General features: G+C 67.6%; 59 protein-coding genes and 4 tRNA genes. 33 read left to right on the forward strand and 30 right to left on the reverse strand.

Annotated elements, in window-relative coordinates; all coding sequences use genetic code 11:
* Nucleotides 1-79: 79 nt before the first annotated feature.
* Nucleotides 80-151 (reverse strand) — tRNA-Val (locus RCP37_RS12515).
* Between the two features lie 158 nt (nt 152-309).
* On the opposite strand from RCP37_RS12515, the gene RCP37_RS12520 reads away from it, so the two are divergent.
* From RCP37_RS12520 to RCP37_RS12545, 6 genes are all read left to right on the forward strand, one after another.
* A tRNA-Gly gene (locus tag RCP37_RS12520) sits at nt 310-382 on the forward strand.
* Nucleotides 383-412: 30 nt separating this feature from the next.
* Nucleotides 413-483: transfer RNA gene (locus RCP37_RS12525), tRNA-Cys, on the forward strand.
* A 17-nt stretch (nt 484-500) separates the two neighbouring features.
* Nucleotides 501-575, forward strand: a tRNA-Val gene (locus RCP37_RS12530).
* Nucleotides 576-919: 344 nt separating this feature from the next.
* A complete protein-coding gene (locus RCP37_RS12535) occupies nt 920-1,507 on the forward strand; it encodes a DUF4352 domain-containing protein (RefSeq protein ID WP_308483428.1) in 588 nt (195 codons plus the stop codon).
* 39 nt (nt 1,508-1,546) lie between these two features.
* Nucleotides 1,547-2,293 (forward strand): Clp protease N-terminal domain-containing protein, encoded by a 747-nt coding sequence (locus tag RCP37_RS12540; RefSeq protein WP_308483429.1) that lies wholly within the window; start codon nt 1,547-1,549, stop codon nt 2,291-2,293.
* 97 nt (nt 2,294-2,390) lie between these two features.
* Nucleotides 2,391-2,927, forward strand: a complete 537-nt coding sequence (locus RCP37_RS12545; RefSeq protein WP_308487065.1) for a hypothetical protein — start codon at nt 2,391-2,393, stop codon at nt 2,925-2,927.
* A gap of 228 nt (nt 2,928-3,155) precedes the next feature.
* On the opposite strand, the gene zapE is transcribed toward RCP37_RS12545, so the two are convergent.
* Entirely contained in the window at nt 3,156-4,253 is a 1,098-nt protein-coding gene (zapE, locus tag RCP37_RS12550; RefSeq protein ID WP_308483430.1) for a cell division protein ZapE, read from the reverse strand.
* Between zapE and RCP37_RS12555 the strand changes: the two genes are divergently transcribed.
* The 4 genes from RCP37_RS12555 (at nt 4,252) to msrB (ending at nt 8,376) form a co-directional block, all read left to right on the forward strand.
* Nucleotides 4,252-5,034, forward strand: a complete 783-nt coding sequence (locus RCP37_RS12555) for a pyrimidine reductase family protein (protein ID WP_308483431.1) — start codon at nt 4,252-4,254, stop codon at nt 5,032-5,034. The genes zapE and RCP37_RS12555 overlap by 2 nt on opposite strands.
* Nucleotides 5,035-5,044: 10 nt before the next feature.
* The gene (locus RCP37_RS12560; RefSeq protein ID WP_308483432.1) at nt 5,045-6,628 is read left to right on the forward strand and encodes an alpha/beta hydrolase; all 1,584 of its coding nucleotides are present in this window, start codon (nt 5,045-5,047) and stop codon (nt 6,626-6,628) included.
* 69 nt (nt 6,629-6,697) lie between these two features.
* Nucleotides 6,698-7,972, forward strand: coding sequence for an arabinofuranan 3-O-arabinosyltransferase (gene aftC / locus RCP37_RS12565; protein WP_308487066.1), 1,275 nt, complete (start codon nt 6,698-6,700; stop codon nt 7,970-7,972).
* Complete coding sequence (gene msrB / locus RCP37_RS12570) at nt 7,969-8,376, forward strand: peptide-methionine (R)-S-oxide reductase MsrB (protein ID WP_308483433.1); 408 nt, start codon at nt 7,969-7,971, stop codon at nt 8,374-8,376. The genes aftC and msrB overlap by 4 nt, the downstream gene beginning before the upstream one ends.
* A 7-nt stretch (nt 8,377-8,383) precedes the next feature.
* Here the strand turns inward: msrB and hemQ are convergent, their stop codons facing one another.
* The 3 genes from hemQ to hemE are packed head-to-tail and all read right to left on the reverse strand — an operon-like array spanning nt 8,384 to nt 11,528.
* Nucleotides 8,384-9,085: a hydrogen peroxide-dependent heme synthase gene (hemQ, locus tag RCP37_RS12575; protein ID WP_308483434.1), complete on the reverse strand. Its 702-nt coding sequence runs from the start codon at nt 9,083-9,085 to the stop codon at nt 8,384-8,386.
* A gap of 35 nt (nt 9,086-9,120) precedes the next feature.
* The gene (locus RCP37_RS12580; RefSeq protein WP_308487067.1) at nt 9,121-10,485 is read right to left on the reverse strand and encodes a protoporphyrinogen oxidase; all 1,365 of its coding nucleotides are present in this window, start codon (nt 10,483-10,485) and stop codon (nt 9,121-9,123) included.
* Nucleotides 10,479-11,528 (reverse strand): uroporphyrinogen decarboxylase, encoded by a 1,050-nt coding sequence (hemE, locus tag RCP37_RS12585; RefSeq protein WP_308483435.1) that lies wholly within the window; start codon nt 11,526-11,528, stop codon nt 10,479-10,481. Before hemE ends, RCP37_RS12580 begins: the two co-directional genes overlap by 7 nt.
* Nucleotides 11,529-11,965: 437 nt before the next feature.
* Between hemE and RCP37_RS12590 the strand changes: the two genes are divergently transcribed.
* The 3 genes from RCP37_RS12590 (at nt 11,966) to RCP37_RS12600 (ending at nt 14,334) form a co-directional block, all read left to right on the forward strand.
* Nucleotides 11,966-12,502 carry a DUF3000 domain-containing protein gene (locus tag RCP37_RS12590; protein ID WP_308487068.1) on the forward strand — a complete coding sequence of 179 codons (537 nt, stop codon included), beginning with the start codon at nt 11,966-11,968 and terminating at the stop codon, nt 12,500-12,502.
* A gap of 1 nt (nt 12,503) precedes the next feature.
* The gene (locus RCP37_RS12595; protein ID WP_308483436.1) at nt 12,504-13,766 is read left to right on the forward strand and encodes a ribonuclease D; all 1,263 of its coding nucleotides are present in this window, start codon (nt 12,504-12,506) and stop codon (nt 13,764-13,766) included.
* A 151-nt stretch (nt 13,767-13,917) separates the two neighbouring features.
* On the forward strand, nt 13,918-14,334 hold the full coding sequence (locus RCP37_RS12600) for a PACE efflux transporter (protein ID WP_224971596.1): 417 nt from the start codon (nt 13,918-13,920) through the stop codon (nt 14,332-14,334).
* Here RCP37_RS12600 and dxs read toward each other — a convergent pair.
* Nucleotides 14,331-16,244, reverse strand: coding sequence for a 1-deoxy-D-xylulose-5-phosphate synthase (dxs, locus tag RCP37_RS12605; RefSeq protein ID WP_308483437.1), 1,914 nt, complete (start codon nt 16,242-16,244; stop codon nt 14,331-14,333). The genes RCP37_RS12600 and dxs overlap by 4 nt on opposite strands.
* 47 nt (nt 16,245-16,291) lie before the next feature.
* On the opposite strand from dxs, the gene RCP37_RS12610 reads away from it, so the two are divergent.
* Both RCP37_RS12610 and RCP37_RS12615 read left to right on the forward strand, forming a co-directional pair.
* The gene (locus RCP37_RS12610; protein WP_308483438.1) at nt 16,292-16,735 is read left to right on the forward strand and encodes a CBS domain-containing protein; all 444 of its coding nucleotides are present in this window, start codon (nt 16,292-16,294) and stop codon (nt 16,733-16,735) included.
* 8 nt (nt 16,736-16,743) lie between these two features.
* Nucleotides 16,744-18,033: an ArsB/NhaD family transporter gene (locus tag RCP37_RS12615; RefSeq protein WP_308483439.1), complete on the forward strand. Its 1,290-nt coding sequence runs from the start codon at nt 16,744-16,746 to the stop codon at nt 18,031-18,033.
* 21 nt (nt 18,034-18,054) lie between these two features.
* Here RCP37_RS12615 and RCP37_RS12620 read toward each other — a convergent pair whose 3' ends face one another.
* From RCP37_RS12620 to RCP37_RS12630, 3 genes are read right to left on the reverse strand one after another with little or no spacing between them, the layout of a single operon-like run.
* A complete protein-coding gene (locus RCP37_RS12620; protein WP_373693012.1) occupies nt 18,055-18,798 on the reverse strand; it encodes an Rv2686c family ABC transporter permease subunit in 744 nt (247 codons plus the stop codon).
* Nucleotides 18,795-19,493, reverse strand: a complete 699-nt coding sequence (locus RCP37_RS12625) for a fluoroquinolone export ABC transporter permease subunit (protein WP_308483441.1) — start codon at nt 19,491-19,493, stop codon at nt 18,795-18,797. Before RCP37_RS12625 ends, RCP37_RS12620 begins: the two co-directional genes overlap by 4 nt.
* A complete protein-coding gene (locus RCP37_RS12630; protein ID WP_308483442.1) occupies nt 19,490-20,374 on the reverse strand; it encodes an ABC transporter ATP-binding protein in 885 nt (294 codons plus the stop codon). Before RCP37_RS12630 ends, RCP37_RS12625 begins: the two co-directional genes overlap by 4 nt.
* A gap of 51 nt (nt 20,375-20,425) precedes the next feature.
* On the opposite strand from RCP37_RS12630, the gene RCP37_RS12635 reads away from it, so the two are divergent.
* Nucleotides 20,426-20,878, forward strand: coding sequence for a GbsR/MarR family transcriptional regulator (locus RCP37_RS12635; RefSeq protein ID WP_308483443.1), 453 nt, complete (start codon nt 20,426-20,428; stop codon nt 20,876-20,878).
* Here the strand turns inward: RCP37_RS12635 and RCP37_RS12640 are convergent.
* The gene (locus RCP37_RS12640; RefSeq protein ID WP_308483444.1) at nt 20,867-22,042 is read right to left on the reverse strand and encodes a class I SAM-dependent RNA methyltransferase; all 1,176 of its coding nucleotides are present in this window, start codon (nt 22,040-22,042) and stop codon (nt 20,867-20,869) included. The genes RCP37_RS12635 and RCP37_RS12640 overlap by 12 nt on opposite strands.
* Nucleotides 22,039-24,036 (reverse strand): APC family permease, encoded by a 1,998-nt coding sequence (locus RCP37_RS12645; RefSeq protein ID WP_308483445.1) that lies wholly within the window; start codon nt 24,034-24,036, stop codon nt 22,039-22,041. The genes RCP37_RS12640 and RCP37_RS12645 overlap by 4 nt, the downstream gene beginning before the upstream one ends.
* 114 nt (nt 24,037-24,150) lie before the next feature.
* On the opposite strand from RCP37_RS12645, the gene RCP37_RS12650 reads away from it, so the two are divergent.
* The gene (locus RCP37_RS12650; RefSeq protein ID WP_024441570.1) at nt 24,151-24,822 is read left to right on the forward strand and encodes a potassium channel family protein; all 672 of its coding nucleotides are present in this window, start codon (nt 24,151-24,153) and stop codon (nt 24,820-24,822) included.
* On the forward strand, nt 24,819-25,481 hold the full coding sequence (locus RCP37_RS12655) for a potassium channel family protein (RefSeq protein WP_308483446.1): 663 nt from the start codon (nt 24,819-24,821) through the stop codon (nt 25,479-25,481). The genes RCP37_RS12650 and RCP37_RS12655 overlap by 4 nt, the downstream gene beginning before the upstream one ends.
* Here the strand turns inward: RCP37_RS12655 and RCP37_RS12660 are convergent.
* Together RCP37_RS12660 and RCP37_RS12665 are read right to left on the reverse strand one after the other, a co-directional pair.
* Nucleotides 25,467-26,141, reverse strand: a complete 675-nt coding sequence (locus tag RCP37_RS12660) for a DUF3159 domain-containing protein (RefSeq protein ID WP_308483447.1) — start codon at nt 26,139-26,141, stop codon at nt 25,467-25,469. The genes RCP37_RS12655 and RCP37_RS12660 overlap by 15 nt on opposite strands.
* Before the next feature lie 28 nt (nt 26,142-26,169).
* Nucleotides 26,170-26,541: an OB-fold nucleic acid binding domain-containing protein gene (locus RCP37_RS12665; protein ID WP_024441567.1), complete on the reverse strand. Its 372-nt coding sequence runs from the start codon at nt 26,539-26,541 to the stop codon at nt 26,170-26,172.
* Between the two features lie 111 nt (nt 26,542-26,652).
* On the opposite strand from RCP37_RS12665, the gene RCP37_RS12670 reads away from it, so the two are divergent.
* The gene (locus tag RCP37_RS12670) at nt 26,653-27,354 is read left to right on the forward strand and encodes an alpha/beta fold hydrolase (protein WP_308483448.1); all 702 of its coding nucleotides are present in this window, start codon (nt 26,653-26,655) and stop codon (nt 27,352-27,354) included.
* A gap of 63 nt (nt 27,355-27,417) precedes the next feature.
* Here RCP37_RS12670 and RCP37_RS12675 read toward each other — a convergent pair whose 3' ends face one another.
* Nucleotides 27,418-28,230: a DUF3710 domain-containing protein gene (locus tag RCP37_RS12675; protein ID WP_308483449.1), complete on the reverse strand. Its 813-nt coding sequence runs from the start codon at nt 28,228-28,230 to the stop codon at nt 27,418-27,420.
* Nucleotides 28,231-28,269: 39 nt separating this feature from the next.
* A complete protein-coding gene (dut, locus tag RCP37_RS12680) occupies nt 28,270-28,734 on the reverse strand; it encodes a dUTP diphosphatase (RefSeq protein WP_308483450.1) in 465 nt (154 codons plus the stop codon).
* Nucleotides 28,735-28,759: 25 nt separating this feature from the next.
* Between dut and RCP37_RS12685 the strand changes: the two genes are divergently transcribed.
* Complete coding sequence (locus tag RCP37_RS12685; RefSeq protein ID WP_308483451.1) at nt 28,760-29,245, forward strand: DUF3093 domain-containing protein; 486 nt, start codon at nt 28,760-28,762, stop codon at nt 29,243-29,245.
* A 120-nt stretch (nt 29,246-29,365) separates the two neighbouring features.
* On the opposite strand, the gene RCP37_RS12690 is transcribed toward RCP37_RS12685, so the two are convergent.
* Complete coding sequence (locus RCP37_RS12690; RefSeq protein ID WP_013829371.1) at nt 29,366-29,668, reverse strand: DUF4193 domain-containing protein; 303 nt, start codon at nt 29,666-29,668, stop codon at nt 29,366-29,368.
* A gap of 170 nt (nt 29,669-29,838) precedes the next feature.
* Here RCP37_RS12690 and cei point away from each other — a divergent pair, with 170 nt between their 5' ends.
* The 4 genes from cei (at nt 29,839) to RCP37_RS12710 (ending at nt 34,050) form a co-directional block, all read left to right on the forward strand.
* Nucleotides 29,839-30,489 (forward strand): envelope integrity protein Cei, encoded by a 651-nt coding sequence (cei, locus tag RCP37_RS12695; RefSeq protein ID WP_308483452.1) that lies wholly within the window; start codon nt 29,839-29,841, stop codon nt 30,487-30,489.
* A gap of 26 nt (nt 30,490-30,515) precedes the next feature.
* Nucleotides 30,516-31,322 (forward strand): polyphosphate--glucose phosphotransferase, encoded by an 807-nt coding sequence (gene ppgK, locus RCP37_RS12700; protein ID WP_308483453.1) that lies wholly within the window; start codon nt 30,516-30,518, stop codon nt 31,320-31,322.
* 186 nt (nt 31,323-31,508) lie between these two features.
* A complete protein-coding gene (locus RCP37_RS12705; protein ID WP_308483454.1) occupies nt 31,509-32,960 on the forward strand; it encodes an RNA polymerase sigma factor in 1,452 nt (483 codons plus the stop codon).
* Between the two features lie 13 nt (nt 32,961-32,973).
* Nucleotides 32,974-34,050, forward strand: coding sequence for a methyltransferase (locus RCP37_RS12710; protein WP_308483455.1), 1,077 nt, complete (start codon nt 32,974-32,976; stop codon nt 34,048-34,050).
* A gap of 276 nt (nt 34,051-34,326) precedes the next feature.
* On the opposite strand, the gene RCP37_RS12715 is transcribed toward RCP37_RS12710, so the two are convergent.
* A complete protein-coding gene (locus tag RCP37_RS12715) occupies nt 34,327-34,692 on the reverse strand; it encodes a DUF952 domain-containing protein (protein WP_308483456.1) in 366 nt (121 codons plus the stop codon).
* A 119-nt stretch (nt 34,693-34,811) separates the two neighbouring features.
* Between RCP37_RS12715 and RCP37_RS12720 the strand changes: the two genes are divergently transcribed.
* Nucleotides 34,812-35,006, forward strand: a complete 195-nt coding sequence (locus RCP37_RS12720) for a DUF7455 domain-containing protein (RefSeq protein ID WP_046285837.1) — start codon at nt 34,812-34,814, stop codon at nt 35,004-35,006.
* A gap of 74 nt (nt 35,007-35,080) precedes the next feature.
* On the forward strand, nt 35,081-36,037 hold the full coding sequence (locus tag RCP37_RS12725) for a YihY/virulence factor BrkB family protein (RefSeq protein WP_308483457.1): 957 nt from the start codon (nt 35,081-35,083) through the stop codon (nt 36,035-36,037).
* Here RCP37_RS12725 and RCP37_RS12730 read toward each other — a convergent pair.
* A complete protein-coding gene (locus RCP37_RS12730; RefSeq protein WP_036458716.1) occupies nt 36,024-36,263 on the reverse strand; it encodes a DUF3039 domain-containing protein in 240 nt (79 codons plus the stop codon). The two genes, RCP37_RS12725 and RCP37_RS12730, sit on opposite strands and share 14 nt — an antisense overlap.
* Before the next feature lie 65 nt (nt 36,264-36,328).
* On the opposite strand from RCP37_RS12730, the gene RCP37_RS12735 reads away from it, so the two are divergent.
* The 3 genes from RCP37_RS12735 (at nt 36,329) to RCP37_RS12745 (ending at nt 38,690) form a co-directional block, all read left to right on the forward strand.
* Nucleotides 36,329-36,754 (forward strand): DUF3099 domain-containing protein, encoded by a 426-nt coding sequence (locus tag RCP37_RS12735; RefSeq protein WP_308483458.1) that lies wholly within the window; start codon nt 36,329-36,331, stop codon nt 36,752-36,754.
* Between the two features lie 128 nt (nt 36,755-36,882).
* On the forward strand, nt 36,883-37,848 hold the full coding sequence (locus tag RCP37_RS12740; RefSeq protein WP_308483459.1) for a sigma-70 family RNA polymerase sigma factor: 966 nt from the start codon (nt 36,883-36,885) through the stop codon (nt 37,846-37,848).
* A 149-nt stretch (nt 37,849-37,997) separates the two neighbouring features.
* The gene (locus RCP37_RS12745; protein WP_308483460.1) at nt 37,998-38,690 is read left to right on the forward strand and encodes an iron-dependent transcriptional repressor DtxR; all 693 of its coding nucleotides are present in this window, start codon (nt 37,998-38,000) and stop codon (nt 38,688-38,690) included.
* Between the two features lie 136 nt (nt 38,691-38,826).
* On the opposite strand, the gene RCP37_RS12750 is transcribed toward RCP37_RS12745, so the two are convergent.
* Entirely contained in the window at nt 38,827-39,882 is a 1,056-nt protein-coding gene (locus RCP37_RS12750; protein WP_308483461.1) for a DUF4192 domain-containing protein, read from the reverse strand.
* Nucleotides 39,883-40,022: 140 nt separating this feature from the next.
* Here RCP37_RS12750 and sthA point away from each other — a divergent pair, with 140 nt between their 5' ends.
* Nucleotides 40,023-41,438, forward strand: a complete 1,416-nt coding sequence (gene sthA / locus RCP37_RS12755; RefSeq protein WP_308483462.1) for a Si-specific NAD(P)(+) transhydrogenase — start codon at nt 40,023-40,025, stop codon at nt 41,436-41,438.
* A 175-nt stretch (nt 41,439-41,613) separates the two neighbouring features.
* Nucleotides 41,614-42,591 (forward strand): proteasome assembly chaperone family protein, encoded by a 978-nt coding sequence (locus tag RCP37_RS12760; RefSeq protein WP_308487069.1) that lies wholly within the window; start codon nt 41,614-41,616, stop codon nt 42,589-42,591.
* Nucleotides 42,592-42,597: 6 nt separating this feature from the next.
* On the opposite strand, the gene RCP37_RS12765 is transcribed toward RCP37_RS12760, so the two are convergent.
* The 3 genes from RCP37_RS12765 to RCP37_RS12775 form a co-directional block, all read right to left on the reverse strand.
* Nucleotides 42,598-43,083, reverse strand: coding sequence for a peroxynitrite isomerase (locus RCP37_RS12765; protein WP_308483463.1), 486 nt, complete (start codon nt 43,081-43,083; stop codon nt 42,598-42,600).
* A 35-nt stretch (nt 43,084-43,118) separates the two neighbouring features.
* Nucleotides 43,119-43,583, reverse strand: coding sequence for a transcriptional regulator NrdR (gene nrdR, locus RCP37_RS12770; protein ID WP_046285677.1), 465 nt, complete (start codon nt 43,581-43,583; stop codon nt 43,119-43,121).
* Nucleotides 43,584-43,728: 145 nt separating this feature from the next.
* On the reverse strand, nt 43,729-44,229 hold the full coding sequence (locus RCP37_RS12775) for a LysM peptidoglycan-binding domain-containing protein (RefSeq protein WP_308483464.1): 501 nt from the start codon (nt 44,227-44,229) through the stop codon (nt 43,729-43,731).
* A gap of 213 nt (nt 44,230-44,442) precedes the next feature.
* Here RCP37_RS12775 and lexA point away from each other — a divergent pair, with 213 nt between their 5' ends.
* On the forward strand, nt 44,443-45,129 hold the full coding sequence (gene lexA, locus RCP37_RS12780; RefSeq protein WP_308483465.1) for a transcriptional repressor LexA: 687 nt from the start codon (nt 44,443-44,445) through the stop codon (nt 45,127-45,129).
* A gap of 2 nt (nt 45,130-45,131) precedes the next feature.
* Nucleotides 45,132-45,584: a nuclear transport factor 2 family protein gene (locus RCP37_RS12785; RefSeq protein ID WP_373693013.1), complete on the forward strand. Its 453-nt coding sequence runs from the start codon at nt 45,132-45,134 to the stop codon at nt 45,582-45,584.
* Here the strand turns inward: RCP37_RS12785 and RCP37_RS12790 are convergent, their stop codons facing one another.
* The 8 genes from RCP37_RS12790 to RCP37_RS12825 all read right to left on the reverse strand — a co-directional run bounded on the left by RCP37_RS12790 (nt 45,585) and on the right by RCP37_RS12825 (nt 55,469).
* Complete coding sequence (locus RCP37_RS12790) at nt 45,585-47,594, reverse strand: LGFP repeat-containing protein (RefSeq protein ID WP_308483466.1); 2,010 nt, start codon at nt 47,592-47,594, stop codon at nt 45,585-45,587.
* 238 nt (nt 47,595-47,832) lie between these two features.
* A complete protein-coding gene (locus RCP37_RS12795) occupies nt 47,833-48,993 on the reverse strand; it encodes an acyl-CoA dehydrogenase family protein (RefSeq protein ID WP_308483467.1) in 1,161 nt (386 codons plus the stop codon).
* A gap of 81 nt (nt 48,994-49,074) precedes the next feature.
* Nucleotides 49,075-50,448 (reverse strand): DEAD/DEAH box helicase, encoded by a 1,374-nt coding sequence (locus RCP37_RS12800; protein WP_308483468.1) that lies wholly within the window; start codon nt 50,446-50,448, stop codon nt 49,075-49,077.
* A gap of 212 nt (nt 50,449-50,660) precedes the next feature.
* Entirely contained in the window at nt 50,661-52,082 is a 1,422-nt protein-coding gene (hflX, locus tag RCP37_RS12805; protein WP_308483469.1) for a GTPase HflX, read from the reverse strand.
* The gene (dapF, locus tag RCP37_RS12810) at nt 52,079-52,957 is read right to left on the reverse strand and encodes a diaminopimelate epimerase (RefSeq protein ID WP_308483470.1); all 879 of its coding nucleotides are present in this window, start codon (nt 52,955-52,957) and stop codon (nt 52,079-52,081) included. Before dapF ends, hflX begins: the two co-directional genes overlap by 4 nt.
* Nucleotides 52,958-52,961: 4 nt before the next feature.
* Complete coding sequence (gene miaA / locus RCP37_RS12815) at nt 52,962-53,876, reverse strand: tRNA (adenosine(37)-N6)-dimethylallyltransferase MiaA (protein ID WP_308483471.1); 915 nt, start codon at nt 53,874-53,876, stop codon at nt 52,962-52,964.
* Nucleotides 53,873-54,541 carry a class III extradiol ring-cleavage dioxygenase family protein gene (locus tag RCP37_RS12820; protein WP_308483472.1) on the reverse strand — a complete coding sequence of 223 codons (669 nt, stop codon included), beginning with the start codon at nt 54,539-54,541 and terminating at the stop codon, nt 53,873-53,875. Before RCP37_RS12820 ends, miaA begins: the two co-directional genes overlap by 4 nt.
* Nucleotides 54,542-54,551: 10 nt before the next feature.
* On the reverse strand, nt 54,552-55,469 hold the full coding sequence (locus RCP37_RS12825; protein WP_308483473.1) for a DMT family transporter: 918 nt from the start codon (nt 55,467-55,469) through the stop codon (nt 54,552-54,554).
* Between the last annotated feature and the right edge of the window lie 88 nt (nt 55,470-55,557).

Raw genomic sequence — 55,557 nt, forward strand, 5'->3', positions numbered from 1 at the left:
GGTCTCATCCTCGCACTGCCGGACAGTCCGGCTGGCCCTAAAAACGAGAAAAGCCACCTGTTTCCAGGTGGCTTTCTTGTGGTCCCGGCTGGGATCGAACCAGCGACCTTCCGCGTGTGAGGCGGACGCTCTCCCCCTGAGCTACGAGACCGGGTGAACGAGGACGAACACTAGCACGCCGAACCTGCCAAGCATCAATGCGCAGGCCGCTTTTCAGGCGAATCGCCGGTCTGACATGCAGAGTTGTGCTGTCTCACATGTCTCCGCTAATGTTCTGCAGGCACCGGGCGACGATCTCGCCCGAGGCACGCGGATGTAGCGCAGTTGGTAGCGCATCACCTTGCCAAGGTGAGGGTCGCGGGTTCGAATCCCGTCATCCGCTCGAGGGTGTCAAGTGGCATCAACCCCTTGCGGTGGAGTGGCCGAGTGGTGAGGCAACGGCCTGCAAAGCCGTGCACACGGGTTCGATTCCCGTCTCCACCTCCGTCCCAAGGCTCTAAGCGCGGTTAGCTCAGCGGGAGAGCGCTTCCCTGACACGGAAGAGGTCGCTGGTTCAATCCCAGTACCGCGCACCAGACTCGACATAGCGAAGACCCCTGCCGCCGCCACCGCGTGACGACAGGGGTTTTTTCCGTTTCGGAGTATGGCCCTTCGCCTTGTGCATCATGCCGACGAGTGCCACTACTGATCGAACTCCCGAGCCCCGGGCCAGGACTGGGGTCCTTGCCGCGGTGCCGGCACTATGGCGCGGAGCGCGGCCCTATTAACTGCGACTTCACACCAGCTGTAACAAGGATCACATTTTGCGACGCCGCACGTGCGGAGATCGAGCCCGAATCCCGGGTCAGGCCGCGGCCACCAGCCGGTAAGCACCACAATCGGTAACAATGCACGAAGGGAATTTGCGAAAGGTGGCCCCATGAATCGCTCCATCGTCGCCCTATCGGTGTTCACCCTGGCCGCCGCCATGTCAGCGGCATGCTCGAGCAACACCGACTCGACGAGCGCTCCACCGGCGGCCGACGCCTCCAGCGGATCGAGCCCGGCCACCCCGAAACCCGCCGGGCACACCGGCGACACCCTGTCCCTCACCCGAGCCGACGGCAGCACCGTCACCGTCACCTTGGACAAGGTGATCAATCCCGCGACCGTCACGCCCGGCCCCGGCGACCCGGGCATCACCTACATCGCGACGCAGTTCACGATCGCCAACCCGGGAACCGCAACCATGAACGGCGACATCAACACCAACGTCTGGGCGTTCGGTTCCGACGGGCAGCGCTATGCACCGAATCTCAAGGATGTCGGCGAGTGCCTGAACTTCGACTCCGGCATGTTCCACATCGCCCCCGGCAAGTCCGCGACCGGCTGCGTGGTGTTCGCCCTGCCGGCCGGTGTCAGCCCGGCAAAAGTCAGGTATGCCCCGTCATCTGGGTTCGCCGACGGCTTCGGGGAATGGCTGTTTCCCTCCCCCAGCCGCGCCACACCACCCCCCAGCGTCAACTAACGGTTGACGCGGCCATATCGTCAACCTAAGGTTGACGATATGGCCGATCCCACCCCGCTCACGCAGTCCGTCCGCCTTGACGACCTGATCAACGCCATCACCGGCGTGCACGACAACCCCCTGGAGCAGCTGACCGATGCCGTGCTGGCCGCCGAGCACCTCGGTGAGGTCGCCGACCATCTGATCGGGCACTTCGTCGACCAGGCGCGCCGATCAGGTGCGTCGTGGACCGATATCGGCAAGTGCATGGGCGTCACCAAGCAGGCGGCGCAGAAGAAGTTCGTTCCGCGCCCTGAGGCCGCCACGCTCGATCCCGAGCAGGGCTTCGCCCGCTTCACCCCGCGGGCGCGCAGTGCCGTGGTGGCGGCCCAGAACGCCGCCCACCGGGCACGCAACGCCGAGATCACCCCCGATCATCTGGTCCTGGGCCTGCTGCACGATCCCGGCGCGCTGGCCACCGCGTTGCTCACCGCGCAGCACATCGACCCGAAGGCCGTTGCTGCCGCCGTCGCCCTTGAGCCCGGCGACGGCGAGCCGCCCGCCCTGATCCCGTTCAACGGCCCGGCGCGCAAAGCGCTGGAGTTGACCTTCCGCACCGCACTTCGCCTCGGCCACAACTACATCGGCACTGAGCACCTGCTGCTGGCGTTGCTGGAAGCCGAGGAGGGCAGCGGGCCCCTGCATCGCGCCGGAGTCGACCGGGAGCGGGCCGAAGCGGATCTGGCTCGAGCGCTGGAGGCGATCACCGAGAAGCTGGCTTCCCCCGGTTCGGAAACCACGAACTGACCGCCGAAACCAACCATCTGCGGACGTGCCGGGCCAAGGCTGCTGCACCCGCGATGCCGATGTGCCATCATGCCCAGAAGCAAACGAAGAGGACATGATGCATCGCTGGATTCTGGCCCTGGTCACTTCCGTCGTCACCGCGTTGGCAGCCCTGGTGGCGCCGGCCGCCGGAAACGCCACGCCGACCACCACCCCGGAAGCGCCGATCGGTCGCCTCGGCGACACGCTGCGCATCTCCTACCACGATGAGGCCTTCGGCCCGATCGTCGCCGATGTCACGGTGCATGACGTGGTGCCCAGCGAGATCCCCCCGGGCTGGGGCGCCAACGGCACGCCCCGCTGGCGCAACCAGGGCGGTCCCTGGCGGGCGAACGTAACCGTCCACCCGATCTCGGTGCCCAACCCCTACATCATGGCGGCGTCGGTCACCTTCGACGGTGTCACGCCCGGCGGCGACGCCTACGTGTCCAAGCACACCGACGACCCGACCACCCTGGACGCAGCGCTCACCAACGCTCCCGCGGGCTCCACCGTCGACGGTGGCGTCTACTGGGATGTCTACCGCGGCTTGGTCACCCACGTGGTGATGCTGTCGCGCAACACCGGCCTGCGCCTGGCGCAGTGGAATCTGTGAGCTAACCCCCGGGTTTGATGCGGTAGTCCAGCTTCGGCTCTCCTTCGTCGAGCCTCGCTAACCCCCGGGTTCGATTGCGGTGGTCCAGCTTCGGCTCTCCTTCGTCGAGCCTCGCTAACCCCCGGGTTCGATTGCGGTGGTCCAGCTTCGGCTCTCCTTCGTCGAGCCTCGCTAACCCCCGGGTTCGATTGCGGTGGTCCAGCTTCGGCTCTCCTTCGTCGAGCCTCGCTAACCCCCGCTGCTGAGCGCGAGCAGTCGCGAGGTGGCCCGCAGGTACTTCTTGCGGTAACCACCGGCCAGCATCTCGGCGCTGAAGATCTGGTCGAGTTTGGCGCCGGAAGCCACCACCGGGATGCCCGCGTCATACAGGCGATCGGTGAGGGCGACCAATCGCAGCGCCACATTCTGGTCGTCGATGGGGTGCGCACCGGTGAGGAACACCGCGGTGACGCCCTCGATCAGCGTCAGGTAGCGCGACGGATGCATGGTGGCCAGGTGGACACACAGCCCGTCGAAGTCGTCCAGTGTCGCTCCGGGCCGCGCTGCTGCGCGCTGCGTGACCTGTTGCGCTGAGGGCGGTTCGGGCGCCGGCGGCAGATCCCGGTGCCGATAATCGGGACCGTCAACGCGTACCGGTTTGAAAATGCTTGCCAGCGCACTGATCTCGCGCAGAAAGTCCTGCACAGCGAAGCGGCCTTCGCCGAGCTGATCGGGCAACGTGTTCGATGTTGCGGCGATCGAGACCCCACGCGCCACCAGTTCGGACAACAGTCGCGACACCAAGGTGGTGTTGCCCGGATCGTCGAGTTCGAACTCGTCGATGCACACCACGGTGTAGCCGCCGAGCAATTCGATGCACTCGGTGAAGCCGAACACCCCGGCCAACTGGGTCAGCTCCATGAACGTCGCAAACGCCGTCCCAGGCGGCGGGCCGCTGCCATGAACGCTGTCACTGCCCGTGTCGGTGATCGTGTGGTAGATCGAGGCCAGCAGGTGCGTCTTGCCGACACCGAACCCGCCGTCGAGGTAGATACCCACGCCCGGCAACACCTCGCGCTTGCCCAGCAGCTTGCGCCGTCCGGCGCGGCGGGTCAGCGCCTGTGCGCAGAACGCGGTGCACGCGGTCACGGCGGCCGCCTGGCTGGGTTGCGCCGGATCTGGCCGATAGCTGGCGAAGCTGGCCCCGGCGAACGTCGGCGGCGGCTTGAGCTGCGCGATCAACCGTTCCGGCGATACCGCCGGATGCCGGTCCACCAGGTGATCGATCGACTCGGCGGCTGGATTGGGCACGCACGAACTGTAGCCACATGGTGCAATCGAGGCCATGTCCGACCTCAGCGCAGACCCCGGATTCACCCTGCTGGGCTCCACGGCGCCCATCGACGACGCCGAACTGGGCCGGCTGTACGCCTATCCCGAAACCGACGAGCCACGGGTGTGGGTGCGGGCCAATTTCATCGGCAGCCTCGACGGCGGCGCGACGGTGGCCGGCACCTCCGGCGGGCTGGCCGGGCCCGGCGATCGGTCGGTGTTCATGCTGCTGCGGGCGCTGGCCGACATCGTGCTGGTGGGTGCGGGCACGGTCCGGGTCGAGAACTACGGCGGCGCGCGACTGAGCGTCGCCCAGCGCCAGGGCCGCCGCGACCGCGGACAGTCCGAAATACCCCGGTTGGCGATCGTGACCCAGTCCGGGCAACTGGACCGAGACCTGCGGGTCTTCAACGACACGGAGCTGGCACCGCTGGTGTTGACCTGCTCCGCGGCCGCCGAGGCCACCCGGCGGCGACTGGCCGGGCATGCCGAAGTCCTGGACTGCTCGGGCGATGACCCCGGGCGGGTCGACGAGGCCGTGGTGCTGGCTGCGTTGGCGCAGCGCGAACAGTTCCGGGTCCTCACCGAAGGCGGACCGACCTTGCTGGGATCGTTGATCGAGCGCGAGCTGCTCGATGAGCTCTGCCTGACCATGGCCCCCTATCTGGTCGGTGGCCTGGCCCGTCGTATCGCCACCGGTCCGGGCGAGGTGACGACGCCGATGCGCTGTGCGCATCTGCTCGCCGACGAATCCGGCTACCTCTACGGCCGCTACGTCAAAAGCGCGCGCCTATAAGGTGACAGGCATGACCAGCTATTCGAGGTTCGCCCGGGTCGCGGTGGTGACGGCTGCCGCCGTACTGGCCGGATCCGCGCCCCTGCTGGCCGGTTGCGCACCCGGGCTGGCCGCCGACCCGCGTTTTGCAACCAACTCCGGCGCCGGCGCCCAAGGGCAACCCGAGTCCACCTCGGACAAGGCTGGACCGCCCGCGGTAGAGGTGCCCAAGAACGACCTACCGTGGCATGACTGCACCGCCCGGATCTTCGGCGACGCCGCGCTGCCCGCCACGCCCGGGGTGCGGCTGGACTGCGCCAGCTACGACGCCGACGTCGACCCACTCGGCGGCGGCTCCGGGTCGATCAGCATCGGCGTGGTGCGTGCTCGGTCCGTGCAGACCCCCGGCGACGCCGGCCCCGTGGTGTTCACCACCGGATGGGATCTGCCGTCGTCGCTGCAGCTGCCGATCTGGCTGGCACGGGCCGGCGCAGACGTGCTCAAGAGCCACCCGATCGTCGCCGTAGACCGGCGCGGCACCGGGATGTCGAGTCCGGTGGACTGCCGCGATCGCAGCCAGCGCGACGAAATGTGGAACCAGGCGCAGTTCGCTCCCGGCGACGACCCAGTGGCCAGTCTGGGCACGGTCACGATGGAAGCCACCACCGACTGCACCGACTCCATCTCGCCGGGTGAGTCCTCCTACGACAACACCCATGCCGCCACCGATCTCGAACGGCTGCGCAGCATCTGGGACATCCCCGCGCTGTCGCTGATCGGTATCGGCAATGGCGCTCAGATCGCCCTGGCCTACGCCGGATCTCACCCGGGGAAGGTGGCCCGATTGGCACTGGACTCCCCCATCCCGCTCGGAGCCGCCGCCGAATCCGCCGCCGAGGAACGGGTGAAGGGCCAGCAGGCGGCCTTTGAGGCGTTCGTCGCGCAGTGCGTCGCGGTGAGCTGCGCACTGGGTCCGGACCCCAAGGGTGCCATCAACGCGGTGCTGGACTCCGCCCGCTCCGGGCATGGTCCGGGCGGCGCCTCAGTGGCCGCGGTGACCAACGCGATCGTCACGGCCCTGGGCTATCCCACCGGCGATCGCGTCAACACCACCAACGAGTTGGCCAGGGCACTGGCCTCGGCCAATTCCGGTGACCCCAATCTGTTGAACAACTTGATCAACCGGGCCCAAGGCACCACCGGCAGTGACGGCCGCTTCGTCAACTCCTGCGCCGACGCGCTCAACCGACCTACGCCAGATCGGGTCCGGGAGCTGGTGGTCGCCTGGGGCAAGGAATACCCGCAGTTCGGCACGGTCGGCGCGCTGGACATGGCGCAGTGCCTGAGCTGGCCCAGCAGCAGTACCCCGGACCTGCCGAAGGAACTCAAGATCGACGTCCTGCTGCTGGGGGTGCAAAACGATCCGATCGTCGGTGAGGAGGGCGTGGCCGCCACCGCCGCGGCCGTCATCAACGCCGGGTCGGCCAGCAAGCGGGTGATGTGGCAGGGCATCGGGCATGGCGCCGCGGTGTACTCGGCGTGCACGCTGCCACCGCTGATCGGCTACCTCGACAGCGGCAAGTTGCCCGACACCGACGTCTACTGCCCGGCCTGACCCAGCCTGATCCGGACTCCTAGGACCGGTCCGGGGTACGGTTCGCTGGTGACGGCAGCCGACTCCTTGATGCACCGGGCGGGCACCGCCCTACAGGCCGCGTTCCGGCCCCCCACGTCCCCGCCGAGCACCGCGACCGTACTGCGTTCGGTGCTGTGGCCGGTGGCCATCATGTCGTTGATCCACCGCGCCATCGTGCTGCCGCTGAACGGCAACATCACCGATGACTTCAAACCGGTGTACCGGGCGGTGCTGAATTTCCGGCACGGCCTGGACATCTACAACGAGCACTTCGACTACGTCGATCCGCACTACCTGTACTCCCCCGGCGGCACCCTGCTGATGTCGCCGTTCGGGTACCTGCCGGAGACCCTGTCGCGCTATACGTTCATCGCGACCAACACGATCGCGATCGTGCTCGCCGCGTACCTGCTGCTGCGGATGTTCGGATTCGGACTGAGCTCGGTCGCGGCGCCGGCCCTGCTGGCCGCGATGTTCCTCACCGAAAGCGTGAGCAGCACACTGGTGTTCACCAACATCAACGGCGTGATCCTGCTGGCCGAAGTCTTGTTCTTGCGCTGGCTGCTCGACGGCCGGGCGAGCCGCCAGTGGTGGGCCGGTGTCGCCATCGGCTTGACCATCGTGGTCAAGCCGGTGCTGATACCGCTGCTGCTGCTGCCGCTGCTGAGCCGGCAGTGGCGGCCGTTCGTCGGGGCGATCGCGGTACCGGTGCTGTTCAACGTGGTGGCGTTCCCGCTGGCCAGCGATCCGAACAGCTACTTCACCCAGACGGTGCCCTACATCATGGGCACCCGCGACTACTTCAACTCCTCGATCCTGGGCAACGGCGTGTTCTTCGGACTGCCCTCGGGCCTGATCCTGTTCATGCGGGTGCTGTTCACCGTGTTGGCCGCCGTCAGCCTGTGGCTGCTCTACCGCTACTACCGCACCCGCGACCCCCGATTCTGGATGCTGACCTCATCGGGTGTGCTGCTGACCACCTCGTTCCTGGTGCTGTCACTGGGCCAGGGCTACTACTCGATCGTGCTGTTCCCGTTCCTGATGACCGTGGTGCTGCCGAACTCGGTGCTGCGCAACTGGCCGGCATGGCTGGGGATCTACGGGTTCATGACCCTGGACAAGTGGCTGATCTTCCGGTGGATGAACATCGGGCGGCCACTGGACTACCTCAAGATCACCTACGGCTGGTCGCTGCTGCTGATCGTGATCACCACGGTGCTGTGTTACCGCTACCTCGACGCCAAGGAACAGGGCCGCCTGAACGACGGGATCGATCCGGAGTGGCTGGCGGCCGAGCCTGCGAAGGTTAACGTGGTGGCATGACCTCTCCCAAGGTGTCGCTCACCGACGACGAGTGGCGCGCGAAACTGACCCCCCAAGAGTTCGCGGTGCTGCGCCGCGCCGGCACCGAGCCGCCGAACACCGGCGAATACACCGACACCACCGCCGAAGGTGTCTACGAGTGCCGGGCGTGCGGTGCCGAATTGTTCCGCAGCACAGAGAAATTCCACTCCCACTGCGGGTGGCCGTCGTTCTTCGACCCGGCCGACTCCGACGCGGTGATCCTGCGCTCGGATGACACGCTGGGGATGCGGCGCACCGAGGTGCTGTGCGCGTCCTGCCACAGCCATTTGGGCCACGTGTTCACCGGCGAGGGTTATCCCACCCCCACCGACCAGCGCTACTGCATCAACAGCATTTGTCTGCGGTTGGTCCCGCCGTCGTAGCGGACTGCTACGGCAGCGACGCCACCAACTGCTCGACCTCGACCCGGGGGCCGGTGAAGAACGGGGTTTCTTCCCGGGCGTGCAACCGGGCCTCCGTGTTGCGCAGGTCGCGCATCAGGTCGACGATCCGGTCGAGTTCGGGTGCCTCGAACGCCAGAATCCACTCGTAGTCTCCGAGCGCGAACGCGGGCACGGTGTTGGCCCGCACATCCTTGTACTCCCGGGCCGCCATGCCGTGCTCGGCCAGCATCCTGCGGCGATCCTCTTCGGGCAGGACATACCACTCGAGCGACCGCACGAAGGGGTACACGCAGACGTAGGCGCCCGCCGGCTCACCGGCGATGAACGCCGGGACATGACTGCGGTTGAACTCGGCCGGCCGGTGCAACGCCACGCTGCTCCACACCGGGTCGCAGGCCCGCCCCAGTGCGGTGCGGCGGAAGCCCGAGTAGGTGGCCTGCAGGTCTTCGATGCGCTCGGCGTGGGTCCAGATCATGAAGTCGGCGTCGGCACGCAGGCCAGCGACGTCGTACACCCCGCGAACCACCACGCCACGCTCTTCCTGCTGCTTCAAGTAGGTGGCAACCTGGTCGGCTATCTCCTCGCGAGTCTGCGAACCCTCATCGAGTCCACCCGGATTCACCGAGAACACCGAAAACATCACATAGCGGAGAGTGGAGTTCAGCTTGTCGTAGTCGAGGTGCGCCATGGCCCCTATGCTGCCACGATGCGCCGCGAAGAGTCCTACGGCGCCGGGGTGGCGCTGATCACGGCCGCCACCGCCCGGTCGGCCGCGGCGATGCAGGCCGGTACCCCGATGCCGTCGAGATAGTTGCCGGCCACCGCCACGGTCGGTGGCAGCGCGGCGCGCAGCCCAGTGACCAGGGCGGCGTGGCCGGACCGATATTGCGGCATCGCCGCAGGCCAGCGCTGCACGCGCACGTCGATGGGGTCCACCGTGAGGCCGAAGACGGCCTCCAGGTCCTGCACCGACCACGCCACCAGCTCCGCGTCGGAGGCGCTGGTGCGGGGGTCGCCGAACCGACCGAACGACAACCGCAACACCTCGACCCTGCCGCCGTACCCCCGGTCGCCCCATTTGCGCGACGTCAGGGTGATCGCCTTGGCGTGCAACCGTTCCCCGGTGGCAACCAGTACCCCGGAGTTGTTCGGGAACGCCGCGCCGGCGGGCACCGCCATTGCCACCACCACCGACGATGCGTTGCCGATCCGGCTGGCCGCAGCCGCGGCACGCGGCGCGAACCCGGTGGCCAGCCGGGCCAGCACGGGGGCAGGCACCGCGACCACCACCCGGTCGGCGCGATGATGGCCGCCACTGGCGTCTCGCAACAGCCAACCGTCGCCGGCCGGGTCGATCTGGGTCACCGCCGATTGCACCCAGCGCAGCCTGGCGCTGCGCACCAGTGCGTTGACCAGCACCTGATAACCGCCGGTGATCGCGCCGAACACCGGCACGCCGGTGGTCGTGGGCAGTGCCCTCCGCACGGCCTCGGTCAGGCTGGACGCGCCCTCATCGAGCAGGGTGGCCAGGCCCGGGACCGCCGAGCGCAGCCCGACGGTTGCCGCCGAACCCGCATACACCCCGCCGATCAGCGGGTCCACCGAGCAGGCGACCACCTGTGGCCCGAAGCGGTCGGCCACCAGGGCCCCCAGCGCCGGATCGCTGCCCGGTTCGAACGCCAACGGGCGGCTGGGTTCACCGGCGATCCGGGCGAGGGTTTCGTTGTCGACTAGCCCCGCCATCGATTCTGGCGAGGACGGAATCCCGCTGAGGGTGTCCGGCGGCAGCCGATGCAGCAGCCGACGGCTGTACAGCAATGGCCGCACTCCGGTGGTACCGCGCTGCCGATCGGCCAAACCCAGCTCGGCCAGCAGGGCCGGGACCTCGGGCCGCCGGGCGATGAATGCCTCAGCACCTACATCCACCCCCATCCCGCCCAGGGTCTCGGTGCGCAACAGCCCGCCGAGCCGATCGGCCGGATCGAAGATGGTGATGTCGACTGCGTCGCCGAGTGTCGCCCGCAGGCGGTGGGCGGCGGCCAGACCGGAGATTCCGCCCCCGACGACGCAGTACGACGTGGTCACAATGAATGGACCAGCGATACCAGGTCGGTCAGCACCCCGGGGTCGGTTTCCGGCAGTACGCCGTGTCCGAGGTTGAACACGTGCCCCGATGCTCCGGCGGCAACAGCGGCACGGCCGTCGGCGACGACGGCCTTGGCGGCGCGCTCCACCGCCGGCCAGCCCGCCAGCAGCACCGCCGGGTCCAAGTTGCCCTGCAAGGCTCGACCGGCGCCCACCCGGGCGGCGGCGTCGGTCAGCGAGGTACGCCAGTCCACACCGACGACGGTGGCTCCGGTGGCCGCCATCTCACCCAACAGCTCCCCGGTCTGCACGCCGAAGTGCGTCATCGGCACCTCCCGGTCCGCGAGCGTGGCGAACACCCGGGCACTGTGCGGTGCCACGAAGCGCCGGTAGTCGGCAAGGCACAGTGTTCCGGCCCAGGAGTCGAATAACTGAATGGCGTCCACGCCGTGGTCGAGTTGCACCGTCAGAAACGCGATGGTCAGGTCAGTAAGCCCCGCCATCAACTCATGCCAGGTGTCCGGATCGGCCAGCATCATCGCCTTAGTACGGGCATGGGTCCGGCTGGGCCCACCCTCGACCAGGTAGGAGGCCATGGTGAACGGCGCGCCGGCGAAGCCGATCAGCGGCACCGTTCCGAGCGCGTCCACCAGCAGCGATACCGCCGCCGCGACTGCCGTCACCTGCTGCGGCTCCAACGGCCGCAGGGCGGCGACGTCACTCGCGCTGCGCACCGGGTTGGCGATCACCGGCCCTACATCGGGGACGATGTCCAGATCCACCCCGGCGCCGCGCAGCGGCACCACGATGTCGGAGAACAGGATCGCCGCGTCGACGTCATGGCGGCGCACCGGTTGCAGCGTGATCTCGCAGACCAGTTCGGGGTCAAAACAGGCGGCCAGCATGCTGTGCTGTGCGCGCAGCTCACGGTATTCCGGCAGGGATCGGCCGGCCTGGCGCATGAACCAGACCGGCATCCGGTTGGGTTGCCGGCCAGTAGCGGCGGCCAGGTACGGGGAATCAGGCAGTTCACGACGGGCACTCATCGAGCTCAATGCTGCCACGACCGGGCCCGCCAGGCCGAACCGTGCCGTTTCCTGCGGCGGTCCCGGCCTCCCCTCGCCTCCGCCGGCCCTCCGGGCCAACTCCGGCGAGCCTCGCCGAACCGTGCCGTCTCCTGCGGCGGTCCCGGCCTCCCCTCGCCTCCGCCGGCCCTCCGGGCCAACTCCGGCGAGCCTCGCCGAACCGTGCCGTCTCCTGCGGCGGTCCCGGCCTCCCCTCGCCTCCGAACCGCCGTATTCGGCGCGCCTGTCTGCGCCGACCGGCGCCGGGGGTTAGCGTGAGATTCGGTGACCCGCGTCGCGGCGGAGCGCAACGGAATCTTCTGTGCCGGCCGCTGGCGACGTGGCGCACAGCAATCAGTTAAGGAGCGGCACCAGTGACATCAGCCGAGCCTGCCCCCTTTCGGGAAGCGGTGGCAACGATGCACGCCGCAACCGTGCGGTCGGAAATCGAGTTGGGCCCGATCCGGCCGCCGCAGCGCCTGGCGCCCTACAGCTACGCGCTGGGCGCCGAGGTCAAGCATCCCGAGACCGACCTCATCCCGGAAGACTCCGACGGCGATGCCTTCGGCCGGTTGATCCTGCTGTATGACCCCGACGGCACCGACGCCTGGGACGGCACCATGCGGATGGTGGCCTTCATCCAGGCCGACCTGGACCCGCACGAGGCGATCGACCCGCTGTTGCCCGAGGTCGCCTGGAGTTGGCTCGTCGATGCGCTGGGCGCCCGCACCGAACACGTCACCGCATTGGGTGGGACCGTCACGGCCACCACGTCGGTTCGGTACGGCGACATCTCCGGCCCGCCGCGGGGTCACCAGTTGGAGTTGCGCGCGTCGTGGACCGCCACCACCCCGGAGCTGAGCACCCATGTCCAGGCGTTCTGCGAGGTGTTGGAACACGCCGCGGGCCTACCGCCGGTCGGGATCACCGATCTGAGCTCGCGAACCCGCGTCTGAGATGTCCGAGCAGACCACCGAACCGGCCGTCACCGAAGAGCCCGAGCCGACACCACTGCCGCATCCAGCCGATGGGGTGCCGGAGGTGTCGGTCACGCCCACCCAAATCCGTGCTGCCGCCGATTTGCTGGCAGGCGGTCGCGGCCCGTTCGCGGTGGATGCCGAGCGCGCGTCGGGCTTCCGCTACTCCAACCGGGCCTACCTCATCCAGATCCGTCGAGCGGGCGCCGGAACGGTGCTGATCGATCCGGTCGGCGCGGGCGAGGATCCGGCTGCCCTGCTGCGCCCGGTCGCCGAAGTGCTCGACGACGACGAGTGGATTCTGCACGCCGCCGACCAAGATCTGGCCTGCCTGGCCGAGGTCGGCATGTGGCCCAAGGCGCTGTACGACACCGAACTGGCGGGGCGGCTGGCCGGCTTCGACCGGGTCAACCTGGCCGCGATGGTGCAGCGACTGTTGGGACTGGGCCTGGCCAAGGGCCACGGCGCCGCGGACTGGTCGAAGCGACCGCTGCCTGCCGATTGGCTCAACTATGCGGCTCTCGACGTCGAGGTGCTCATCGAACTGCGTCAGGCGGTCGCTGAAGTGCTGTCCGAACAGGGCAAAACCGATTGGGCGGCACAGGAGTTCAATCACGTCCGGGTGACCGACTTCACCACGACGACGCGCCGGGACCGTTGGCGGCGTACGTCGGGTATTCACAAGGTGCGCGATCGGCGCGGTCTGGCCGCCGTCCGAGAGCTCTGGACGGTCCGCGACCAGATCGCAGCACGCCGTGACATCGCGCCCGGACGCATCCTGCCCGACTCGGCGATCATCGCTGCGGCCGTCGCCAACCCCACCACCGTCGCAGAGCTGCTCGCCCTGCCGGTCTTCGGCGGGCCCAAACAACGTCGCAGCGCGGCGACTTGGCTGGCAGCGCTGGCCGCAGCACGCGAGAACCCCGAGCCGCCGGAAGCCGGCGAATCCACCAGCGGCCCACCGCCGCCCTCGCGCTGGGCGCGACGCAAGCCCGAGGCCGCCGCACGACTGGAGACCGTCCGCGCCGCGCTGGGTGCGGTTTCCGAGCAGGTGCACGTGCCGACCGAGAATCTGCTCACCCCCGAACTGGTGCGCCGGCTGTGCTGGGATTGGAAACCGGTGGCATCGGAGCCAGCGGTGGTGATCGAGGAGTTCTTGGTCGCCGGCGACGCACGTCCCTGGCAACGTGAGCTGACGGTGCCGGCGCTGACGCAGGCTCTGGGCCGCGCCCAGCCGGGCTAGGTTCTCGGCCGCCGGGGTGCTCGGCACGACTATTGCTAGACTGTCTATGGAGCAGCCGTATTCAGTGTTCGGCCAGTGCTTCTCACGTCACGCTAACCGTGGACGCGAACCGTCAAGGACTTCCCATGGTTGATTTTCCTGGGAGGACCTCGTGTCACCAGCTTTTCGTCGCATCGTCTACGTCATCAGCTACGAGCTTGTCGCCGTTGCGCTGACCACCGTCGGACTGACCGTGCTCGGGTTCGGCGGCGGCAGTTCAGGCGCCGTGGCAGTGGCGGCTTCAACGGTCGCGGTGGTGTGGAACTACGTCTGGACCACGGTGTTCGAGGCGTGGGAGCGCCGGCAGGACTCCCCGACCCGCACGGTGGGCCGCCGGATCGTGCACGCCGTCGGCTTCGAAGGTGGCCTGGTGGTGCTGCTGTTGCCGATCGTGGCCGCGCTGTTGAAGGTGTCGCTGGTACAGGCCTTCGGTCTTGAGATCGGCCTGCTGGCGTTCTTCCTGGTCTACACGTTCGTATTCGCGTGGTTGTTCGACGCGGTGTGGCCGCCGATCACCGACGTGAGCTAGTCCAGCCGTTCGCTGACCTCGTCGACGCAGTTAGAGGCGCCCATCGCCGCCACCCAGCCGGTGATCTGGCGGGCCACGTCCTGTGCGGTGAGGCCGACCTCGGCCAACAGCTCACCGCGCGAGGCGTGGTCGTAGAAACGCTGCGGTAGCGCGACGTCGCGGCAGGGCAGGTCGATCTCGGCACGCCGCAGCGCCGCCGAGACTGCCCAGCCGATGCCGCCGGCCACGCCGTTGTCCTCGCAGGTGACCACCAACTTGTGCGCGCGGGCCATCTCGATGAGCACCTGCGGCACCGGAAGCACCCAACGCGGGTCAATCACCGTCACCCCGATGCCCTGGTTGTGCAGTCGGTCGGCCACCGCCAACGCCATGGGAGCGAACGCGCCGACCGCGACCAGCAGGACGTCTTGGGGCAACCCGTCGGCCGGGACTGCCAGCACGTCCACCCCGGCGCGCCGCTCGATGGCGGGAATGTCTTCGCCCACGTCCCCCTTGGGGAATCGCAACGCAGTGGGCCCGTCATCGATGTCGAGTGCTTCACCGAGCTCCTCGCGCAGCCGGATGCCGTCGCGAGGTGCGGCCACCCGGATTCCGGGCACGATTCCCAGCACCGACAGATCCCACATGCCGTTGTGACTGGCGCCGTCGGGCCCGGTGATCCCGGACCGGTCCAACACCAGCGTCACCGGCAGCTTGTGCAGCGCGACGTCCATCACGAGCTGGTCGAAGGCGCGGTTCAGGAACGTCGAATACACCGCCACCACCGGGTGCAGGCCCCCCATTGCCAGGCCTGCCGCGGACGTCATCGCGTGTTGCTCGGCGATCCCGACGTCGAACATCCGATCCGGAAAACGCTGTCCGAACGGCGCGAGCCCCGTGGGGCCCGGCATCGCGGCGGTGATGGCGACGACATCACGGCGCTTGGTGCCGTACTCGATGAGCGCGTCAGAGAACACCGCCGTCCAGCCGCGCCCGGCGGTTTCGGTGGCATAGCCGGTCAGCGGATCGATCACCCCGCAGGCGTGCATCTGCTCGGCCTCGTCGTTCTCCGCCGGGCCGTAGCCCTTGCCCTTTTGGGTAACCACGTGCACGATCACCGGCCCGCCGAAACCCCGCGCGCGGCGCAGCGCGGATTCCACCGCGGCCTCGTCATGACCGTCGATCGGCCCCAGGTATTTCAAGCCCAGGTCGGTGAACAACGCCTGTGGCGCCAGCGCATCTTTGAGCCCCGCTTTGAAGCTGTGGATCACCTGGTAGCCGAGTTCCCCAACGACCGGCACCCCGCGGATCGCGGTGCGGCCCCGCTCCAGCAGGCGCTCGTAGGCGGGCTGCAGCCGCAGTGCGGCCAGGTGGTCGGCGAAGCCACCGATAGTGGGCGCATAGCTACGGCCGTTGTCGTTGACCACGACCACCACCGGTCGGTTGCCTGCGGCAATGTTGTTGAGGGCCTCCCAGCACATTCCGCCGGTCAGTGCGCCGTCACCGACGACGGCCACCACATGCCGGTTACGGTGCCCGGTCAGCTCGAAAGCTTTGGCCAGGCCGTCGGCGTAGGACAGCGCCGAGCTGGCGTGGCTGGACTCCACCCAGTCGTGTTCACTCTCGGCGCGCGACGGATAACCCGATAACCCGCCCTTCTTACGCAGGGTGTCGAAGTCGCGGCTACGCCCGGTCAGCATCTTGTGCACGTAGGCCTGATGACCGGTGTCGAAGATGATCGGGTCGTGCGGGGAGTCGAAGACACGGTGCAGCGCCAACGTCAGCTCCACCACACCCAAATTGGGGCCCAGATGCCCGCCGGTCGCGGCGACCTTGTGGATCAGGAACTCGCGGATCTCCGCCGCCAGATCGGTCAGCTGAGCCTGCGAGAGGTGCTGCAGATCGGCGGGGCCGCGGATCCCTTCAAGCATCCGGCCAGTCTACGCATGGCGACGAGCACCCCCCGTATCGTCATCGTGTGCGGGCCGAACAGATCGCCGAAGAATTCCCGGTGGTGGCTATCGACTCCGACGCGCTGGCCGCCGCGAGATTATTGGCGGAGCACCGGTTGCCCGGGATCGTCGTCACCGACGCGGCCGGCAAGCCCTATGCGGTGCTGCCGGCCTCCCAGGTGGTGCGCTTCATCGTGCCGGGCTACGTCCAGGACGACCCATCACTGGCGGGCGTGCTGAGCGAGACCGTGGCGGACCGCTCGGCGGAGAAGCTTCGCGGCAAGACGGTGCGCGACGTGCTGCCCGAACACCTACGAGACGTGCCCGCCGCCGACGCCGACGCGACCGTGATCGAAGTGGCCGCCATGATGGCCCGGCTGCACAGCCCCTTGATTGCCGTCGTCAAGGACGGCGAGCTGTACGGGGTCATCACCGCGTCGCGGTTGCTTGCCGCGGCGCTGAGGGTCTGATCCCGCTGATGACATTCATTGCGGTCGCGGTGTTTCTGACCGCATACGCGTTCATCGCCGCCGACCGCGTCAACAAAACGGTGGTAGCGCTGGCCGGTGCGGCGGCAGTCGTCATCCTGCCGGTCATCTCATCCGATGACATCTTCTACTCCCGCGCGACCGGGATCGACTGGGACGTCATTTTCCTGCTGCTGGGCATGATGATTATTGTCAGCGTGCTGCGCCAGACGGGCGTCTTCGAGTACATCGCCATCTGGGCGGCCAAGCGCGCCAAGGGTTCTCCGCTACGGATCATGATCCTTCTGGTGCTGGTGACCGCGGTGGCCTCCGCGTTGCTGGACAACGTCACCACCGTGCTGCTGATCGCCCCGGTCACGCTGCTGGTCTGTGACCGCCTCGACATCAGTGCCGCACCGTTTCTGATGGCCGAGGTGTTCGCCTCCAACATCGGCGGCGCCGCAACCCTGGTCGGTGATCCACCCAACATCATCATCGCCAGCCGAGGAGGATTGACGTTCAATTCCTTTCTGCTGAACCTGGCGCCTATCGTCGCCATCGTCATCGCCGCGTTCATCGTCATGTTGCCCCGCCTATTTCCCGGGTCGTTCGCCGTCGACGCCGAGCGGGTCGCCGACGTGATGGCACTGGAAGAGGGTGAAGCAATCCGTGATCGCGGCCTGCTGATCAAGTGTGGCCTGGTGCTCGTCGCGGTGTTCGCGGCGTTCATCGGGCATTCGGCGCTTCACCTCGAGCCATCGGTGGTCGCCCTACTCGGTGCCGGAGTCCTGATCCTGAGCTCCGGTCTGGAGCGCTCGGATTACCTGTCCGGGGTCGAGTGGGAAACGTTGCTGTTCTTCGCCGGACTGTTCGTGATGGTCGGCGCCCTGGTGGATACCGGTGTGATCGCCACCCTCGCCAAAGCTGCCACCGCGGTCACCGACGGCAATGCATTGTTGACCACGATGGGCATCTTGGCGGTGTCCGCGCCGGTGTCCGGGATCATCGACAACATCCCGTACGTGGCAACCATGACCCCGATCGTGGCCGAGCTGAGCACCACCCTGCCTACCAACTTGCATCCCGACGCGCTGTGGTGGGCGCTGGCACTGGGTGCTGACTTCGGTGGCAACCTGACCGCCGTCGGAGCCAGCGCCAACGTGGTTATGCTCGGAATCGCCCGCCGGGCAGGCAATCCCATCTCATTCTGGGAGTTCACCCGCAAGGGCATTGTGGTCACCGCCGTCTCGGTCGCGCTGACTGCGGTGTATCTGTGGTTGCGCTACTTCGTTTTTGGCTGACGCCCAATCGTCGCAGTGCCCTCACGTGTTCTTGGCGATGAAGCGGCGATATAGCGGTATCGCGACCGCCAGGTTGTAGACGACCCCGCCGAGCAGATACGGCCACCACATACCGTGGTTGCCGGCCACCCAGAATGCCTTGACCGCCCAGTACGGCGGCAACACCCCGAACGCCAGATTCCAATCCGAGTCGATGAACCACGGCAGGCACGGCAGCCCGGCGATCAGCATGCCCAGGCCACGCAGCGCGGCCAGACCCTGAATCTTGTTGCTGGCCATGGCCAGGATCAGCAGCAGGGTCACCACCGCGGACAGGCCCGCCACCAGCCCGATCGGGATCAGTGATGGCACCAGGCCGGGTTGCAGAATCCCGCTGAACGACAGGGTGGCGATCACGTAAGCGGTCGTCACCACCATCACGGTGGCCACCCGGTAGCCGAAGAACACCGACAGACGGACCGGGGTGACTCGCAGCGCGGTCAGCGTGCCGGCGTCGACTTCGTCGAGCACCAGGAACGCTCCCAGGCCGCCGGTGATGATGATGGACGTCAGCAACAGAAATGCGGTGAGCACCAGCGGGTAGTAGGGCACCAGGTCGAACGCGTAACGCTCGGCGAGCATGGTGGTGACCCGCGGCGTCAGCACCGCTACCCCGATAGTCCAGATCACCGGCGCCAGCACAATCATCACCAACAGCGGGTCGCGGTAGGTGCCCCGCAGATCATTGCGGACGAACGCGGCCACTGCGCGCCAGCCCACCGTCACGACCGCTCGATGATGTAGTGGGCGAACAGTTTCCGGCCCGCCAAGCACAAGCCGGCGATACACAGTGTGGGATAGATCAGCGCGTACGCGATCTGCCAGCGTGTCAGGCTGAGCTGATCGAAGGCGGCGCCGAACAGCAGCAACGGCCCCTGGCTGGGGATCAGGTAGCACAGCGGTGACGGCCACACCCCCGAGTAGTGCAGCATCGGCAGTGACATCACCGCCAGTGGGATCGTCGCGGTCAGGAACCAGTCGCTGATCGACGCGAACGGCAGGGATGTGGTGAACCCGACCAGCAGCATCACCAGGGTCGCCAGCAGCACCCCCACCAGCAGTGGAAGCGGGTGGTAACCGACGCGATCCACACCGGCCACCACCACGGCCACCACCAGTGAGATCCCGGCCAGCGGAGTGAGTTTCGCGGTCAGGTACTCGCCGAATCGCAGCGGTGTGGCGACGATCGCCGACAGGATCCGATCCTGCTTGTCGAAGAACACCGTACCGGCGATGAAGAAGAAGCCGATGATGGCCGTATCGCCCATCAGCACATACGGTTCGGCGGCCGTGCGCAGGCGCGCCGGCATCGGCAGCAGCACCGCCAGCCAGATCAGACCCGAGAACACCGCGGCGTGCAGGAACTTCTGCCGGACCTGCAACATCAGCTCCAGGCGTAGCGCGGCCACCAGCCGGCTCATGTCAGCTGCCTGCCGGTGACCTCGACGAACACGTCATCGAGGCTGGCTTCGCGGCTGTGGATGGTCTCCACGTGTTGCTCGCGCAGCACGGCGTGAAACGCCGGATCGTCGGCCAGGGTGTCCATGGCGAAGTCAGCATTCGCCAGTCCGCCCTGCGGCGCCCGGTAGGTCACTCGCACCATGCGTTGGCTGCGGGCGATCTTCAACTCGGCCGGCGCGTCCAGTGCAACGATCCTGCCGTCGACGACGAATGCCACCCGGTCGCACAGCTCGTCGGCGGTCTCCATGTCGTGCGTGGTCAGAAAAACGGTCCGGCCGCGTGCCTTGAGATCGCGCACCATGTCTTTGACCTTGTTGGCGTTGACCGGGTCCAGACCGGACGTGGGTTCATCGAGGAAGATCAGTTCAGGATTGTGAATCAGTGCCCGAATGAAGGTCAGCCGCATCTGCATGCCCTTGGAGTAATCACCCACCTGGGTGTCCGCGTACTCGGTCAGGCCGACGGCGTCCAGCAGGGCCATCGGGTCGGCGGTCTTGCCGGCGTACAGCGATGCGAAGAACCGCAGATTCTCCAGTCCGGTGAGCTTTTGGTAGTGGTTGGGCAGTTCGAAGGACACCCCGATGCGCTGGTAGTAATCGGGTCCCCACGCCACCGGGTCGCGGCCCCAGACCTGGGCTTGGCCGCCGTGGCCACGCAACAGGCCGATGAGCAGTTTCTGCGTTGTGGACTTGCCGGCACCACTGGGGCCCAGGAAGCCGAAGATCTCACCGCGGTCGACCGAGAAGTCCATGCCGCGAACCGCCGGCTGCTGGGCTTTCGGGTAGCTGTAGGTGAGTCCGCGCACCCGGATCACTTCGGTGGTGTCGCCGTCGTCCAACACTCGATCGAATATACTGACATTTCAGAAATTAGTGAACATTAGGAGTTTCCGGTGGCAGAGGACGCGGAGATCGCCGAACAACTCGCTCTGACGTTGACCGGCCTCGGGCTGCAGCGCATGACCGCGCGGGTCCTGGCCACCTTGCTGTTCACCGAGCAGTCCACGATGACGATGGGCGAGCTGGCCGAGAAGCTGCAGGCCAGCGCGGGCGCGATCTCCGGGGCGATGAAGATGCTCACCGCGGTCGGGCTGGCCGAGCGGGTTCCGGTTCCGGCCAGCCGCCGCGAGCACTATCGGCTGCGCGACGACGCATGGGCGGTGCTGTTCACCAACCAGAACGTGACGATCTCAGCGATGCAGGACGCCGCGGCGGCCGGGATCGCGGCTATCGGCGCCGACCACCCGGCCCACCACCGGCTCACCCAGATGCGGGACTTCTACACGTTTCTGCTCGCGGAGATACCAGCGCTGCTGGACCGTTGGCGCGAGCAGTCAGCGGGTTAGCAGCGCGACGCACTCCACGTGGTGGGTCAGCGGGAACGCGTCGAACACTCGGATCTGTTCCACGGCATAGCCCTGCCCGCGGTATAGACCGATGTCTCGAGCAAAAGACGCTGCCTCGCAACCGATGTGCACAATACGCGGTACACCTGCGGCGGCCAGCGCCTCGATCACCTCCCGCCCGGCACCAGCGCGCGGCGGGTCCAGCACCGCGACGTCGGCGCCGGAGTGCGCATCGCTCAACACCCTGCGCACCGAATCGGTGCGCACCGATACCTGCGGCAGGTCGGCCAGCGCAGCCCGCGCGGCCCCGGTCGCGGCCCGTGACGTGTCGGCACTGATCACCCGACCCGTCTCCCCCACCGTCTCGGCCAGCGCCGCGGCGAAGATCCCGGCGCCGCCGTAAAGATCCCAGGCGGTCATCCCGGTGTCGGCCTGCGCCCACTGGCCGACCAGCGCGCTGTAGAGCGCGGCCGCCCGACGATGCGCCTGCCAGAACGACGTCACCGGAATCTGCCAACGCCGGCGGCCCACCCACTGGGTGGCGTGATAGTCGCCCTCCATGACCTGGGGACGGTGACCGCGCCCGGTGCTCACCACATGCCGGACACCGTCGTCGTCGGCCACCACGTGCAGGTGATCGCCGGGCCGCCAGGTCTGTTCGGTCAGTCCCTTGATCATTCCGGCCGGCAGCTGCCCGCACTGCAGGTCGGTGACCAGCTCATCACTGTGATACCGGTGGAATCCGGCCCGGCCGTCGGCACCGACGTCCAAGCGGACCCGGGTGCGCCAACCGGTCGGGCCGTCGTCGCCGACCGGTTCGGCAGAACCCTCCCACTCGTAGCCGCCGAGCCTCGCCAGCTGATTGGACACCACCGCACCCTTGAGCGCGCGTGCCACGGCCGGATCGGCGAACGCCAGATCGCAGCAGCCCGCGCCATCGACGCCCGCAATCGGGCACAGCGAATCGATCCGCGCCGCCGCGGGTTCGAGCACCTCGACACATTCGCCGTGCCAATACGAGCCCCGCTCGGCGGTGATGCGCACCCGCACCTGCTCACCGGGCAGCGCGTAGCGCACGAAAACGACCCGGCCGTCGTGGCGGGCCACACAACTGCCGCCGTTCGCCGGTGCGTCGGTCGTCAAGACCAATTCCTGGTCGATCACTCTAAGAAGCCTCTCCGGGTGTCGCCGGGGGCGTGATGCGGCTCCAAGACTTTGCGCCGCTCCGAGGAGTTCAGCTGCCAGGGCACCGAGGTGACCATGACCTGCGGCATGAACAACAGCCGGGTCTTGAGCCGCAGCGCGCTCTGGTTGTGGAGCAACTGCTCCCACCAGTGGCCCACCACGTATTCGGGGATGTAGACGGTCACCACGGTGCGCGGCGACTCCTTGCTGATGCGTTTGACGTAATCGAGCACCGGCCGGGTGACCTCGCGGTACGGCGATGCAATCACCTTGAGCGGAACGGTGATCTCGCTATCCTCCCACTCGCGCACCAGGGCGCGGGTTTCGGTGTCATCGACGTTGACCGTGATCGCCTCCAGGGCGTCAGGGCGCGTCGCGCGCGCGTAGGCCAGCGCGCGGCGGGTCGGCAGATGCAGCTTGGACACCAGGACCAGGGCGTGGTTGCGGCTGGGCAGCACCGCCTGGTCGTCCAGCGCGGCCGACTGCTCGGCCAACTCCTGACTGACGGTGTCGTAATGCCGGCGGATCATTTTCATCAAGAGGAACAGCACCGACATGGCGACGATCGCGATCCACGCACCGGCCACGAACTTGGTGGCGATCACCACGATCAACACCACCCCGGTAGCGAGGAATCCGATGGTGTTGACCACCCGGGAACGCATCATCTTGACCCGGGCCGCACGGTCGGTTTCATTGCGCAGCAATCGGTTCCAGTGCCGCACCATACCGATCTGACTCAGCGTGAAGGAGACGAAGACCCCGACGATGTAGAGCTGGATGAGCGCGGTCACCTCGGCCCCGAACGCCACGATGAAGGCGATGGCCACCACCGCGAGGAACACGATGCCGTTGGAGAACGCCAGCCGGTCGCCGCGGGTGTGCAGCTGGCGCGGCAGGTAGCGGTCCTGCGCCAAGATCGAACCCAGCACCGGGAAACCGTTGAACGCGGTGTTGGCGGCCAGCGCCAGAATCAGCGCCGTGACTCCGGCGATGATCCATAAACCGGGCGGAAAGCCCCGGAACACCGTCTCGGCCAGCTGAGCCAGCAGGGTCTTCTGGTCGTAATCCGCCGGCGCCCCGATCAGCTGTTCGTGCGGGCGCGCCGCGATCTTCACCCCGGTCTCACGGGCCAGCACGATGATGCCCATCATCAGTGTCACCGCGATCACACCCAGCATCAGCAGCGTGGTGGCGGCGTTGCGCGACTTCGGTTTGCGGAATGCCGGCACGCCGTTGCTGATCGCCTCCACCCCGGTCAGCGCAGCACAGCCCGACGAGAACGATTTCGCCACCAGGAACACCAGGGCCACCCCGACCATTTCGCCCTGGGTGGAGTGGATCTTGAACTCGGCCGACTCGGCCTGCAATGGGTTGCCCATCACAAAGATCTGGAACAGCCCCCACCCCAGCATGCCGAAGACCCCGATCATGAACGCATACGTCGGGATGGCGAACGCGGTGCCCGATTCTCGAATGCCCCGCAGATTGGCCGCTGCCACCACGATCACGGTCCCGACCGCGAAGGCGACCTTGTGGTCGGCGATGAACGGTATCGCCGAGCCGATGTTGGCGATCCCTGATGAGATCGAGACCGCAACGGTCAGAACGTAATCCACCATCAACGCGCTCGCCACGGTCAAGCCCGCGGTAGCACCCAGGTTGGTGGTGACCACCTCGTAGTCGCCGCCACCGGAGGGGTAGGCGTGCACATTCTGGCGGTAGGAGGCCACCACGGTGATGAACACGAAGGCGACAGCCAGGCCCACCCACAGCGTCATCCGATAGGCGGCCAGACCCGCCACCGACAACACCAGAAAGACTTCTTCGGGTCCGTAGGCCACCGAGGACAGCGCGTCGGAGGCGAATACCGGCAGGGCGATGCGCTTGGGCAGCAGCGTGTGGCTTAGCCGATCGCTACGAAAGGGCTGACCCAGAACCAGGCGCCGCGCAGCGGTGGAAATCTTCGACACGAGAGCCAAGGGTAAGCCAGGCGGGCACTGGCGGTAGCGTTCACCGAATACAGGCACTATTGCAGTCGATAACCTGCCGAAAGTCGGCCCAGAGGGCCTGAAAGGACACAGCACGTGCGGGTAGTTGTGATGGGTTGCGGCCGGGTGGGAGCCTCGCTCGCCGACGGACTGTCCCGGATCGGCCACGAGGTCGCCATCATCGACCGAGACAGCACCGCGTTCAACCGGCTCAGCCCGGAGTTCAACGGTGAGCGAGTGCTCGGTATGGGCTTCGACCGCGATGTACTACTGCGAGCGGGCATCGAGGAAGCCGCTGCGTTCGCCGCGGTGTCCTCGGGTGATAACTCCAACATCATCGCGGCGCGGCTGGCCCGAGAGACGTTCGGCGTTTCGCGGGTGGTCGCCCGTATCTACGACGCCAAGCGGGCCGCGGTCTATGAGCGCCTGGGCATCCCGACCATCGCCACCGTGCCCTGGACCACCGATCGCCTGCTGGACGCGCTGACCCGGGAAAGCGAGACCACCAAGTGGCGTGACCCCACCGGCACCGTCGCCGTCGCCGAGGTCGTCCTGCACGAGGACTGGATCGGCCGCCCCGTCACCGACCTGGAGGCCGCCACCAACGCCCGGGTGGCGTTCCTGATCCGGTTCGGGACCGGCATCCTGCCCGAGCCCAAGACGGTGATTCAGGCCAGCGACCAGGTGTACATCGTGGCGGTGTCCGGCCGGGTCGCCGAGGCGATCGCGATCGCCGCATTGCCGCCGAGCGAGGACCTGGACAAATGAAAGTAGCCGTAGCCGGCGCCGGGGCGGTCGGACGGTCGATTGCGCGCGAGCTGCTCGACAGCGATCACCAGGTGACCTTGATCGAACGCAACCCCGAGCATGTCGACACCGAGGACATCGCCGACGCGCAGTGGCATCTGGGCGACGCCTGCGAGCTCAGCCTGTTGGAGGCGGTGCACCTGGAGTCCTTCGACGTGGTGATCGCCGCGACCGGCGACGACAAAGCCAACGTGGTGCTGTCCTTGCTCGCCAAGACCGAATTCGCGGTCCCGCGGGTGGTGGCCCGGGTCAACGATCCCCGCAACGAGTGGCTGTTCACCGACGCCTGGGGGGTGGACGTGGCGGTGTCCACGCCGCGCATGCTGGCCTCGCTGGTCGAGGAGGCCGTCGCCGTCGGAGACCTGGTGCGGCTCATGGAATTCCGTAAGGGGCAGGCCAACCTGCTGGAGATCACGCTGCCCGACGACACCCCGTGGGGCGGCAAGCCGGTGCGCAAGCTGGCACTGCCCCGTGACGCCGCGCTGGTGACGATCCTGCGCGGGACACGAGTGATCGTGCCCCAGGACGACGAGCCCCTCGAGGGCGGCGACGAGCTACTGTTCGTCGCATCCAGCGGGGTCGAGACCGAATTGCGCGCGCTGCTGCTACCGGCCCACTGAGCGCGGTTCGCGCTCGGCCTCGCCTTCAGTGGGCCGCTCATCCAGCGCGCGCTGCACGTATTTGACCGCCAAGTAGGTGACTACCGCCGCTACCGCGGTCAGCGGCCAGCCCATGGCAATGCGCGTCACTCCCAGCCAGCCGGTCTGATCGGCGTTGTACAGCAGCCGCTGGACCACGAAGCGGGAGCCGAACACCAGCGCCCAAGTCAGCGTCGCGAGATCGTAGGCGTAGACGGCCGACCGCAGCTCACGCCAGGACTGGGGCTGGCCGCTGGCCCAGGACCAGATGTAGCCGACTACCGGGCGGCGGATCACTATCGATGCGGCGAACACCACCGCCCACACCAGCGACGTCCAGATTCCGAGCAAGAAGTAGCCCTTGGAGTCACCCATCAGATACGCGATCAGGGCGCAGACTGCGACCCCGAAGAAGCCGGAGATGGCCGGTTGACTGGACTGCTTGCGGATCAGGCGCCACACCAGCACCGCCGCGGCCACGCCTAACGCCGAGAGGACGGCGACGCGCAGTCCGAAGAGATTGGAGGCCGGTACGAACACCACGATCGGCAACGAGGAGTAGATAACCCCGGCCAACCCGCCGATCTGTTCCAGGAGCCGCTGCGGCCCCTGGGCACCCTCGGCGCTGTACTCCTCGCTCATCGCTGCACCGGCCCGAAGGGAGGCGCGATCACTGCTGGATTTCGTAGTGGGGGTTGTAGATGGCCTTGCAGCCGCTTTCGAGTTTGCCGAGCCGGCCGTGCACCCGCAGGGTGCGGCCGGAGTCGATGCCGGGGATGCGTCGCTGCCCGAGCCATACCAGCGTCACCGTGTCGGTGCCGTCGAAGAGCTCGGCGCGGACGCCGCCCACGCAGCCCTTGGCGTTGGCTTCGACGCTGCGCAGTACCCCGACCATGGTGACCTCTTGGCCGCGTTGGCAGTCGATCGCGCGCTGCGCGCCGGTATTGAGCGCCTCATCGGACAGCTCTTCGACGTCACGCAGCTCGGGATCTTCCGTCAATCGCCGAGTCAGCCGGCGCAGGTACCCTTTCGGAGCAGCCATTGCCCTCTCCCTCAATCGTGTGCGCACGCTACGGTAGACCTGTTGAATATCGAATGCCACATGACCTGCCCACGGGGTGGCTGACAACACCCAACACGATCAAGAGGTGGCATGTTTCTGCCCGGCGTGACGGCCGTCCTGCTGCCGGGGACCGGATCCGACGACGACTACATTCGCCGGGCGTTCTTCTCTCCGTTGCAGCAGGTGGGTGCCGAATTGGTCACTCATCGCCCGCAGCCCGGCCGCCTCATCGAGGGCTATCTGGAGGCGCTGGATGCGGCGGCCGCCCGGTCCGGCCCGATCCTCGTCGGCGGGGTCTCGATCGGCGCGGCGGTGGCCACCGCGTGGGCACTGCGCCATCCCGAGCGAGTGGTCGGGGTGCTGGCCGCGCTGCCGGCCTGGACCGGCTCCCCCGATGACGCCCCAGCAGCCCATGCCGCGCGCTACAGCGCCGGGCAGTTGCGCAATGACGGCCTGGCGGCAGTGGTGGCCCAGATGCGGGCATCGAGCCCGACCTGGCTCGGCGACGAGTTGACCCGCTCGTGGACCGCGCAGTGGCCGCAGCTCCCCGACGCTCTGGAAGAGGCTGCGGCTTATGTCGCACCGACGTACGCCGACCTGGCGGCCCTGACCGTGCCGATGGGCGTGACCGCGGCCGTCGACGACGCGGTTCATCCGCTGCAGACGGCCTCCGAGTGGGCCACCGCCGCCCCGCGGGCGGCACTGTGCACCGTCACCCTCGACCAGATCGGCGCCGACCCGACCGCCTTGGGCACCGCCTGCGTGACCGCGCTGACGATCGCTGGGGGCTAACCGGGCCTACCCCCCGGGGTTTAATTCGGCGGTCCAGCTCCGCCTCTCCCCCGTCGAGGCTCGCTAACCGCCGGTGATCGTGCGCAGCTGCTGCATCGCAGAGCCCTCCACGCTGCGCCGTGCGGCCGGCGCGGGCGGTACATCGCCGCCTCCGCCGAACATCGCGGCCTGCTGCAGCGCGTTCGCCTGCTGGGCTGCGGCCTGCTCGGCCGCCGCCTGCTGCGCAGCGGCCTGCTGCGCCGCGGCCGCGCGCAACTGCTCGGCCATCGGCTCGGGCAGCCGCACCGGCAACGGGGTGCGCACCGGCAGCGGAGTGTCGCCGCGCCGGACGACCGTGTCCGCCAGCGCCTCTCGTGCCTGCTGGGCGAGCACGTCCATGGTTTCGGGCCGGCCGTTGATCACGCAGCGCACCATCCAGCGGTAGCCGTCGACGCCGATGAACCGGACTGCGCCGGTCGCCGAACCGAGCACCTCCCGGCCCCACGGCCCATCGATGATGCTGACCATCGCGTTGTCCCTGCGCAGCGCGTCGGCCAGCTCACCGGCCACCTCGCGCCACAGACCCGGCGACTTGGGCGCCGCATAGGCGGCGATGTTGAACCGACCGTTGGGCGTCACCAGCCACACCGCACTGGGGACACCCGCCTCGCTCAGCTCGACCTGGACCTGAGCGCCCGCGGGCATCGGCACCAGCACCGAACCCAGGTCGAGTCGGGCCGTCGTCGCCGCTGCGGGGTCGTCGAAATCTTCGATGTCGAAGGGGCCCTCCAGCTCCTCCGAATCCGATACGAACTCGTCCGCTGCTCCGGAGGCTTCCGGCCCGGCGCTCGTCGGCTCGACCGCCTCGCCCTTGCCTTTACCCCTACCGAATGCCATCACAGCCGCCCATCTTCATCGCTTCTTCGTCGCAAGCCATCACAGGCTCGCGTGCCCACCGGAGGACCCGTGTCCACCGGAACCACGGGTCGTCGGTTCCAGCCCGGCCTCGTCGAACGAGGTCACCTCGATCAGTTCCGGAAGCTCGACCCGCTGCACCAGCAGTTGGGCGATCCGGTCGCCGCGGTGGATCTCGATCGGCGTGGCCGGGTCCAGGTTGACCAACGAGACCTTTATCTCACCACGATAGCCCGCGTCGACGGTGCCGGGACTGTTGACGATCGAAAGACCCACCCGCGCAGCCAAACCCGACCGAGGGTGGATGAGGCCGACCATGCCGAAGGGAATCGCCACCGCGATCCCGGTGGGTACCAGAGCACGTTGACCTGGACCCAACTCGACATCGATCGCGCTGTAGAGGTCGACGCCGGCATCGCCGGCGTGAGCACGGCTCGGCAGTGGAAGATCCGGATCCAAGCGAACAACCGCAAGACTGGGTGACACGAGGCGCAAGACTACTCTTAGCCGGATGTCGGGATCGCGCCTGAACCATCGGGCATCGCAAACAGTGCGCTACAGCGAACAGCTGTGGGTGCCGTGGTGGTGGTGGCCACTGGGGTTCCTGGGTAATGGCCTGATGGCCTACGAAGTCCGCCTGGGCCTGCGCACTCTGCCCGGCTGGCTGCCGTACGCGGTGTTCTTCGCGATCACCGTCGGCGCCCTGCTGTGGCTGGGACGCATCAAGGTGCGAGTCGTCGAAAGCGGCGGGGAAACGCAGCTGTGGGCCGGTGACGCGCACCTGCCCACAACGGCGATCGCACGCTGCGCCGAGGTCCCACGGTCGGCCAAGTCTGCCGCGCTGGGCCGCCAGCTCGATCCGGCGGCCTATGTCGTGCACCGCGGCTGGGTCGGGCCCATGGTCTTGGTCGTCCTCGATGATCCCGACGACCCGACACCGTACTGGCTGGTCAGCTGCCGCGATCCGCAGCGGCTGCTGGCGGCGTTGCAGTCCTAGATCCCCAGCGGGCGCAGCGGGTCGTCGCCATTCGGACTAGCGACGACCGCCAGCGCGACGAAGTCGGGCGCAGCGGGTCGTCGCCATCGGACTAAGCAGGATTGAGCGGGACGGGCCCGGTCAGGCCGCGCAGTCGGTGCAGATCATCACACCGTTCTTCTCGCTGGCCAGACGGCTGCGGTGCTGAACCAGGAAACAGCTCGAGCAGGTGAACTCGTCGGCCTGCTTCGGCACGACACGTACCGACAGCTCTTCACCGGACAGGTCGGCGCCCGGCAGTTCGAACGACTCGGCCGATTCGGACTCGTCGACGTCGACCACAGCGGACTGCGCCTCGTTACGCCGCGCCTTGAGTTCCTCCAACGAATCCTCGGAAACGTCGTCGGTCTCGGTGCGCCGTGGGGCGTCGTAATCGGTAGCCATGGTCTTCTCCCCTCAAGTCCCCTCGAAACCCTGCGCGAGCTTTGTACCAGCGTCGAACGCATCCACCAAATGATTCGTGCCCGGAACGCGCTCAGATCAAGTGTGATTTACGTCACATTACGTTGTTGACCACGGTCATCGCCCCCGCGGGCGCCCTCTAGAGTGCGTACGTGGTCGCGCAAATCACTACCGGTTCCGAGTTCGACAAACACGGTCGGCCGTTCCGGCGACGCAACAACCGACCGGCCGGTTACGCCTTGGCCGCGCTGGCATTGCTGACCGCCGTGGCGTGGGGGGTAGCACTCACCCGGCCGGCCGACGTCCATGAAGTCGCGGTGTGCAATGCCCCGCCGGCGCCGACCGAGCCAGACCAGCCGCGGCTGGGCACTCAGGTGCCGCGCGCCGCGATGATCAGCACCACCCCGGCCAAACTGGCTGACATCAAGGCTCGCGTCCTCAACGCCAGCGGCCGTGCCGGACAGGCCGCCGATGTCGCCGACGCGCTGCGCGACGACGGCTTCGCCCAACCAACCGCCGCCAACGACCCCATCTACGCCGAGGACCGGCTGGACTGCCAGGGCCAGATCCGGTTCGGCCCGGCAGGCCAGGCCGCCGCGGCCGCACTGTGGTTGGTGGCTCCGTGCACGGAACTGTTCCGCGACGACCGCGCCGACGATTCGGTGGATCTGGCGGTCGGCAGCGACTTCGTCAGCCTGTCTCACAGCGACGACATCGAGGCCGCGCTGGCCGGTCTGCGTCCCGACGCCACCGGGTTGCCCGACCCTGCACTGCTGACCAAGATTCATTCCGGCACCTGCTGACGACCGATCGCCGAAGAGGAGATCCGATGAGCGACCCCGTCCCCTCCCCGATCGAGGACCGTCCGATCGCCGGCGCCCGGCGGCAGCGACGGGGCTTCGGCGTCGACGTGGGCGGCAGCGGCATCAAGGGTGGCGTCGTCGATCTGGACACCGGCGCGCTGATCGGTGAGCGGTTCAAGCTGCCGACCCCCAGCCCCGCCACACCGGCCTTGGTCGCCCAGACCGTCGCCGCGGTGGTCCGGGACTTCGGGTGGACCGGCCCACTGGGTGTCACCTATCCGGGCGTGGTGGTCAACGGTGTCGTGCAGACCGCCGCCAACGTGGACAAGTCCTGGATCGGGCTGAACGCGCAGGAGACGATCGCCGCCGAACTCGACGGCCAGCAGATCGTCATCCTCAACGACGCCGACGCCGCCGGGCTGGCCGAAGAGCGGTTCGGCGCAGGCAAGAACAACAGCGGCGTGGTCGTCTTGCTCACCTTCGGGACCGGGATCGGCTCGGCGGTGATCCACAACGGAAAGCTGCTGCCCAACACCGAACTCGGGCATATCGAGGTGGGCGGCAAAGAAGCCGAACACCGGGCCGCCGCGTCGGTCAAGGAGCGCAGGAACTGGTCCATGGAGAAATGGGCCAAGCAGGTGACCATGGTGCTGATGGCGATCGAGGACGCGCTCTGCCCGGACCTGATCATCGTCGGGGGCGGTATCAGCCGCAAAGCCGATCGGTGGGTGCCATTGCTGGGCAACCGGACCCCGGTGGTCGCCGCGACATTGCAGAACACCGCGGGGATTGTCGGGGCCGCGATGGCGTCATCGGCCGATGTGACCCGCTGAATAACGCCCGCTCGGCGATTACCGCCTCACCCTGTCGTTACAATGGTCGACGGCGGCCGCCTAACCGATAGCGGCGACTATCCCAGTTGATCACCAACTGAAATAGAGCCGACATTCGACATACCCGACACTTTCGGTCGCGCACGACGCTGCGACCCGAAAGTCAGTCCGACCGAAGGGGTGGACGTGGCAGCGAGCAAGGCACAGCCGGCGACTGAGGAGCCCAAGAAGGGCAGTGCCACCAAGGCACCCGCCAAAGCCGCCGTGAAGTCGCCTGCGAAGGCTCCCGCCAAGCGGACCGCAGCCAAGGCCACCAAGGCAGCAGCGCCCGCCAAGAAGGCAACCAAGTCGGCCGCCGGCGAGGCCAAGCCCGCGACCCGGGGCCCGGCGAAGAAGGCTGCCAAGGCCACCAAGGCCGGCGCCAAGAACGCCGACGCCGACTTGGCACCCGAGGATCTCGACACCGATGTAGAGCTGGACGGCGAGCCCGGTGACGACGACATCGACGACGCCGACGTGGCCATCGACGATCTCGAGGATGGCGACGGCGACGACGCCGCACCGGGTCCCGCCGCCGTCGCCGCCGGTAGTGCGGGCGACGAAGAAGACGACGAAATCGCAGAGCCCAGCGAGAAGGACAAGGCGTCCGGCGACTTCGTCTGGGACGAAGAGGAATCCGAGGCGCTGCGCCAGGCCCGCAAGGACGCCGAGCTCACCGCCTCGGCCGACTCGGTGCGCGCCTACCTCAAGCAGATCGGCAAGGTCGCGCTGCTCAACGCCGAAGAGGAAGTCGAGCTGGCCAAGCGGATCGAGGCCGGTCTGTTCGCCACTCAGAAGATGGCCGAGCACACCGAAAAGGGCGAGAAGCTCGCGGTCGCCTACCGGCGTGACATGGCGTGGATCTGTCGCGACGGCGACCGCGCCAAGAACCACCTGCTCGAGGCCAACCTGCGACTGGTGGTGTCGCTGGCCAAGCGTTACACCGGCCGCGGAATGGCGTTCCTGGACCTGATCCAGGAGGGCAACCTCGGTCTGATCCGCGCGGTGGAGAAGTTCGACTACACCAAGGGCTACAAGTTCTCCACCTACGCCACCTGGTGGATCCGCCAGGCCATCACCCGCGCCATGGCCGACCAGGCGCGCACCATCCGTATCCCGGTGCACATGGTCGAGGTGATCAACAAGCTCGGCCGCATCCAGCGCGAGCTGCTGCAGGACCTGGGCCGCGAGCCCACCCCCGAGGAACTCGCCCGGGAGATGGACATCACCCCGGAGAAGGTGCTGGAGATCCAGCAGTACGCCCGCGAGCCCATCTCGCTGGACCAGACCATCGGCGACGAGGGCGACTCGCAGCTCGGTGACTTCATCGAGGACTCCGAAGCCGTCGTGGCGGTCGACGCCGTGTCGTTCACCCTGCTGCAAGACCAGCTGCAGTCGGTGCTCGAGACGCTCTCCGAGCGCGAGGCCGGCGTGGTGCGGCTGCGGTTCGGCCTCACCGACGGCCAGCCGCGCACCCTCGACGAGATCGGCCAGGTTTACGGCGTCACCCGCGAACGCATTCGTCAGATCGAGTCGAAGACGATGTCGAAACTGCGGCACCCCAGCCGGTCCCAGGTCCTGCGCGACTACCTCGACTAGCGCGCAGCGCGCGATGGCTAAAACGCCTCCTGCGGCAGTGCTCAGTGCCGTCAACGCGTTTCGTGGCGCTCTGCAGCGCCTGCGCCAGGCCACCGTCCCTGCACCCGTGGCCATCATGGAGCTGGCCTTCGGCGGCTGGCTGACCCAGGCGCTTGCAGCCGCGGTGCGAATCGGTATTGCAGATGCGCTCAGTGACGGCCCGCTGACCGCCGAGGATGTCGCCCATCGAGTGGGCACCGACCCTCGCGCCACGTACCGGCTGATGCGAGCGCTGGCCAGCCACTCGGTGCTCAAACTGCGCCGCGATGGCCGCTTCGCGCTGACCCGTACCGGACAAGCGCTGGTCTCGGACAACCCGGCCGGCGTAGCCCCGATGCTCGCGTTCATCGGCCACCCGGCGCACCGCGAACACTGGTCGAACCTCGAGCACTCGGTACGGACCGGCGAGACCGCCGTCAGCAAGGTCCGCGGGATGTCGTTCTTTTCCTACACCGACACCGACCCTGAGCTGGCGCAGGTCTTCAACGATGCCATGACCGGCGCGTCCGCTATGGCGATCGAAAGCGCTGTTCCCGCATACGATTTCAGCGCCAGTAAGCTGATCGTGGATGTGGGCGGCGGCCACGGCGCGCTGCTGGCCGCAGTGCTGCGTCAGGCGCCGGATGCTCGCGGCGTGCTGTTCGATCTACCGCAGGTGGTCGCCGGCGCCGGCGCAACGGTGGCGGACGTGGCGTCACGCTGTGATCTCCACGGTGGGTCCTTCTTCGAGTCGGTCCCCGCCGGCGGCGACACCTATCTGCTCAAGACCGTCATCCACGACTGGGACGACGAGCAGTCATTGGCGATTCTGCGCAATGTCCGGGCCGCTATCGCGCCCGGCGGCAAGGTGCTGCTGTTCGAGATGGTGCTGCCCGAGGGCGCGCCCGCCCACCTCGGGCTGGTCCTCGACCTGGAGATGCTGGTTGCCGCCGGCGGACAGGAACGCACCCGGCGCGAGTACGCCGAGTTGCTGTCCCAGACGGGATTCGAGCTGCAGCGCGTGATTCCCACCACCAGCCCGCTGGCGATCATCGAGGCCCGGGCGGTCTAAGACGCCGACGTCTACGCTGCGGCGTAGGATCGCCCAGCATGCCGACCGATGACGCGTCGCAGGCGAGTTTCGCGGCGTTGTTGAAGCGTGCTGCGACCCACGGCCACCGAGTACCACCCGAGGCCGATCTGGATCCCGCTGTGTTCGCCGCGATCAACGCGGTCGCCGCCGCCTGGCCGCGAGTGCCCGCCGTTTTGATCAATAAGGCGCAAACCACGTTCGCCCGTAGCGAACTCACCCGGGCGTCAGCAGCCAAGCCGACGACCCCGTTCAACCTCAGCCCGCCGGAGCGAACACACCGTCCGGGCCGGGCCGATAATCACTGACACTCATCACGGCCGAGGCGGGCAACGGCCCGTACAGGTGCGGGAACAGCATGGCCTCCGGATCGCTGGGAACGCCCGGCTCCCAACGCACCGGTGCGCCGACCTTAGCCGGATCCACCTGCAACAACACCAGATCCGTGCAGCCCCGATACAGCCGATTCGCGGGTAGGTGCACCTGCTGCGGAGTGGACATGTGCACGAATCCCACACTGTCCAACGACTCCGGACGCAGCGCCCCGGACGCTTGTGCCTGCGCCCAGTCGCCGGCACTGCACAGGTGCACCAGCGCATCGGACGGGATAGGCGATCGTGTCATGGCATCGATCCTGCCGCACCGTCTCCCGGGGTGAGACACGACACAGCCGAACGGGGGAACAACGCCGAACGCTCAAGCGTCTGACACACTTGAGAACAACCGCGAGAACGGAGGAGCCCATGAACGCGACTCTGACCAGTCCTGAACTCACTCGGGCTGATCGATGCGACCGGTGCGGTGCCGCCGCACGGGTACGAGCCACGCTGCCCTCCGGTGCCGAACTTCTTTTCTGCCAGCATCACGCCAACGAGCACGAAGCCAAGCTGATCGAGCTGGCCGCCGTGATTCAGGTCAGCGCAGCGACTGAGGCGTAACCGGAGCCGGCACGCAACACGCCCGTCTGCGCGATTGTGCAATAGCAGCACCCGTCAGGAATGCTGGGCTGGTCATGAGTGACCAGATCCCCAAACCTTCCCGTCATCACTTGCTCCGTATCGGACGTCGCACTCTGGTCAAGAGCTGGGACGATTCGATCTTCGCCGAATCGGCGCAGGCGGGATTCTGGTCGGTGTTGTCACTGCCACCGTTGCTGTTGGGAATGCTGGGAAGCCTGTCCTACGTGGCGCCACTGTTCGGACCGGACACGCTGGCCACCATCCAGGACCGGCTGATCGGCATGGCCAGCAGCTTCTTCTCGAAGAACGTCGTGGTGGAGATCATCGAGCCGACCGTGCGGGACATCGTGGCCAATGCCCGCGGCGAGGTGGTCTCGCTGGGCTTCGTGATCTCGTTGTGGGCCGGCTCCTCGGCGATCTCGGCGTTCGTCGACTCGGTGGTCGAAGCGCACGATCAAACTCCGCTGCGGCATCCGGTACGGCAACGCTTTTTTGCGCTGGGCCTCTATGTCGCCATGCTGGTGATCGCCGTGGCCACGGCGCCGTTGGCCGCACTGGGGCCGCATGCGGTCGCCGAGCACCTGCCGGCGCAGTGGACCGACGTATTGCGGTTCGGCTACTACCCGGCGCTGGTGTTGGGCCTGCTGCTGGCGGTGACCGTGCTCTATCGGGTATCGCTGCCCAAGCCGCTGCCCTCACATCGGCTGGTGTTCGGCGCGCTGCTGGCCACCACGGTGTTCGTTGTGGCGACGATGGGGCTGCGGATCTACCTGCGCTACATCACCAGCACCGGCTACACCTATGGGGCGTTGGCGACACCGATCGCCTTCCTGCTGTTCGCGTTCCTGCTCGGCTTCGCCATCATGCTGGGCGCCGAACTGAACGCGGCAGTTCAAGAGGAGTGGCCCGCACAGGCCACTCATCTGCACCAGCTGCGTAGGTGGGTGGTGTCACGGGCCGGCCAGACGGGCCAGACCTGCGATGACACCGATTCGGTCAAGCCTGCTTGAGAGTCGCGTAGATCTTCTTGCAGTCCGGGCAGACCGGCGAGCCGGGCTTGGCCGACTTGGTCACCGGGAAGACCTCACCGCACAGCGCCACCACGTGGGTGCCCATGACCGCGCTCTCGGCGATCTTGTCTTTCTTGACGTAGTGGAAATACTTCGGGGTGTCACCGTCGGTCCCGTCATCGACGCGTTCCTCGGAATCGGTGCGCTCGAGGGTGTCGGTCTGTATGCCCATCTCCCCATTGTGCCCAGAACCGGGGATGATCCAAAACCCCTCGTGCCGCCGAATCGTTCGTGTGGGACAGTGGAGGGATGAAGCACGGCCCCGAGCTGGGTTTCGACGACGACGGCCGACCTGTCCTGATCACTGCGGCCGCCCCGTCCTACGAACAGCAGCACCGCGAACGGGTACGCAAGTATCTGACCCTGATGGCGTTCCGGGTGCCGGCGCTGATCCTGGCCGCGATCGCCTACGGAATGTGGCACAACGGCCTGATTTCCGTGCTGATCCTGGTGGCGTCGATACCGTTGCCGTGGATGGCGGTGCTGATCGCCAACGACCGGCCTCCCCGCAGCGCCGAAGAACCCCGCCGGTATGAAGCGGCACCCACTCATACGCCACTGTTTCCCACCGGCACCCGCCCCGCCCTGGAGCGGCGTACGCCGCCGGAATCGGACGGCAGCACCACCGGCGAAGCGCCGTACGGTACCGGTTCTTAGCACATTCTCAAAGTCATTGCCGTATTTCCGCACGTCAGGTGGTGTGGAAACGCGATCGGCCGGGAACTCTGCACGCGTGTCGGGCGTTGACACGTGTGACAGCTGAAGCCGATCAACGGGAGGCCGCAATGGCAAACGCAGATGCCACCACCAGTCGGATCGACGGCGATCTGGACACCCAGAGCCCAGCCGCAGATCTGGTGCGCGTGTACCTCAACGGAATCGGCAAGACAGCATTGCTCAATGCCGCCGACGAGGTAGAGCTCGCCAAACGGATCGAGGCGGGGTTGTACGCCCAGCATCTGCTCGACACCCGCAAGCGCTTCGGCGAGAAGCGCAAGCGCGAACTGGCGACGGTGGTACGAGACGGCGAGGCCGCCCGTCGGCACCTGCTCGAAGCCAACCTGCGCCTGGTGGTCTCACTGGCCAAGCGCTACACCGGCCGGGGCATGCCACTTCTGGACCTGATCCAGGAAGGCAACCTGGGGTTGATCCGCGCGATGGAGAAGTTCGACTACGCAAAGGGTTTCAAGTTCTCCACCTATGCGACCTGGTGGATCCGCCAGGCCATCACCCGCGGGATGGCAGATCAGAGCCGCACCATCCGGCTGCCAGTCCACCTGGTGGAACAGGTGAACAAGCTGGCCCGGATCAAGCGTGAGATGCACCAGCAGCTGGGCCGCGAGGCCACCGACGAGGAACTCGCCGCCGAATCCGGCATTCCGGCGGAGAAGATCAACGACCTGCTCGAGCACAGCCGCGACCCGGTCAGCCTCGACATGCCGGTCGGCTCCGACGAGGAGGCCCCGCTGGGCGACTTCATCGAGGACTCCGAGGCGATGTCGGCGGAGAACGCGGTGATCTCGGAGCTGCTGCACACCGACATCCGTAGCGTGCTGGCCACCCTCGACGAGCGCGAGCACCAGGTGATTCGGCTGCGGTTCGGCCTCGACGACGGCCAGCCTCGCACGCTGGACCAGATCGGCAAGTTGTTCGGTCTGTCTCGCGAGCGGGTCCGCCAGATCGAGCGCGAGGTGATGGCCAAGCTGCGCCACGGAGAACGCGCCGACCGACTGCGCTCGTACGCCAGCTGACGCCGGCCCTCGGGCCGCCTGTCCCCCGCTCCGGCGGGCCGCCGATCTCGGTGGCCCGCCGGACGTGGTTGTCGCCGAAGCACCGGACGTCGCTCGCTAACCGTCTCCTTGGCTGCCGAAGTAGACTCGGCTGCGACGGAAGGTGCCGAATGAATGACCTGGTTGATACCACCGAGATGTACCTCAGGACGATCTACGACCTTGAGGAAGAGGGTGTCACCCCGCTGCGTGCGCGGATAGCCGAGCGACTGGAGCAAAGTGGTCCGACCGTCAGCCAGACGGTGTCCCGGATGGAGCGCGACGGCTTGCTCAAAGTGGCCGGCGACCGTCACCTCGAACTGACCGAGAAAGGCCGCACCCTGGCCGTCTCGGTGATGCGCAAGCACCGGCTTGCTGAGCGCCTGCTCGTCGACATCATTGGGCTGCCGCTGGAAGAGGTGCATGCCGAGGCTTGTCGCTGGGAACACGTGATGAGCGAGGACGTCGAGCGGCGCCTGGTTCAGGTGCTCGACAACCCGACCACGTCTCCGTTCGGCAACCCCATCCCCGGCCTGCCGGACCTCGGCTTCGGCTCGGACTCCGCCGGTTGGGACTCCGATCTGGTGCGGCTGACCGAGCTGCCTGCCGGTTCCCCGGTGGCAGTGGTGGTGCGTCAGCTCACCGAGCATGTCCAGGGCGACATCGACCTGATCACCCGGCTCAAGGAGGCCGGTGTGGTGCCCAACGCCAGGGTGACCGTGCAGGCCGATGGCGACGACGGCGTGACCATCGTGATTCCCGGCCACACCGACGTCAGCCTGCCCTACGAGATGGCGCATGCCGTGAAGGTCCAGAAAGTCTGAGCGCCCCGCGAGTCAGCCGGGCTCGTGCGGCGGTCCCAGCTTCGCCTCTCCTCCGTCGAACCTCGCTGAACCGCCGGGCTCATGCGGCGGTCCCAGCTTCGCCTCTCCTCCGTCGAACCTCGCTGAACCGCCGGGCTCAGCCTGCTTGCTGACCGAACCCCTGCCGCTGCGGCAGCTGCACCCCGATCTGCTGGGCCAGCCGATAACCGGTGTCCGCCAGTCCGCGGATGCGCTCCGGCCGCAGCCCGGACTGCAAAGCAGTGTCGAGCAGGCCAGCCATCCGATGCCCTGGCTTGCCCCGCAGGGCGGCTTCCAGTGACACCCCGGCCAGCGGGCCGTCGCCACGTGCGTAGGCGCTGAACGCCAGCAGGACCAAGGCCTCGGCCCGCCACGGCTCGGGCAAGGCCCGGGCCAACGCCGACCAAAGCCGCTCGGCTTCATCTGCACGCTCGCCGATTGCCAACGCGCACAGGGTGTCCCGAACAAGCACATCGGTGAGCGGGCATCCGAGCCTGGCCAGCTCCGCAGCGGTGGGCTCCCGGCCACCCGCCAGCGCGACGATGGCGGCCAGCACCTGCTCAACGTCGCGGCGGGCCCGATCCCGGGTGTCGCCCTCCCCCGCCGTCCACTGCGCCGCACAGTCGTCGATCGCCGCGGCCACCGCGGCGCAGCGGGCCGCGTCATCGGGGGTGATGGCCGCCTGCAGGTCTGCTCGCCGGGCGTACAGCCGCCTGCCCTCGAGGACCGCGGCGGCAGCCAGCGGTGACGCCTCCGGGTCGTCGACCGGGCCTCCGACACCGCACCCGTCGGCGCAGTGCCACCGCCCACCATGGGCCACCTGATCCACAACGTGCGCGCCGAGCAGCACAATGCCGTGGCCGGCCAACTCCTCGCCCAGCGCGGCGATCAGCCGGCGGTGCTGGTCGTTGCAGACCGGGCAGCGCGCGCCCGCAGCGTCGACGATCACCGCGATGGCGGCGGCCGGGGCAGCGGCCGCGGCGACGTCGGCGAGCCGGCCCACGGTGTCCACGAGTGTGTCGGACAGATCCACCCGCAGCACCGATCCCAGTTCGCCCCCGTCGAGCGCCACCAGGATCAGGGACTTCTCGGGAACGAAGCCGAGGATGGCCGGCAGCGCAGCGATGAGGGCTCCGGGCCGATTCAGCGTGAATTCCGGTTGCTTGGTTGTCATGGCAGCAACGTTGACGACCACCCCCGTCATCGGGGGCTCGCGCAGCCCAGCCCGCCCACCAGGTTGGGGATGAACCGCCAACTGTGAACAGATGGTGTTCGAGATGCATGACCGGGCGAATGGGCGTAAGTGTCTGTGTCATGGATGCGAAGCGCGAGTACGACATCATCGTGATCGGTTCAGGTCCAGGAGGGCAGAAGGCCGCCATCGCCTCGGCCAAACTCGGCAAGTCGGTCGCAGTGGTCGAACGCGGCCGGATGATCGGCGGCGTCTGCGTGAATACCGGCACCATCCCCTCCAAAACGCTGCGCGAGGCGGTGCTTTACCTGACCGGGATGAACCAGCGCGACCTCTACGGCGCCAGCTACCGGGTCAAGGACAAGATCACGCCCGCGGATCTGTTGGCGCGCACCCAGCATGTGATCGGCAAGGAAACCGAGGTGGTGCGCAACCAGTTGATGCGCAATCGCGTCGACCTGCTTCTGGGACACGGCCGGTTCATCGACCCGCACACGGTCGTGGTCGACGGCCATGGCGGGACCGAGAAGACCACGATCACAGGCGATTACATCGTGATCGCCACCGGAACCAAGCCAGTCCGCCCCGCCGGCGTCACGTTCGACGAGGAAAGGGTGCTGGACTCCGACGGGATCCTCGACCTGCGATTCATCCCGGCCTCGATGGTGGTCGTCGGCGCCGGTGTGATCGGCATCGAATACGCATCGATGTTCGCTGCGCTGGGCACCCGGGTGACGGTGGTGGAGAAACGAGACTCGATGCTGGAGTTCTGCGACCCAGAAGTCGTCGAAGCCCTGCGCTTTCACCTGCGCGACCTGGCCGTCACCTTTCGGTTCGGCGAAGAGGTGACCGCCGTCGACGTCAGCTCCAGCGGCACCGTCACCACATTGGCAAGCGGCAAGCAGATCCCCGCCGAGACGGTGATGTACTCGGCTGGCCGCCAAGGCCACACCGCCCATCTCGACTTGGCCAAAGCCGGCCTGGCCACCGACGAGCGGGGCCGCATCGTCGTCGACAACATGTTCCAGACCTCGGTCGAGCACATCTATGCCGTCGGTGATGTGATCGGTTTCCCCGCCCTGGCGGCGACGTCGATGGAGCAGGGTCGACTGGCTGCCTACCACGCGTTCGGCGAGCCGACCGATGGAATCACCGACCTGCAACCGATCGGGATCTACTCGATCCCGGAGGTCTCCTACGTGGGGGCGACCGAATTGGAACTGACCCGCAGCGCGATCCCCTACGAGGTCGGAGTGGCCCGGTATCGGGAGCTGGCCCGCGGTCAGATCGCCGGTGACTCCTACGGCATGCTCAAGCTGCTCGTCTCCACCACCGACCTGACGCTGCTCGGCGTGCACATCTTCGGCACCAACGCGACCGAGATGGTGCACATCGGCCAGGCCGTCATGGGATGCGGCGGCACGGTGGAATACCTGGTGGATGCGGTGTTCAACTACCCGACGTTCTCTGAGGCATACAAGAACGCCGCATTGGACGTGATGAATAAAATGCGGGCCCTCCAGCAATTCCGCAGCTGAGGCGCCGCCGGAAGCCTTTTCCTCGCTCAGCGAACGCCCACGGCGCCGCGGAATTCTGACGGCGCCCCCGTACGTTGTGGACCACATACGCGCACCGTTTTCGGCGTGCGGCCCCCGGTGGGGGAAAATGGACGGTGCGATCCATTGCGATCTGCACAACGAGGAGGCGAAGGCGATGGCCGACTACCTGGACAACGGTCCCGATCGGGACCGGCACTATCAGGTCGAGCAGAGCGGCATGTACGAGTTGGAGGTGCCGGCGCCACAGCTGATGTCGGCGGACGGTGAGGGACCGGTCCTGATCCACGCCCTGGAGGGCTTCTCCGACGCCGGCCACGCGATCCGCCTTGCCGCCAAGCACCTCAAGAGCAACCTAGACAGTGAGTTGGTGGCGTCATTCGCGATCGATGACCTGCTCGACTATCGCTCGCGGCGACCGCTGATGACGTTCAAGGCCGACCACTTCACCCACTACACCGAACCCGAGCTCAGCCTGCACGCGCTGCGGGACAGTGCGGGCACGCCGTTCCTGCTGTTGGCGGGCATGGAGCCCGACCTGAAGTGGGAGCGGTTCATCACCGCGGTGCGGCTGTTGGCCGAACAGCTCGGGGTGCGCCGGACCATCGGCTTGGGCACCATCCCGATGGCCGTCCCCCACACCCGGCCGGTGACGCTGACCGCACATTCCAACAACCGCGACCTGATCAGCGAATTCACCCCGTGGATCACCGAGGTTCAGGTTCCCGGCAGCGCGTCCAACCTGCTGGAGTACCGGATGGCACAGCACGGCCATGAGGTCGTCGGCTTCACGGTGCACGTGCCGCATTACGTGGCCCAGACCGACTACCCCGAGGCCGCCGAGGCGCTGCTCAAGCAGGCCGCCCAGACCGGCGCGCTGGAGCTGCCGCTCAGCGACCTCCGCGAATCCGCGGCCGAGATCCGGTCCAAGATCGACCAGCAGGTCGAAGCGAGCGCCGAAGTGGCCCAAGTGGTGACGGCCCTGGAACGCCAGTACGACGCATTCGTCACCGCCCAGGAGAATCGCTCGCTGCTGTCCCGCGACGAGGAGCTGCCCAGCGCCGACGAACTCGGTGCCGAGTTCGAGCGCTTCCTGGCACAGGAGGCGAAGAAGAACCTCGACGGCGACGACTGAGCCGGGTTACCCGTTTCGACGAAGCGTGGCGGTGAGATGGTTCTGCGCAGGCTGACCGACTGCGCCCATGTCCAGCGTGTAGGACAACTCATCGCCGTCGAGGCGATAGTGGCGGCTCAGGACGCTCACTTCTTTGGCCGTCGGCGCCAGCCCGATCGTCGGCGCGGACATCTGTAGGTCCACGCCGTTGGCGGTGACCGTGTAGCTGCCTACCTCGATTTCGGTGATACCGCTGGGGTGCGCCAGCACCCATTCGATCTGACCGGGTTGCGGCACCCGCAAGTAGCCAGTCTCGGCATGCAGGGGCAGGCCCTCGCCGGGCGACTTGGTCTTCTGGCCGTAAACCAGGAACGGCTTGCCGACGTGTGAGAACACCACCTCTTCGAGGTAGTCGAATGACGCGATCGTGGGATACACCCCGGAACCCCGGCCAGACCAGGTGCCCAACAGCGGGGCCAGCTCCACAAGGTTCGGATGCAACTCGGGTGCCATGCCGCCAGCGTAGTGCGCGGTGGCGCCCGCAGCGCTCAACTCGTGCTGGGCATCTCGCGGTGTTCGCGCAGGGCCTCGATCTCCCGCTCGAAGTCGGCGGCCGAGGAAAAAGACCGGTACACCGAGGCGAATCGCAGATAGGCCACTTCGTCGAGTTCGCGCAGCGGACCCAAGATCGCCAACCCCACCTCGTGGCTGGGAATCTCCGGCGAACCTGCCGCTCGCACAGCGTCTTCCACCTGCTGAGCCAGCAGATTCAGCGCATCGTCGTCGACCTGGCGGCCCTGGCAGGCCCGGCGTACGCCGCGCATGACCTTCTCCCGGCTGAACGGCTCGGTGACGCCACTGCGCTTAACCACGGCTAGCACTGCGGTTTCCACCGTGGAGAAACGGCGACCGCATTCCGGACAGGACCGACGACGCCGAATGGCCTGGCCTTCATCGGCTTCGCGGGAATCCACCACCCGGGAGTCTGGATGGCGACAAAACGGGCAGTGCATTGCCGCTCCTTCGCCGTGCCGGGAACCCGCACCCTCAGACAGCTGGGGCACCGCGGGCCATTGGGACAACTGCGAGCGTACCTGCGCGGGTTGCCGGCGGCGCTGCGCAGTGGCCGCAAGCGGCGACCGAAGCGACACGGCGACCTCAGCCCAGTGGAGCGATCAGCATCTGGCCGGCGTCCAAGGCGACCGATTCCAGTCCGTTGAGCTCGCGGATGCGCTCGATGACCTGTCCGGCCGGCGCGTCCGGCGCGACGCGGGCCGCCAGGTGCGTCAAGCTCTCCCCGCTCTGGACGCGCACCACGCCAAGCTGGTCGGGCACCGCGGAGGCGTTGCCGGCTGCTGCCGCGCCGAACTGGGCGATCAGCCCGAGCCACACAGTGATCCCGGCGGCGACCAGGGCCAGCACGACGGTGGTCGCCGGGGTGATGGCCTTGACCGGCTGCGGCCGGTGCGGCGCACGGGACATCAGCACCCCGGAACCGCGGTGCCGTAGCGGGGCGCCGCCCGGGCGCGGCCGAACCAGCCGTGCCGGCTGGGTGCGGATCGGGTAGGCGCGACCCGAGGTCCGGGGACCGCGATGCAGCTGGGCACGCTCGTCGCGGGCCGGCTCGAACGTCGGGGCGATCGTGTCGATGAGCATCATGTGCGGTTCTCCCTCACTCGGCGTCGGCGACCCTGTTCGCTCGACTGTTCGAATACTAATCGATTGTATGTTCGATGTCCGAACATGTGATCGAATCGTTGTCGAAAACATTAGCGAAGGGGTCCGACAAGTTGCCGACGCTTTCGAACGCCCGCGCGACACACCTCGAACACATGTTTGATTAATCGCGGCTATGCGACTAGATTCGCCCCCATGAGTGACAGCAGCAGTAACCCGGCGAGTCCGGACTCAGCGCTGACCGCCCGGCAGCGCACGATCCTGAACGTCATCCGCGCTTCGGTGAACGAGCGGGGTTACCCGCCGAGCATCCGCGAGATTGGCGACGCCGTCGGACTGACCTCGACCTCTTCGGTTGCTCACCAGCTGCGCACGCTCGAGCGCAAGGGTTATTTGCGCCGCGACCCCAACCGTCCCCGCGCGGTCGACGTCCGTGGCCAGGACGACATGACCGGCGCCGCCGAGGCCGCGCAACGCACCGAGTTCGCCGGTTCGGATGCGCTGCCCGAGCCCGCTTTCATTCCGGTTCTGGGCCGGATCGCGGCCGGCGGGCCGATCCTGGCCGAAGAAGCCGTCGAGGATGTCTTCCCGCTCCCCCGCGAATTGGTCGGCGAAGGTGAGCTGTTCTTGCTCAAGGTGGTCGGCGAATCGATGGTGGACGCCGCGATCTGCGACGGCGACTGGGTTGTGGTGCGCCAGCAGAACGTCGCCGACAACGGCGACATCGTGGCCGCCATGATCGATGGCGAGGCGACCGTCAAGACGTTCAAACGCACCGGCGGTCAGGTCTGGCTGATGCCGCACAACCCCATTTTCGATCCCATCCCAGGCAACGACGCGGTGGTGCTGGGCAAGGTCGTGACCGTCATCCGCAAGATCTGATCATGTTCGCGCCATGCCCACCGTTCGATGCGGAGTCGGCGCGACACAAGGTGCAGGCCGCCGAGGACGCCTGGAACACACGGGATCCAGCACGTGTGGCGCTGGCCTACACCGAGGATTCGGTGTGGCGCAACCGGGACGAATTCCTCACCGGGCGCGCGGAGATCGAAGCATTTCTGCGGCGCAAGTGGGCCGCCGAACGCGACTACGCGCTGCGCAAGGAGCTGTGGTGCTACCAGGACAACCGAATCGCGGTGCGCTATCAGTACGAATGCTGCGACGTGGACGGCCAGTGGTGGCGCAGCTACGGCAACGAGCTCTGGGAGTTCGTCGCCGACGGCCGGATGAGTCGCCGCGAGTCCAGCATCAACGACATCCCGATTACCGCGGCGCAGCGGCGACTCTTCGGCCCCCGCCCGCAGCGCGAACGCGACCTGCCGCTGCCGCTGCGGTGATCAGCCAGCCCTGGTGAAGCCGTTGAGCCGCGCCGCATCCTCAGTGGCGAACCAGATCTCGGCGAGGGTGTCGTCATACAGAGCGTTCTGCGGGGTGTAGTAGAGCCCCGAACCGATATTCGCCTTGATCGGGTAGCCGTTCGGCTGCTGATATGGGTCGTCCAGCGGCAGATGCATCACCGGGTGCACCGATTCGTCGATGCCGAAGTTGCGCGGTTCGCCGCCACCGCCGAAGGTGCGGGTGTCCGTGCCACCGCCGAACCTGCGGGATTCTGCGACAGCGCCGAACCCGCGTGGGTCCGCCCCGGAACCGCCGTGCCCCACGGCATGCCGACCGGTGCCGAACTCTTCTTCGGTCACCACCCGGGTGGGGGCGGTGTCGGTGTCGTCATCGTCGTCGACCTCCGCCTCGCTCTCGTGCTCGCCGTAGTGCAGCCACGGCGCGTCCGGGATCGACGAGACGGGAAGTTCAGGCTCAGACGCGTACGGCGATGCGGAGGCGCCGTAGCGACTCGGCAGCCGGACGGTGCCCTCGTGCTCGCGGTGGTCTTCGCGGTGGTCTTCGTGCCGTTCTTGGTGGGCCCACTGCTCGTCATCGTCGTCGTAGTCATCGGCGACCGGGGCTGGCACTGCAACCGGCGATCCTGGCAGAACAGCGGCCGGCCGACGCCGCTGCCACCACATGGCAGCCCCGGCGAGGGCGCCCAGCACTGCCAGCACCACAACCGGGATCAGCACCCACATCCAGTTCCAGTGCGTCTCCTTGGCTGCGCCAGTCGATGTCGACTTGCTGCCGTCGGGCAGGTTCGTCCCGGGAATCTGCAAGCCCGACAGCGCTTGCGCCAGCTCTGCCGGTTCGCTGCTGTACGTGTTGTTCGCCTGATTCCAAGCGATCGATCCGCCGGTGAACTTCTGGGACACCACGTCACCTTCGACGGTCTGGTCGCCCACCGGGGCGCCCAGCTTTCCGGACGCTCCGTCAAGCTTGTCCCAGGCCGACTTCATCGCACCGCGCACCACGAAGGCGCCGTTATCGGGGCTGAAGAAGATCACCGGCTCGTCGTCGGCGGCAAACGAATTGAACTTGCTGCCCGCGATCGCTCCGTCGGCCGTGCCGGTGATCGGGAAGCCGAGGTCGCTGCCGGCGGGGCCGCCCAGCGACTCGTACTTGGCCAGCACGTCGCCTTCGACCGCGTTGGCTCCGGTGACCGGACTGAAATAGACCTTGCCGTGGGCGAAATCCTGCCCCACACCGCCGTTGTCGCCGACGATGTACTGATCGCCCTGTTTGGCTCCCAGAGCGCCGGCGGGGCCGCCGGCGCTACGCCAGACCTGATCGATGGCCGCGGTCGCGTCGACCTGGGCCTGCACATCGGCCAGCTGCGCCGCCAGCTCCGGCGGGACCGTGGTGAACGTCCTGGTCGCACTGTCAAAGGACAGCGTCCCGGCGCTGAACTTCTGGGTGACGACAGCGCCGTCGTAGCTCTCGTCCTCGACCGGGACCCCGAGCGCTCCGGTGGAGCTGCCCAGCTTGTCCCAGCCGGCGTTGATCGGTCCACGCACCACGTGAGCGCCGTGCTCGGGCGTCCAGAAGATCACCGGGTTGTCGGCGCCGGACAGGATGGCGACCCGGCTGTCGGGGACCAGCCCGGGCACCTCATCGCTGCTGGGGAAGCCGAGGCCGTTGTCGGCCGCACCGCCCAGTGCCTCGTACTTATCCAGGATCGCGCCGTAGAGCGCCTTGGCGCCGGTCTCCGGGGTGAAGAAGACGGTGCCACCGGCGAAGTCCTGGGCGAATCCGACACCGGCTGGGTGCACGTCGCCCTTGGGGGCACCCAGCGGCGACCCGTCGCCGCCAGCCGCCTGCCATGCCGCCGTTATGGCGTCGTGGGCATCGCTGTCTGGCGTCGCCGCAGCGGTCTGCACCGACAAGAGCACGGTGACCGTCGCCGCCAGGCCGAGCGCCATGCGCACCGCCGTCGTGCCGAACCGATCTTTCCGACTAGTCACCAGCCCTCCCAGGCATCTTTATCGACGTTATCGACGCAAATGTTTCCGGCATAGACTTTCCCGCAATCGGCCCGAGTTTCGAAGCCAAGTCATCGATATTGCGGAAACAGATACCCAGCCGATGCTGAAATGATGCAAAAGCCGCTGCCCCGAACGGAACGAGGGGCGCTACCAAACATGCAGGTAGCGCCCCTTGCAGCGCCCGATGGGGGCGCCAAATCGTTCCCGCTAGCCTCGGCTAGACGCCGAGGCTGCGGCCGATGATCTCTTTCATGATCTCGGTCGTGCCGCCGTAAATGGTCTGAACGCGGGCATCCAGATAAGCCCGCGCGACCGGGTATTCGCGCATGTAGCCGTATCCACCGTGCAGCTGCAGGCAGCGGTCGATCAGGTGCACCTGCTTCTCGGTGGAGTACCACTTGGCCATCGCGGCCTGCTCGACGGTCAGCTTCTTGTCCAGGTGCAGCTTCACGAACTCGTCGACCATCATCCGCACCACGGTGGCCTCGGTGGCCAGCTCGGCCAGCAGGAACCGGCTGTTCTGGAAACTGCCGATCGGCTTGCCGAACGCCTTGCGCTCCTTGGTGTACTGGATCGTCTGCTCCAGCACCGCCTCCATCGCCCCGGCGGCCATGATCGCGATCGAGATCCGCTCCTGCGGCAGGTTCTGCATCAGGTAGATGAAGCCCTTGCCCTCCTCGCCGAGCAGGTTCTCCACCGGTACGTGCACGTCGGTGAACGAGAGCTCGGCGGTGTCCTGGGCGTCCAAACCGATCTTGTCCAGGTGCCGGCCTCGCTCGAAGCCCTCCATCCCGCGCTCCACGACCAGCAGCGAGAAGCCCTGCGCACCCTTCTCGGGGTCGGTCTGGGCGACGACGATCACCAAGTCGGAGTGGATGCCGTTGGTGATGAACGTCTTGGAGCCGTTGAGCACGTAGTGGTCACCCTGGCGGACCGCGCGGGTCTTGATGCCCTGCAGGTCACTGCCGGTGCCCGGCTCGGTCATGGCGATCGCGGTGATCAGCTCACCGGTGCAGAACTTCGGCAGCCAGCGCTGTTTCTGCTCCTCGTTGCACAGTTCCAGCAGATACGGCGCGCAGACGTCGTTGTGCAGGCTGAAACCCAACCCGCTGAAGCGGCCCGCAGTGACTTCCTCGGTGATGATGGTGTTGTAACGGAAGTCCGGGTTGCCGCCGCCGCCGTACTCCTCGGGCACTGCCATGCCCAAGAAACCCTGTTTGCCGGCCTCGAGCCACACGGAGCGGTCGACGATCTTGGCCTTCTCCCACTCCTCCTGGTAAGGCGCGGCGTGGCGGTCCAGGAAGGCGCGGAACGACTCCCGGAACAGCTCGTGTTCGGCCTCGAACAGGGTTCGCTGGTACTTGATTGCGGCACTCATTGCCTGACCTCCGGTCGACTGATCTTTCCGACGAGAATAGACCAACCGGATGGTTGGGCGACGCGGTGGTGGGTCTCGACGCTAGCGCGCTACCCCACCCTGTCGACGCGATGCGGCACCACCCCGCTGCCGGCGCCGGCCGTCGGCCTGCGCAGCCGGCTGTGCGGCGCCGCCGCTGCCGCCACGACGGCGCCGCGGGCGGCCGGACTGGCCCGGTGAAGTCTGGCCCGGCGACGACTTGGCGCGTGCCGGCGGGGCGGCCTTCGGGGCCACCGGGGCGGGCGCCCGCAACGGCGCCACCTCCCCCACCAACTCGAGCACCGAAGCGGAATCGGCTGCCACCTGTTGCGGAGCAACGCTGATTCCCGCGCGACGCAGCAGCACCTGGGTCTCTCTGCGTTGCTCGGGCAGGACGACGGTGACGACGTCTCCGGCGCTGCCGGCCCGCGCCGTACGCCCGGAACGGTGCAGGTACGCCTTGTGCTCGGCGGGCGGGTCCACGTGGACCACCAATTCGACCTCGTCGACGTGCACGCCGCGGGCGGCGATGTCGGTGGCCACAAGAACCCGAACGTCCCCATCGGCGAACGCCGCGAGATTGCGCTCGCGAGCCGGTTGCGACAGGTTGCCGTGCAGGTCAACCGACGGCACACCGGACTCGGTGAGCTGGCGAGCCAGTTTCCGGGCCTGATGCTTGGTCCGCAAGAACAAGATTCGACGCCCGGTGCCCGACGCCAGCAGCTGCACCAGGTCCTTCTTGTCCTGCAGGCCGGACACGTGGAACACGTGATGGGTCATCGCCGGAGGAGGCGCGTCGAGCTCATCGACGGAGTGCGACACCGGGTTCCGCAGGAAACGCCGAACCAGCTTGTCGACCCCGTTGTCCAGCGTCGCCGAAAACAGCAGTCGCTGACCGGTTTCGGCGGTCGCGGTCAGAATGCGGGTGACTCCGGGAAGGAAGCCGAGATCGGCCATGTGGTCGGCTTCGTCCAGCACGCTGACGCGTACCGCGTCCAGCGTGATCAGCCGCTGCTTCATCAGATCCTCGAGCCGGCCCGGGCAGGCCACCACGATGTCGGCGCCTGCGTTGAGCGCGGCCACCTGACGGTTCTGCGAGACGCCGCCGAAGATGGTGGTGACCTTCAGCCCACTGGCGACCGCCAACGGTTCCAGCGTCGCGGCGATCTGGGTGGCCAGCTCCCGGGTTGGCGCCAGCACCAGGCCAGTCGGCCGGGCGGGGCGGCGCTTCTCGCCAGCCAGCCGAGCTACCAGCGGCAGCGAGAACGCCAGCGTCTTGCCACTGCCGGTCTTGCCGCGGCCCAGCACATCACGGCCGGCCAGACTGTCCGGCAGGGTCGCCACCTGAATGGGGAAGGGAGCAGCAATACCGCGATCGGCGAGCACACTGACAAGTTCAGCGGGCACGCCGAGTTCGGCGAATGAATTGGTGGTCATGACATGCCTTTCCGGCATCGGCTGTGCCACAGCGGCCGTCAAGGCGGACCGATCTGTCTGCAACACAGAGTTGGCGAGATTGCCTGTTGGCAATAGCGATCGCCGCGAGAAGAGCTTCACACGCCAGCTGAATCGGCATCAGGGGCCGGACGGCGGTGAGTAAGCGTTCCACGACGCGTGAGCACCAGCCTATAGCACCAGTGCGGCAATGCCTAAAATGCGGCGAATTCCCGCAGATTGGCTGCCAATGCCGCGGGAACCCGCGCACGGATTCGGGTGCCGCCCTCGCCGTGCTCGGCCAGCTGCACTCGGCCTTCGTCATGCACCCTGGCCACCAAATCACCACGACCGTAAGGGATGACGACATCGACTGCGGTGTCGACCGGGGCCACCAGCTGCGCCATCCGTTGGCGTAGCGCGTCAATCCCCTCTCCGGTGTGCGCTGAGACGAACACCGCATCGGGCAAGGCACGTCGCAGCTGGGCCAAAGCCAGATCCCCGGCAGCGTCAATCTTGTTGACCACCAACAGTTCCGGAGCACGCTGACCAGTCGGTCCGGAATCATGCTCGGCGATAACGTCGGAGATCACCTCACGGACCGCGGTGATCTGCGCCAGGGGCGCCGGGTCAGAGCCATCGACCACATGCACCAGCAGGTCGGCGTCGGCGACTTCCTCCAGCGTGGAACGGAACGCCTCCACCAACTGGGTGGGCAGGTGCCGCACGAACCCGACTGTGTCGGTCAACACAAAGGGGCGGTCATCGTCGAATTGCCCACGGCGCGTAGTCGGTTCCAGGGTGGCGAACAGCGCATCCTGAACCAGCACTCCGGCACCGGTCAGTGCATTGAGCAGGCTGGACTTTCCGGCGTTGGTGTAACCGACGATGGCCACCGAAGGGACGTCACTGTGCCGACGGCGACTGCGCTGGGTATCGCGCACCTGCTTCATCGCCTTGATCTCGCGGCGCAGCTTGGACATCCGCTCCCGGATCCGCCGCCGGTCGGTCTCGATCTTGGTCTCACCGGGACCACGGGTTCCCACCCCGCCGCCGGCGCCGCCGGCCCGCCCGCCGGCCTGCCGTGACATCGACTCACCCCAGCCGCGCAGCCGCGGCAGCATGTACTGCATCTGCGCGAGCGCCACCTGCGCCTTGCCTTCGGCGCTGGTGGCGTGCTGGGCGAAGATGTCGAGGATCAGTGCGGTGCGGTCAATCACCTTGACCTTGACCGCTTTTTCCAGCGCGTTCAACTGCGCCGGGGACAACTCGCCATCGCAGATGACGGTGTCGGCGCCGGTGGCCAGCACCATCTCCCGCAACTCTTGGGCCTTGCCCGAACCGATGTAGGTGGACGGGTCGGGCCGGTCACGCCGCTGGATCAGACCCTCGAGCACTTCCGAGCCGGCGGTTTCGGCCAGCGCCGCCAGTTCCACCATGCTGGCGTCGGCCTCGGCGGCGGTGCCCTCGGTCCACACCCCGACCAGCACCACCCGTTCCAGGCGCAGTTGGCGGTATTCAACCTCGGAGATATCGGCAAGTTCGGTGGAGAGCCCGGCAACGCGGCGCAGTGCTGCGCGATCGTCGAGGTTCAGCTCACCGGTGCTGGGCTGCGGCCTCGAGTCGGGATAGCTCACTGGGCCGCCCACCACCGGGGCGCGATCTCGCCACGGGCCACCAGTTCCGACGGGCCGCGCAAGTAGCTGCCGGCCTCGGTGACGGTGACGCTGACCTGTCCGCCGGGGATGTCGACCCGCAGCGTTCCGGTCGAGGCTCCGGTGTGCGCCAGGGCCGCCACGACGGCGGCCACCGTGCCGGTGCCGCACGAGCGGGTCTCGCCCACACCGCGCTCATGCACCCGCATCGCCACCGCGCCGGCACGCGGAGCGGTCAGAATCTCCACGTTCACCCCGTTCGGGAACTGGGCGGTGTCGAACGTCACCGGCGCACCGACATCAAGGGCGGCCAGATCGGCCTCGGACAATCCCGGATCCACACAGGCCAGGTGCGGGTTGCCGACGTCGACGCCCAGGCCCGCGAAGCGCCGCCCCCCGACCAGAGCCTCGAATGCCGGTCCGGAGCTCCCGAGCAGGTTCGGCTTGCCCATGTCGACGGTGACCTCGGCGTGCACGTCGTCGGCGTGGTGCACGATCACCGGGCGCGGCCCGGCCAGTGAGCCGACGACGAACTCGTCGGCCGATTCCAGGCCGGCGGCGCGCAGATAGTGCGCGAACACCCGGACTCCGTTGCCGCACATCTCGGCCACCGAGCCGTCGGCGTTGCGGTAGTCCATGAACCAGTCGCCGGAGGCGACTCCCTCGGGCAGCTGCTCGAGCACCCCGGCGCTCGCCGCCGCACCGGCGGTGGTCACCCGCAACAGACCGTCGGCGCCCAGGCCGCGACGGCGGTCGCACAGCGCGGCCACCGCGGCCGGGGTCAGCTCCAGTGCCGCGTCCAGGTCCGGCAGCAACACGAAGTCGTTCTGGGTGCCGTGGCCCTTGGCGAAAAGCATGTGCTCAGGATACGTGCCGCACCGCAGACAGTGCCGCGTCGAGCAGGCCGCCGCCGGCGGCATCGAGCCATTGGGTGCGATGATCGCGGCGGAACCAGGATCGCTGCCGGCGCACGTAGCGGCGGGTTCCGATGAAGGTCTGGTCCCGGGCAGCCGCAAGATCCCGCTCGTCGCCGCCCGCATCAAGCGCGGCGATCACCTGGGCGTAGCCCAGCGCTCTGGCGGCGGTGACCCCGTCCCGCAACCCCGACTGCAGCAGTCCCTGAACTTCGGCGACCAGCCCCTGGGCAAACATCGTGTCGGTGCGGGCGGCCAGTCGCTCATCGAGAATCGCTGTGTCGCAGTCCAATCCGAGGATCACGGTATCCCAGCGCGGCGCTCCGATAGCGGGCGCAGACGCGGCGAACGGTTGCCCGGTCAGTTCCACCACTTCCAGGGCCCGCACAATCCGCCTGCCGTCGGTGGGCAGGATCGCCGCGGCGGCAGCCGGGTCGGCGCCGGCCAGTTCGGCGTGCATGGCGGCAACCCCGACCTCGGCCAACCGCTGTTCGTAGCGGGCCCGCACCACTGGATCGGTGGCCGGGAACGTCCAGTCGTCGAGCAGGGCCTGCAGGTAGAGCATCGACCCGCCCACGATGATCGGGACTGCGCCGCGGCCCATGATCGCCTCGACGTCCGCCGCCGCGGCCTGCTGATAGCGCGCCACCGTTGCGGTCTGTACGACATCGAGCACGTCGAGTTGGTGATGCGGAATGCCGCCACGCTCCCCCAGCGGCAGTTTGGCGGTACCGATATCCATGCCGCGGTAGAGCTGCATGGCATCGGCGTTCACGATCTCGCCGCCCAACCGCGCGGCCAGGCCCAGCGCCAGTTGTGATTTGCCCGTCCCGGTGGGTCCCACGACCGCGATCGGCCTCACGGCTGCCAGACCCCCACGAAGTAACCGACTCCATACGGGGCGTCGCGGTAGAGCTGTGTGACGCCGCGCGGTGCGGTCCCGAGCAGCCCGGCCAGGGCGGCAAACCCCGCCCGGCCGACGACCTGCGGGGGCAACCCGGTCAGTGCGGCGACCTCGCCGCCGGCCAGCGCATCGTCGAGGGTGCGCTGGCACTCGACGTCGGCCGGCTGGTATCCGCCCGGGGCTGTCGGGCTCAAGGTGTTGGCACCGTCGGCAACCAGCAACACCCCGGTGATCTCGCCGCCTTCGTCGATCTCGGTGCGCACCCGCCTGCCGGTGACCAGCGCCGAATCCGGGTCGACGCAGCAGTGCACCACCACCTCGGCATCCGGTGCGACCTGACCGCGCACCCAGCCGGCGACCAACGCGGACAACGGCAGATCGACGGGTTGCCGGGCGTCCGGTGACAGCCGCACCGCGACATCGACGCCGAACCCGGCGAAAGTGCCGGTGCTCTCGGCCCCGTACACCGCATCCGGCCCGGCCCCGAGGACCACCCAGCGCACCGGCAGCGCCCGGGCAGCGGTCAGCGCGGCGGCCCGCACTTCGGCGGCTTCGGCGGCGGTGCCGGCCAACTCGGGCACCAGCACCGGCGCCGACGGCATGATCGCAATCGGTCCCAGCACGGCACCCAAGTTAGCTGGTGGTCGGCGCCGCCACCGGCTCGGCCAGGTCGGCGCCGGCATCGGCGACGATGGTAGCGGCCTCGCCGCGGGCCAGTGCCGCGGTGGCGATCACGATCAGCACCACCCCGATGATCACCGCGACGTCCTCTGTCCCGCCGGCCTGGATGGTCTCGTTGAGCAGCAGTACGCCCAGCGCACTGGCCACCAGCGGTTTGGCGACGGTCATCGTCGGCATGGACGCGGTCAGCGCACCGGCGCGAAACGCCGACTGCTGGAAGATCATCCCGGCCAGCGTCGCCACCAGCCAGGGCACCAGGGCGGGTGCACGCAGCACGGCACCGATCCCGTCGGCTTTGAGCACCTCGACCAGAACCTTCGTCAGCAAGGCGAACACCGCCAGCGAGGTACCGGCCACCACCGCCAGCAGCACCGCCGCCGCGGGCCGGCCCTTGTAGACCCGGGCGGCCAGCACACAGCCCACCAGCACCGCCGCCAGCACCACCGACACGACGATCCAAGTGGCCGCCGGCGCGTGTTGTTTACCTTCGGTCGGATCCCCCACGATCACCACCACTGCCAGCGCAGCGGCCAGCAGGATGGCCCACATCCACTCCCAGTTGGTCACCCGGCGATGGGTCAGCCAGGCATACATCGGCAGCGCGAACAGCAGCGCGGTCACCTGCAGGCCGGTCACCAGCATCACCGAGCCGACCGCCAGCGCCACCGCCTGCAGGGCGTAGTTGGCAACCGCCGCTGCGCCGCCGCCCCACCACCGTGGATCGCGCAGCGACAGCCAGAACAGCTCCAGGTGGCCTACCTGCTGGTCCGTGATCTCCTGGGCCGACCTCTGCCGGATCACGTCGCCGATCGCGGACGCCAGTGCGGCGCACAGCGCGAGCAACGCCGCTAGGAAATTCCCTGTCGACATGGCCCCCTCCTCAAACGGGCAACGATACCCGCTGTTCACCTTCCGGCCCGGGAGCGAGGCCGCCGGCGCCGCTAGGCCGGATGGCGGC

It is taken from the genome of Mycolicibacter sp. MU0102, assembly GCF_963378105.1.
Taxonomy (GTDB): Bacteria; Actinomycetota; Actinomycetes; order Mycobacteriales; family Mycobacteriaceae; genus Mycobacterium; species Mycobacterium holstebronense.

Coding starts and splice junctions, on each gene's coding strand:
- RCP37_RS12535 (WP_308483428.1), top strand. CDS start 920: ATGAATCGCTCCATCGTCGCCCTATCGGTGTTCACCCTGGCCGCCGCC.
- RCP37_RS12540 (WP_308483429.1), top strand. CDS start 1,547: ATGGCCGATCCCACCCCGCTCACGCAGTCCGTCCGCCTTGACGACCTG.
- RCP37_RS12545 (WP_308487065.1), top strand. CDS start 2,391: ATGCATCGCTGGATTCTGGCCCTGGTCACTTCCGTCGTCACCGCGTTG.
- RCP37_RS12555 (WP_308483431.1), top strand. CDS start 4,252: ATGTCCGACCTCAGCGCAGACCCCGGATTCACCCTGCTGGGCTCCACG.
- zapE (WP_308483430.1), bottom strand. CDS start 4,253: ATGGCCTCGATTGCACCATGTGGCTACAGTTCGTGCGTGCCCAATCCA.
- RCP37_RS12560 (WP_308483432.1), top strand. CDS start 5,045: ATGACCAGCTATTCGAGGTTCGCCCGGGTCGCGGTGGTGACGGCTGCC.
- aftC (WP_308487066.1), top strand. CDS start 6,698: ATGCACCGGGCGGGCACCGCCCTACAGGCCGCGTTCCGGCCCCCCACG.
- msrB (WP_308483433.1), top strand. CDS start 7,969: ATGACCTCTCCCAAGGTGTCGCTCACCGACGACGAGTGGCGCGCGAAA.
- hemQ (WP_308483434.1), bottom strand. CDS start 9,085: ATGGCGCACCTCGACTACGACAAGCTGAACTCCACTCTCCGCTATGTG.
- hemE (WP_308483435.1), bottom strand. CDS start 11,528: ATGAGTGCCCGTCGTGAACTGCCTGATTCCCCGTACCTGGCCGCCGCT.
- RCP37_RS12590 (WP_308487068.1), top strand. CDS start 11,966: ATGCACGCCGCAACCGTGCGGTCGGAAATCGAGTTGGGCCCGATCCGG.
- RCP37_RS12595 (WP_308483436.1), top strand. CDS start 12,504: ATGTCCGAGCAGACCACCGAACCGGCCGTCACCGAAGAGCCCGAGCCG.
- dxs (WP_308483437.1), bottom strand. CDS start 16,244: ATGCTTGAAGGGATCCGCGGCCCCGCCGATCTGCAGCACCTCTCGCAG.
- RCP37_RS12615 (WP_308483439.1), top strand. CDS start 16,744: ATGACATTCATTGCGGTCGCGGTGTTTCTGACCGCATACGCGTTCATC.
- RCP37_RS12625 (WP_308483441.1), bottom strand. CDS start 19,493: ATGAGCCGGCTGGTGGCCGCGCTACGCCTGGAGCTGATGTTGCAGGTC.
- RCP37_RS12655 (WP_308483446.1), top strand. CDS start 24,819: ATGAAAGTAGCCGTAGCCGGCGCCGGGGCGGTCGGACGGTCGATTGCG.
- RCP37_RS12660 (WP_308483447.1), bottom strand. CDS start 26,141: ATGAGCGAGGAGTACAGCGCCGAGGGTGCCCAGGGGCCGCAGCGGCTC.
- RCP37_RS12665 (WP_024441567.1), bottom strand. CDS start 26,541: ATGGCTGCTCCGAAAGGGTACCTGCGCCGGCTGACTCGGCGATTGACG.
- RCP37_RS12670 (WP_308483448.1), top strand. CDS start 26,653: ATGTTTCTGCCCGGCGTGACGGCCGTCCTGCTGCCGGGGACCGGATCC.
- RCP37_RS12675 (WP_308483449.1), bottom strand. CDS start 28,230: ATGGCATTCGGTAGGGGTAAAGGCAAGGGCGAGGCGGTCGAGCCGACG.
- RCP37_RS12685 (WP_308483451.1), top strand. CDS start 28,760: ATGTCGGGATCGCGCCTGAACCATCGGGCATCGCAAACAGTGCGCTAC.
- RCP37_RS12690 (WP_013829371.1), bottom strand. CDS start 29,668: ATGGCTACCGATTACGACGCCCCACGGCGCACCGAGACCGACGACGTT.
- ppgK (WP_308483453.1), top strand. CDS start 30,516: ATGAGCGACCCCGTCCCCTCCCCGATCGAGGACCGTCCGATCGCCGGC.
- RCP37_RS12710 (WP_308483455.1), top strand. CDS start 32,974: ATGGCTAAAACGCCTCCTGCGGCAGTGCTCAGTGCCGTCAACGCGTTT.
- RCP37_RS12715 (WP_308483456.1), bottom strand. CDS start 34,692: ATGACACGATCGCCTATCCCGTCCGATGCGCTGGTGCACCTGTGCAGT.
- RCP37_RS12720 (WP_046285837.1), top strand. CDS start 34,812: ATGAACGCGACTCTGACCAGTCCTGAACTCACTCGGGCTGATCGATGC.
- RCP37_RS12725 (WP_308483457.1), top strand. CDS start 35,081: ATGAGTGACCAGATCCCCAAACCTTCCCGTCATCACTTGCTCCGTATC.
- RCP37_RS12740 (WP_308483459.1), top strand. CDS start 36,883: ATGGCAAACGCAGATGCCACCACCAGTCGGATCGACGGCGATCTGGAC.
- RCP37_RS12745 (WP_308483460.1), top strand. CDS start 37,998: ATGAATGACCTGGTTGATACCACCGAGATGTACCTCAGGACGATCTAC.
- RCP37_RS12750 (WP_308483461.1), bottom strand. CDS start 39,882: ATGACAACCAAGCAACCGGAATTCACGCTGAATCGGCCCGGAGCCCTC.
- sthA (WP_308483462.1), top strand. CDS start 40,023: ATGGATGCGAAGCGCGAGTACGACATCATCGTGATCGGTTCAGGTCCA.
- RCP37_RS12760 (WP_308487069.1), top strand. CDS start 41,614: ATGGCCGACTACCTGGACAACGGTCCCGATCGGGACCGGCACTATCAG.
- RCP37_RS12765 (WP_308483463.1), bottom strand. CDS start 43,083: ATGGCACCCGAGTTGCATCCGAACCTTGTGGAGCTGGCCCCGCTGTTG.
- nrdR (WP_046285677.1), bottom strand. CDS start 43,583: ATGCACTGCCCGTTTTGTCGCCATCCAGACTCCCGGGTGGTGGATTCC.
- RCP37_RS12775 (WP_308483464.1), bottom strand. CDS start 44,229: ATGATGCTCATCGACACGATCGCCCCGACGTTCGAGCCGGCCCGCGAC.
- lexA (WP_308483465.1), top strand. CDS start 44,443: ATGAGTGACAGCAGCAGTAACCCGGCGAGTCCGGACTCAGCGCTGACC.
- RCP37_RS12785 (WP_373693013.1), top strand. CDS start 45,132: ATGTTCGCGCCATGCCCACCGTTCGATGCGGAGTCGGCGCGACACAAG.
- RCP37_RS12795 (WP_308483467.1), bottom strand. CDS start 48,993: ATGAGTGCCGCAATCAAGTACCAGCGAACCCTGTTCGAGGCCGAACAC.
- RCP37_RS12800 (WP_308483468.1), bottom strand. CDS start 50,448: ATGACCACCAATTCATTCGCCGAACTCGGCGTGCCCGCTGAACTTGTC.
- dapF (WP_308483470.1), bottom strand. CDS start 52,957: ATGCTTTTCGCCAAGGGCCACGGCACCCAGAACGACTTCGTGTTGCTG.
- RCP37_RS12825 (WP_308483473.1), bottom strand. CDS start 55,469: ATGTCGACAGGGAATTTCCTAGCGGCGTTGCTCGCGCTGTGCGCCGCA.